General features: G+C 60.1%; 56 protein-coding genes, 1 tRNA gene and 1 pseudogene (2 of these 58 cut by a window edge). 32 read left to right on the plus strand and 26 right to left on the minus strand.

The features are described 5' to 3' along the window. Positions 1-121: the 5' portion of a phosphotransferase gene (locus tag CLV74_RS06700; protein ID WP_106263454.1), read on the minus strand. The gene continues 923 nt to the left of window position 1, outside the view; 121 of the gene's 1,044 nt are visible here — the first part of the coding sequence; its start codon is at positions 119-121; its stop codon lies beyond the left edge, outside the window. Between the two features lie 42 nt (positions 122-163). Next, positions 164-1,591, minus strand: a complete 1,428-nt coding sequence (locus CLV74_RS06705) for an aldehyde dehydrogenase family protein (RefSeq protein ID WP_106263455.1) — start codon at positions 1,589-1,591, stop codon at positions 164-166. A 132-nt stretch (positions 1,592-1,723) separates the two neighbouring features. On the opposite strand from CLV74_RS06705, the gene CLV74_RS06710 reads away from it, so the two are divergent. After that, positions 1,724-2,371 (plus strand): peroxiredoxin, encoded by a 648-nt coding sequence (locus CLV74_RS06710; protein ID WP_106263456.1) that lies wholly within the window; start codon positions 1,724-1,726, stop codon positions 2,369-2,371. Between the two features lie 138 nt (positions 2,372-2,509). Here CLV74_RS06710 and pnp read toward each other — a convergent pair whose 3' ends face one another. From pnp to CLV74_RS06740, 6 genes are all read right to left on the minus strand, one after another. Continuing rightward, entirely contained in the window at positions 2,510-4,645 is a 2,136-nt protein-coding gene (pnp, locus tag CLV74_RS06715; protein WP_106263457.1) for a polyribonucleotide nucleotidyltransferase, read from the minus strand. Positions 4,646-4,848: 203 nt separating this feature from the next. Further along, a complete protein-coding gene (locus CLV74_RS06720; protein WP_106263458.1) occupies positions 4,849-5,517 on the minus strand; it encodes a dihydrofolate reductase family protein in 669 nt (222 codons plus the stop codon). Positions 5,518-5,656: 139 nt separating this feature from the next. Next, entirely contained in the window at positions 5,657-5,926 is a 270-nt protein-coding gene (gene rpsO / locus CLV74_RS06725) for a 30S ribosomal protein S15 (protein ID WP_106263459.1), read from the minus strand. A gap of 135 nt (positions 5,927-6,061) precedes the next feature. Beyond that, the gene (locus CLV74_RS06730; RefSeq protein WP_106263460.1) at positions 6,062-7,048 is read right to left on the minus strand and encodes a calcium-binding protein; all 987 of its coding nucleotides are present in this window, start codon (positions 7,046-7,048) and stop codon (positions 6,062-6,064) included. Positions 7,049-7,135: 87 nt separating this feature from the next. Continuing rightward, complete coding sequence (locus tag CLV74_RS06735) at positions 7,136-7,438, minus strand: DUF5665 domain-containing protein (RefSeq protein ID WP_106263523.1); 303 nt, start codon at positions 7,436-7,438, stop codon at positions 7,136-7,138. After that, a complete protein-coding gene (locus CLV74_RS06740; RefSeq protein ID WP_106263461.1) occupies positions 7,435-7,947 on the minus strand; it encodes a DUF1643 domain-containing protein in 513 nt (170 codons plus the stop codon). Before CLV74_RS06740 ends, CLV74_RS06735 begins: the two co-directional genes overlap by 4 nt. A 167-nt stretch (positions 7,948-8,114) precedes the next feature. Between CLV74_RS06740 and CLV74_RS06745 the strand changes: the two genes are divergently transcribed. Next, the gene (locus tag CLV74_RS06745; RefSeq protein ID WP_146134909.1) at positions 8,115-9,578 is read left to right on the plus strand and encodes a calcium-binding protein; all 1,464 of its coding nucleotides are present in this window, start codon (positions 8,115-8,117) and stop codon (positions 9,576-9,578) included. Positions 9,579-9,643: 65 nt separating this feature from the next. Here CLV74_RS06745 and truB read toward each other — a convergent pair whose 3' ends face one another. From truB to rbfA, 3 genes are read right to left on the minus strand one after another with little or no spacing between them, the layout of a single operon-like run. Then, positions 9,644-10,552 carry a tRNA pseudouridine(55) synthase TruB gene (truB, locus tag CLV74_RS06750; protein WP_106263463.1) on the minus strand — a complete coding sequence of 303 codons (909 nt, stop codon included), beginning with the start codon at positions 10,550-10,552 and terminating at the stop codon, positions 9,644-9,646. Between the two features lie 54 nt (positions 10,553-10,606). Further along, entirely contained in the window at positions 10,607-11,344 is a 738-nt protein-coding gene (locus tag CLV74_RS06755; protein WP_106263464.1) for a phosphodiester glycosidase family protein, read from the minus strand. Further along, positions 11,344-11,760 carry a 30S ribosome-binding factor RbfA gene (rbfA, locus tag CLV74_RS06760; RefSeq protein ID WP_106263524.1) on the minus strand — a complete coding sequence of 139 codons (417 nt, stop codon included), beginning with the start codon at positions 11,758-11,760 and terminating at the stop codon, positions 11,344-11,346. The genes CLV74_RS06755 and rbfA overlap by 1 nt, the downstream gene beginning before the upstream one ends. Before the next feature lie 100 nt (positions 11,761-11,860). On the opposite strand from rbfA, the gene dapB reads away from it, so the two are divergent. Together dapB and CLV74_RS06770 are read left to right on the plus strand one after the other, a co-directional pair. Beyond that, positions 11,861-12,670, plus strand: coding sequence for a 4-hydroxy-tetrahydrodipicolinate reductase (gene dapB / locus CLV74_RS06765; protein ID WP_106263465.1), 810 nt, complete (start codon positions 11,861-11,863; stop codon positions 12,668-12,670). 96 nt (positions 12,671-12,766) lie between these two features. Beyond that, positions 12,767-13,117, plus strand: coding sequence for a dihydrodipicolinate reductase (locus CLV74_RS06770; RefSeq protein WP_106263466.1), 351 nt, complete (start codon positions 12,767-12,769; stop codon positions 13,115-13,117). Positions 13,118-13,147: 30 nt separating this feature from the next. Here the strand turns inward: CLV74_RS06770 and CLV74_RS06775 are convergent, their stop codons facing one another. Further along, positions 13,148-13,327: a DUF1674 domain-containing protein gene (locus CLV74_RS06775; protein WP_106263467.1), complete on the minus strand. Its 180-nt coding sequence runs from the start codon at positions 13,325-13,327 to the stop codon at positions 13,148-13,150. A gap of 72 nt (positions 13,328-13,399) precedes the next feature. Here CLV74_RS06775 and CLV74_RS06780 point away from each other — a divergent pair, with 72 nt between their 5' ends. From CLV74_RS06780 to CLV74_RS06825, 10 genes are all read left to right on the plus strand, one after another. After that, entirely contained in the window at positions 13,400-14,674 is a 1,275-nt protein-coding gene (locus tag CLV74_RS06780; RefSeq protein ID WP_106263468.1) for an RsmB/NOP family class I SAM-dependent RNA methyltransferase, read from the plus strand. An 80-nt stretch (positions 14,675-14,754) separates the two neighbouring features. Further along, positions 14,755-16,503, plus strand: a complete 1,749-nt coding sequence (locus CLV74_RS06785) for a heparinase II/III family protein (RefSeq protein WP_106263469.1) — start codon at positions 14,755-14,757, stop codon at positions 16,501-16,503. A 25-nt stretch (positions 16,504-16,528) separates the two neighbouring features. Next, on the plus strand, positions 16,529-18,118 hold the full coding sequence (gene purH, locus CLV74_RS06790; RefSeq protein ID WP_106263470.1) for a bifunctional phosphoribosylaminoimidazolecarboxamide formyltransferase/IMP cyclohydrolase: 1,590 nt from the start codon (positions 16,529-16,531) through the stop codon (positions 18,116-18,118). Positions 18,119-18,127: 9 nt separating this feature from the next. After that, a complete protein-coding gene (gene lspA / locus CLV74_RS06795) occupies positions 18,128-18,619 on the plus strand; it encodes a signal peptidase II (protein ID WP_106263471.1) in 492 nt (163 codons plus the stop codon). A 54-nt stretch (positions 18,620-18,673) separates the two neighbouring features. Continuing rightward, the gene (locus CLV74_RS06800; RefSeq protein WP_106263472.1) at positions 18,674-19,144 is read left to right on the plus strand and encodes a DUF3035 domain-containing protein; all 471 of its coding nucleotides are present in this window, start codon (positions 18,674-18,676) and stop codon (positions 19,142-19,144) included. A gap of 89 nt (positions 19,145-19,233) precedes the next feature. Next, positions 19,234-20,598 carry a M16 family metallopeptidase gene (locus CLV74_RS06805; protein ID WP_106263473.1) on the plus strand — a complete coding sequence of 455 codons (1,365 nt, stop codon included), beginning with the start codon at positions 19,234-19,236 and terminating at the stop codon, positions 20,596-20,598. A 5-nt stretch (positions 20,599-20,603) separates the two neighbouring features. Next, on the plus strand, positions 20,604-21,902 hold the full coding sequence (locus CLV74_RS06810) for a M16 family metallopeptidase (protein ID WP_106263474.1): 1,299 nt from the start codon (positions 20,604-20,606) through the stop codon (positions 21,900-21,902). Between the two features lie 43 nt (positions 21,903-21,945). Further along, positions 21,946-23,847 carry a DNA mismatch repair endonuclease MutL gene (gene mutL / locus CLV74_RS06815; protein ID WP_106263475.1) on the plus strand — a complete coding sequence of 634 codons (1,902 nt, stop codon included), beginning with the start codon at positions 21,946-21,948 and terminating at the stop codon, positions 23,845-23,847. After that, a complete protein-coding gene (locus CLV74_RS06820) occupies positions 23,844-25,013 on the plus strand; it encodes a DNA recombination protein RmuC (RefSeq protein ID WP_106263476.1) in 1,170 nt (389 codons plus the stop codon). Before mutL ends, CLV74_RS06820 begins: the two co-directional genes overlap by 4 nt. A gap of 133 nt (positions 25,014-25,146) precedes the next feature. Next, a complete protein-coding gene (locus CLV74_RS06825; RefSeq protein WP_106263477.1) occupies positions 25,147-25,629 on the plus strand; it encodes a lytic transglycosylase domain-containing protein in 483 nt (160 codons plus the stop codon). Between the two features lie 102 nt (positions 25,630-25,731). Here the strand turns inward: CLV74_RS06825 and CLV74_RS06830 are convergent, their stop codons facing one another. Both CLV74_RS06830 and CLV74_RS06835 read right to left on the minus strand, forming a co-directional pair. Further along, positions 25,732-26,385 (minus strand): ChrR family anti-sigma-E factor, encoded by a 654-nt coding sequence (locus CLV74_RS06830; RefSeq protein ID WP_106263478.1) that lies wholly within the window; start codon positions 26,383-26,385, stop codon positions 25,732-25,734. A gap of 5 nt (positions 26,386-26,390) precedes the next feature. Further along, complete coding sequence (locus CLV74_RS06835) at positions 26,391-26,897, minus strand: sigma-70 family RNA polymerase sigma factor (RefSeq protein ID WP_211299011.1); 507 nt, start codon at positions 26,895-26,897, stop codon at positions 26,391-26,393. Between the two features lie 259 nt (positions 26,898-27,156). Here CLV74_RS06835 and CLV74_RS06840 point away from each other — a divergent pair, with 259 nt between their 5' ends. The 6 genes from CLV74_RS06840 (at position 27,157) to CLV74_RS06865 (ending at position 32,191) form a co-directional block, all read left to right on the plus strand. Further along, entirely contained in the window at positions 27,157-28,455 is a 1,299-nt protein-coding gene (locus tag CLV74_RS06840) for an NAD(P)/FAD-dependent oxidoreductase (protein ID WP_106263479.1), read from the plus strand. Beyond that, on the plus strand, positions 28,452-29,210 hold the full coding sequence (locus tag CLV74_RS06845) for a DUF1365 domain-containing protein (RefSeq protein ID WP_106263480.1): 759 nt from the start codon (positions 28,452-28,454) through the stop codon (positions 29,208-29,210). The genes CLV74_RS06840 and CLV74_RS06845 overlap by 4 nt, the downstream gene beginning before the upstream one ends. Then, entirely contained in the window at positions 29,207-30,448 is a 1,242-nt protein-coding gene (locus tag CLV74_RS06850) for an MFS transporter (protein ID WP_425430968.1), read from the plus strand. The genes CLV74_RS06845 and CLV74_RS06850 overlap by 4 nt, the downstream gene beginning before the upstream one ends. Then, entirely contained in the window at positions 30,441-31,004 is a 564-nt protein-coding gene (locus CLV74_RS06855) for a DUF3833 family protein (protein WP_106263481.1), read from the plus strand. Before CLV74_RS06850 ends, CLV74_RS06855 begins: the two co-directional genes overlap by 8 nt. Continuing rightward, on the plus strand, positions 31,001-31,732 hold the full coding sequence (locus CLV74_RS06860) for an SDR family NAD(P)-dependent oxidoreductase (RefSeq protein WP_106263482.1): 732 nt from the start codon (positions 31,001-31,003) through the stop codon (positions 31,730-31,732). Before CLV74_RS06855 ends, CLV74_RS06860 begins: the two co-directional genes overlap by 4 nt. Before the next feature lie 84 nt (positions 31,733-31,816). Continuing rightward, positions 31,817-32,191 carry a DUF3775 domain-containing protein gene (locus CLV74_RS06865; RefSeq protein WP_170107997.1) on the plus strand — a complete coding sequence of 125 codons (375 nt, stop codon included), beginning with the start codon at positions 31,817-31,819 and terminating at the stop codon, positions 32,189-32,191. Between the two features lie 34 nt (positions 32,192-32,225). On the opposite strand, the pseudogene CLV74_RS06870 reads toward CLV74_RS06865, so the two are convergent. Next, positions 32,226-32,599 (minus strand): annotated as a pseudogene (locus tag CLV74_RS06870) (VOC family protein). A gap of 47 nt (positions 32,600-32,646) precedes the next feature. On the opposite strand from CLV74_RS06870, the gene CLV74_RS06875 reads away from it, so the two are divergent. Beyond that, positions 32,647-33,189, plus strand: a complete 543-nt coding sequence (locus tag CLV74_RS06875; RefSeq protein ID WP_106263483.1) for a winged helix-turn-helix transcriptional regulator — start codon at positions 32,647-32,649, stop codon at positions 33,187-33,189. 75 nt (positions 33,190-33,264) lie between these two features. Here CLV74_RS06875 and CLV74_RS06880 read toward each other — a convergent pair whose 3' ends face one another. The 4 genes from CLV74_RS06880 to CLV74_RS06895 form a co-directional block, all read right to left on the minus strand. Beyond that, positions 33,265-34,335: a saccharopine dehydrogenase gene (locus tag CLV74_RS06880; protein WP_106263484.1), complete on the minus strand. Its 1,071-nt coding sequence runs from the start codon at positions 34,333-34,335 to the stop codon at positions 33,265-33,267. Between the two features lie 24 nt (positions 34,336-34,359). Further along, positions 34,360-35,013 carry a histidine phosphatase family protein gene (locus tag CLV74_RS06885; RefSeq protein ID WP_106263485.1) on the minus strand — a complete coding sequence of 218 codons (654 nt, stop codon included), beginning with the start codon at positions 35,011-35,013 and terminating at the stop codon, positions 34,360-34,362. A 64-nt stretch (positions 35,014-35,077) separates the two neighbouring features. Continuing rightward, entirely contained in the window at positions 35,078-35,782 is a 705-nt protein-coding gene (locus CLV74_RS06890; protein WP_106263486.1) for a response regulator transcription factor, read from the minus strand. Then, positions 35,779-37,701 (minus strand): hybrid sensor histidine kinase/response regulator, encoded by a 1,923-nt coding sequence (locus CLV74_RS06895; RefSeq protein WP_106263487.1) that lies wholly within the window; start codon positions 37,699-37,701, stop codon positions 35,779-35,781. The genes CLV74_RS06890 and CLV74_RS06895 overlap by 4 nt, the downstream gene beginning before the upstream one ends. A gap of 193 nt (positions 37,702-37,894) precedes the next feature. On the opposite strand from CLV74_RS06895, the gene CLV74_RS06900 reads away from it, so the two are divergent. The 8 genes from CLV74_RS06900 to CLV74_RS06935 all read left to right on the plus strand — a co-directional run bounded on the left by CLV74_RS06900 (position 37,895) and on the right by CLV74_RS06935 (position 46,591). Beyond that, entirely contained in the window at positions 37,895-39,868 is a 1,974-nt protein-coding gene (locus tag CLV74_RS06900) for an AMP-binding protein (RefSeq protein ID WP_245888474.1), read from the plus strand. A 76-nt stretch (positions 39,869-39,944) separates the two neighbouring features. Further along, positions 39,945-40,757: an ABC transporter ATP-binding protein gene (locus CLV74_RS06905; RefSeq protein WP_425430969.1), complete on the plus strand. Its 813-nt coding sequence runs from the start codon at positions 39,945-39,947 to the stop codon at positions 40,755-40,757. Between the two features lie 19 nt (positions 40,758-40,776). Continuing rightward, the gene (locus tag CLV74_RS06910; RefSeq protein WP_106263528.1) at positions 40,777-41,730 is read left to right on the plus strand and encodes a branched-chain amino acid ABC transporter permease; all 954 of its coding nucleotides are present in this window, start codon (positions 40,777-40,779) and stop codon (positions 41,728-41,730) included. Between the two features lie 2 nt (positions 41,731-41,732). Next, positions 41,733-41,978, plus strand: coding sequence for a hypothetical protein (locus CLV74_RS06915; RefSeq protein ID WP_106263490.1), 246 nt, complete (start codon positions 41,733-41,735; stop codon positions 41,976-41,978). A 24-nt stretch (positions 41,979-42,002) separates the two neighbouring features. Next, positions 42,003-43,079 carry a branched-chain amino acid ABC transporter permease gene (locus tag CLV74_RS06920; RefSeq protein WP_106263491.1) on the plus strand — a complete coding sequence of 359 codons (1,077 nt, stop codon included), beginning with the start codon at positions 42,003-42,005 and terminating at the stop codon, positions 43,077-43,079. Between the two features lie 83 nt (positions 43,080-43,162). Beyond that, positions 43,163-44,458, plus strand: coding sequence for an ABC transporter substrate-binding protein (locus CLV74_RS06925; RefSeq protein ID WP_106263492.1), 1,296 nt, complete (start codon positions 43,163-43,165; stop codon positions 44,456-44,458). Between the two features lie 79 nt (positions 44,459-44,537). Further along, a complete protein-coding gene (locus tag CLV74_RS06930) occupies positions 44,538-45,362 on the plus strand; it encodes an ABC transporter ATP-binding protein (RefSeq protein ID WP_106263493.1) in 825 nt (274 codons plus the stop codon). An 11-nt stretch (positions 45,363-45,373) separates the two neighbouring features. Next, positions 45,374-46,591 carry a phenylacetate--CoA ligase family protein gene (locus CLV74_RS06935; RefSeq protein WP_106263494.1) on the plus strand — a complete coding sequence of 406 codons (1,218 nt, stop codon included), beginning with the start codon at positions 45,374-45,376 and terminating at the stop codon, positions 46,589-46,591. A 155-nt stretch (positions 46,592-46,746) separates the two neighbouring features. Here the strand turns inward: CLV74_RS06935 and ykgO are convergent, their stop codons facing one another. After that, positions 46,747-46,872, minus strand: a complete 126-nt coding sequence (gene ykgO / locus CLV74_RS06940) for a type B 50S ribosomal protein L36 (RefSeq protein WP_012177066.1) — start codon at positions 46,870-46,872, stop codon at positions 46,747-46,749. 73 nt (positions 46,873-46,945) lie between these two features. Continuing rightward, a tRNA-Val gene (locus CLV74_RS06945) sits at positions 46,946-47,020 on the minus strand. A 144-nt stretch (positions 47,021-47,164) separates the two neighbouring features. Here CLV74_RS06945 and CLV74_RS06950 point away from each other — a divergent pair. After that, positions 47,165-48,025, plus strand: a complete 861-nt coding sequence (locus tag CLV74_RS06950) for an N-formylglutamate amidohydrolase (RefSeq protein ID WP_106263495.1) — start codon at positions 47,165-47,167, stop codon at positions 48,023-48,025. On the opposite strand, the gene CLV74_RS06955 is transcribed toward CLV74_RS06950, so the two are convergent. The 3 genes from CLV74_RS06955 to pyrF form a co-directional block, all read right to left on the minus strand. Continuing rightward, positions 48,026-49,279, minus strand: coding sequence for a DNA polymerase IV (locus CLV74_RS06955; protein ID WP_106263496.1), 1,254 nt, complete (start codon positions 49,277-49,279; stop codon positions 48,026-48,028). It abuts the gene before it with no gap. A gap of 123 nt (positions 49,280-49,402) precedes the next feature. Further along, positions 49,403-50,419 (minus strand): hypothetical protein, encoded by a 1,017-nt coding sequence (locus tag CLV74_RS06960; RefSeq protein ID WP_106263497.1) that lies wholly within the window; start codon positions 50,417-50,419, stop codon positions 49,403-49,405. A 256-nt stretch (positions 50,420-50,675) separates the two neighbouring features. Then, positions 50,676-51,374, minus strand: coding sequence for an orotidine-5'-phosphate decarboxylase (pyrF, locus tag CLV74_RS06965; RefSeq protein WP_106263498.1), 699 nt, complete (start codon positions 51,372-51,374; stop codon positions 50,676-50,678). A 184-nt stretch (positions 51,375-51,558) separates the two neighbouring features. Here pyrF and clpB point away from each other — a divergent pair, with 184 nt between their 5' ends. Next, positions 51,559-54,177, plus strand: coding sequence for an ATP-dependent chaperone ClpB (gene clpB, locus CLV74_RS06970; RefSeq protein WP_106263499.1), 2,619 nt, complete (start codon positions 51,559-51,561; stop codon positions 54,175-54,177). Positions 54,178-54,225: 48 nt separating this feature from the next. On the opposite strand, the gene CLV74_RS06975 is transcribed toward clpB, so the two are convergent. Continuing rightward, a complete protein-coding gene (locus CLV74_RS06975) occupies positions 54,226-54,669 on the minus strand; it encodes a DUF302 domain-containing protein (protein WP_106263500.1) in 444 nt (147 codons plus the stop codon). A gap of 176 nt (positions 54,670-54,845) precedes the next feature. On the opposite strand from CLV74_RS06975, the gene msrP reads away from it, so the two are divergent. Continuing rightward, positions 54,846-55,742, plus strand: a complete 897-nt coding sequence (gene msrP / locus CLV74_RS06980; RefSeq protein ID WP_106263501.1) for a protein-methionine-sulfoxide reductase catalytic subunit MsrP — start codon at positions 54,846-54,848, stop codon at positions 55,740-55,742. Here the strand turns inward: msrP and CLV74_RS06985 are convergent. After that, positions 55,733-55,919, minus strand: the end of a protein-coding gene (locus CLV74_RS06985) for a DUF2306 domain-containing protein (RefSeq protein WP_106263502.1). Its footprint extends 233 nt past the window's final position; the window shows 187 of its 420 coding nt (coding positions 234-420); the start codon falls outside the window, past its right edge — the gene reads right to left on this strand; the stop codon is at positions 55,733-55,735. The genes msrP and CLV74_RS06985 overlap by 10 nt on opposite strands.

Here is a 55,919-nt window from a genome sequence, read left to right on the forward strand (position 1 = left end):
GGCGCATCACCAGCTTTTCGTCAGGCGCATGGGCGGCGTGACCCGACACGGTTTCCGAAAACGGGTCACGCTTGTGTACAGTTTCCTGCACGAATTGGGTCGAGGCGGGCAAATCAGTCATAAGCCGATGACTAGGCCCGCCGCGCGTTTCCTGCAAGCAGGCTTAGTCCGCATAGGCGGTAATTACCTTCACCTCGCAGAAGTCCTCGATCCCCAAGGCACCGCCTTCACGGCCATTGCCCGAGGCCTTCACCCCGCCAAAGGGGCTGCCTTTCGCCATACCGTTGTAGTTGGTCTGGATCATGCCTGCGTGCAGGCGGCGGGCGACGCGCATCCGCTTGGTGTCGTCTTCGGACTGCACATAGTGGGTCAAGCCGTAGGGCGAGTCATTCGCGATCGCGATCGCCTCTTCTTCGGTGTCGAAGGGGATCATCGCAAGCACGGGGCCAAAAATCTCGGTCTGGGCGATGGTCATGTCGTTGGTTACATCGGCAAAGACGGTAGGACGCACATAGTAGCCACGGTTGAAACCTTCGGGACGGCCAAGGCCACCAGCCACCAGGCGGGCACCTTCATCAATGCCTTTCTGGATCAGGTCTTGGATCTTGTTGTACTGCAACTCGCTGACCACGGGGCCGATGTGGCGGCCATGATCGTGGCCCGAGCCGACACCGCGGGTGTTCGCGGCCTCGGCGGCCTCTTCCACGGCTTGGTCATAGCGGCTGCGTTCCACCAGCATACGGGTGGGCGCGTTGCACGACTGGCCCGAATTGTTGAAACAGCCGTTCGCGCCACGTTTCACGGCCTTTTCGTTGGCGTCGGCAAAGACAATATTCGCGCCCTTGCCGCCCAGTTCCAGACTGACGCGCTTCAGGGTGTCTGCGGCGGCTTTGCTGATCGCGATGCCTGCGCGGGTGCTGCCGGTAAAGCTGATCATTGCAACATCAGGGTGGACCGACAGTTGGCTGCCCACACCGGGCCCATCGCCGTTCACAAGGTTGAAGACGCCCGCAGGCACACCAGCCTCATGCAGCATCTCTGCGAACAGCAGGGCCGACAGGGGGGCGATCTCGGACGGCTTCAGAACCATGGTGCAGCCAGCCGCCAGCGCCGGAATGACCTTGAGGCAGATCTGGTTCATCGGCCAGTTCCACGGGGTGATCAGACCCACAACGCCGATGGGGTCCAGCACATGCATTTCGGTGGCGGTGTAGCGGTGTTCGAACTCAAAAGTTTCCAGTGCTTCCAGAAAGCCTTCGGTGTGCCACGTGCCTGCGCCAACCTGTTCCGACAGCGACCAGTCCTTGGGCGCACCCATTTCGCAGGTCATGGCATCTGCCATCTCTTGCGCACGGGCTTTGTAAATTTCGAGGAATTTTTTGATCAGATTTACGCGCTCTGCCAGCGGCGTTTGCGACCAGCTGGGGAACGCGGCCTTTGCTGCGGCGACGGCTGCATCGGTATCCGCCTGATCACCCAGAGAAATAACGGCTGTTACCTCTTCGGTCGACGGGTCGATCACGTCGAGATCACAGGCCTGCGCGGGGGCGACCCATTTACCGTCAATGTAGAATTCGCGTTTTTTGATCATGTTTTTTCTCCCCTGAGATAGCGACACTCTGTCACCGCCTGCGCATCGAAGCAAGAGAGGGGGTGACGTTCCCCTCTGGAATTCATACCTATGACGCAAAGTTCGATTTCCATGACCTAAGGAGAGATCATCATGGGCCTGCGTATCAATGACACCGTTCCCAATCTGACCCTGAAAACCGATCAGGGTGAATTTGCTTTCCACGAATGGATTGGTGATTCCTGGGCGATCCTCTTCTCGCACCCCAAAGACTTTACCCCTGTCTGCACCACCGAGTTCGGCGCAGTGGCCCAACTGGCCGACGAGTGGGAAAAGCGCGGCGTGAAGGTCATCGGCCTGTCGGTGGACGGCGTCGAAGAGCACAAAGCATGGAAAGGCGACATCGAGAGCTACTCGGGCGCGAAGGCCAGCTTCCCGATCATCGCCGATGAGGATCTGGAAGTGTCGAAAGCTTTCGACATGCTGCCCGCAGACGCTTACCTGCCCGATGGCCGCACGGCGGCTGACTCGGCGTCGGTTCGTTCGGTCTTCATCATTGCACCGAACAAAAAGCTGCAACTGTCGATGACCTACCCCATGTCGGTTGGCCGTAACTTTGCCGAAGTTCTGCGCGCCGTGGACGGTCTGCAAAAGACCTACGGTGTGCCGCTGGCAACCCCTGCCAACTGGACCGAAGGTCAGGACGTGATCATCGCCCTGTCGCTGAACGACGAGCAGGCGAAAGAGAAATTCGGCGCGTTCGAGCAAAAGCTGCCCTACCTGCGCACCACCAAAGCCTGATCCGGTCCCAAGCCGTATCTCGTCGGGCGTCCCATCAGGGGCGCCCTTTTTCTTTGCTGCTGCCGATAGGTAGCAGAGGCCAAAAGAAAAAGGCCCCGTGCGCGACGGGGCCTTTCCTAATTTCGGAAGAGGGGCAGATTATTCCGCGCTTTCTTCTTCTTTCTTGGCTTCTTCGCCGGTTTCCTGATCGACAACTTTCATCGACAGGCGAACCTTGCCGCGATCGTCAAAGCCCAGAAGCTTGACCCAAACTTCCTGACCTTCCTTCAGAACATCCGAGGGGTGGTTCAGGCGGCGGTTCTCGATCTGGCTGACGTGTACCAGACCATCGCGCTTGCCAAAGAAGTTCACGAAGGCGCCGAAATCGACGATCTTCACGACCTTACCTTTATAAACAGCACCTTCTTCGGGCTCTGCCACGATCGAGTAGATCATGTCGTAAGCCTTCTTGATCGAGTCGGCGTTGGCCGATGCGATCTTGACGGTGCCGTCGTCGTTGATGTCGACCTTCGCACCCGACACTTCAACGATTTCACGGATGACCTTACCGCCTGAGCCGATCACTTCACGGATCTTGTCGGTGGGAACCTGCATGGTCTCGATGCGCGGTGCGTGGACCGAGAACTCGCTGGCCGAGGTCAGGGCTTTCGCCATCTCGCCCAGAATGTGCAGACGGCCGTCTTTCGCCTGAGCCAGAGCCTGCTTCATGATCTCGGCGGTGATGCCTGCAACCTTGATGTCCATCTGCAGCGAGGTGATGCCGTTTTCGGTACCTGCTACTTTGAAGTCCATGTCGCCAAGGTGGTCTTCGTCGCCCAGAATGTCGGTCAGAACCGCAAAGCGGCCGTCTTCTTCCAGGATCAGACCCATTGCAACGCCAGCCACGGGGGCGGTCAGCGGAACACCTGCGTCCATCATCGACAGCGAACCGCCACAGACCGACGCCATCGACGACGAGCCGTTCGATTCAGTGATCTCGGACACAACGCGGATGGTGTAGGGGAAGTCGGTTGCCGCGGGCAGAACAGCCTGCAGTGCGCGCCATGCCAGTTTGCCGTGGCCGATTTCGCGGCGACCGGGCGAACCAACGCGGCCTACTTCACCAACCGAGTAGGGAGGGAAGTTGTAGTGCAGCAGGAAGTTGCTGCGCGAGTTGCCGTGCAGGGCGTCGATGATCTGCTCGTCGTCGCCGGTGCCCAGAGTGGTCACAACCAGACCCTGAGTTTCACCACGGGTGAACAGAGCCGAACCGTGGGTACGGGGCAGGATGCCAACTTCCGAAACGATCGCGCGAACGTCGGTGTTGCTGCGGCCGTCGATACGGGCGCCACCGTTGATCACGTCACCACGCAGGATGCTGCTTTCCAGTTTCTTGAAGGCCGAACCCAGATTGCTGTCTTCCAGCTCTTCTTCGGTCAGGGCGGCTTTGATCGCGTCGCGGGCAGCGGAAACAGCGTTCACACGCTCTTGCTTGTCCTTGATTGCGAAGGCAGCGCGCATCTGCTCTTCACCAGCGGCTTTCACCTTGGCGTACAGCTCGCTGTAGTCGGGCGCGACAAAGTTGAAGGGCTCTTTCGCCGCTTCTTCTGCCAGGTCGATGATCAGGTCGATCACCGGCTTGATGGCGTCGTGGCCGAACTGGACAGCACCCAGCATTTCTTCTTCGGTCAGCTCGTAAGCTTCCGATTCCACCATCATCACGGCGTCTTTGGTGCCGGCGATGACCAGATCCAGACGCTGCTCGGGGTTGTTGCGCAGGTGATCCATGTCCTCGACGCTGGGGTTCAGCACGTATTCACCGTTGCTGAAGCCAACGCGGGCACCGGCGATCGGGCCCATGAACGGAACGCCCGAGATGGTCAGCGCAGCCGAAGCGGCGATCATAGCAACAACATCGGGGTCGTTGACCAGATCGTGGCTCAGCACGGTGCACATCACCAGAACTTCATGCTTGAAGCCCGAGACGAACAGGGGGCGGATCGGACGGTCGATCAGACGCGCGGTCAGGGTCTCTTTTTCCGAGGGACGTGCTTCGCGCTTGAAGAAGCCACCGGGGATCTTACCGGCTGCGTAGTATTTTTCCTGATAGTGGACGGTCAGGGGGAAGAAGTCCTGACCCGGCTTTGCCTCTTTGGCAAAGGTCACGTTCGCCATTACCGAGGTTTCACCCAGGGTGGCGATCACGGTACCGTCTGCCTGGCGGGCAACCTTACCGGTTTCCAGAGTGAGGGTTTCTTCGCCCCACTGCATCGATTTCTTGGTTTCGTTAAACATAGGCGTATCCTAGTTGGGAGCCCTCCCGAGCGTTCTCGGGGCTCCCGTTTGCATGGCGGCCCCATTGCCGCCGACCCCATCATCATTCTCTTTCACAGCGCGGGGGCCTGCGCGCCACGTCTCAGATGGCGCCGCCATACACGAAAAGCAGCGTTGGGGAAAGGATATTACGCAAAGGTCGCAGGGTCTGCGGTTAGGAACGGTTAGCCTTCCAGCGTCATGCGTGCGCGGCGGGCAAGTTCAGCTTTGGTTGGGGTTTCCATGGCAAAACTGCCGGTATCCACAGTGCCATCCACGTCATATGTCGCGATGATCACACCTGTCTGGCTGACCTGATGGTTTGCCAGCGTCATCTTGTGATCCCGCGTTTTGACGTCGATCATCCGCTTGCCTTGCCCCAGAATGATCGGGAAGGTCATCACGAATAGCCGGTCCAGCAGCCCTTCGGCCAGCAGTTGCGGATAAAGCGTCGTACTACCTTGGATCAGCAGGTCGGGGCCATCGGTGTCCTTCAGGGTGCGGACTGCATCCATATCCCCCAGCGCATGGCTGTTCTCCCAGCCAAGATCGGTTTTGTCGGGCTCTGCGGTCACAACGTATTTGTTGGTGGCCGTGAACATCTGGCCCATTTCGGCCTCGGGGCCTTCCACATAAGGCCAGTGGGCTGCGAAAATCTCGTAGGTTTTGCGTCCTAGTAGCAACTCAAACGGGCTGCCGAACAGACCGCCCATGGCCTGACCCATCGTCTCGTCGAAAAAGGGTGCTGCCCACCCCCCGAAGGGGAATTCCCGTGTGGGGTCTTCGTCCGGTCCGCCCGGTGCCTGCATGACACCATCAAGGCTTTGAAACACGCCACCTACAATCTTACGCATACCGGTCTCTCCTCCCCGCTATACATGTATTAGGCGCCTGATTGTTTCCGCTGTCCATAGATGAAACCGCAGGTCACAAAAGCAAAACGCCCGCGCGAAAGGCACGGGCGTTTCAGGTATTCCGAAGATCGGTCGCTGATTAGCGACGGATGCCCAGACGAGCGATCAGAGCGGTGTAACGCGCTTCTTCTTTGGCCTTCAGGTAGTCCAGCAGCTTACGGCGCTGAGCAACCATCATCAAAAGACCACGACGCGAGTGGTTGTCTTTTTTGTGGGTTTTGAAGTGCTCGGTCAGGGTGGTGATACGCGAGGTCAGGATTGCAACCTGTACTTCGGGCGAACCGGTGTCGCCTTCTTTGGTTGCGAATTCTTTCAGCAGGCGTGCTTTTTCTTCTACGGTGATCGACATCGGGGTCTCCTATCTGTCTAAGGGTTAAGGCAACAAGCCGGGATGTCGTCCAGCAGGGCCCATGGAGATATCCGCAGAGCGGATGCGTGCGCTTACGCGATTCCCGCTAAAAAGAAAAGGGTCTTGCGCGGGGCCTTAGGCAAAGGCCTGTAGCCCCATCGCCGCAGCCTCGGATGCGCTGACCAGCGTGATCATTGCGGGGTCCAGCCCGTCAACCTCATTGATCTGGGCGATCACGGTGCCATCCATCCGCAGATCCACAAGGCCGGTTTCCGGATCGGCAGGGTCCAGCGTCAGTTCGGGGGAACTGGCGTCCAAGCTGTCATCATAAAGGACATAAAGCTGGTCTTCGTCGGGCTGATAGTCCTGTAGCACCGCAGGGGTGCTGCCGCCACCGACCTCGGGCGAGATATCAAGGGCAAAGCTATCCTCGCCCGCGCCCCCGTGCAGCCAGTCGCCCGCGCCGCCAACCAGCGTGTCATTTCCCGCGCCGCCGTTCAGGAAGTCCTCGGTCAGGTCATCCGAGCCGATCACCACGTCGTCGCCGTCACCACCGAATATGGCATCCAGACCTTCGCCGCCCGTCAGAGTGTCGTTGCCAAGCCCCCCTTGCAGGGCGTCTTGGCCTTCGCCCCCTGACAGCAGGTCATCGCCCGGTCCGCCGTTCAGGCTGTCATTGCCCTGATCGCCGATCAGAACGTCGCCACCTGCCGCGCCTGACAGATCGTCCGCATCGCTGCCACCGTCCAGAACGTCCTGTCCAAAGCCACCGTTCAGGGTGTCGGCACCTGCGTCCCCCGACAGCAGATCATCCCCATCTTGCCCCAGCAGCAGATCATCATCACCGCCACCAAGCAGGGTATCCGCGCCGTCGCCGCCGACCAGTTGTTCGCTGTCCTGATCCCCGATCAGCAGATCATCCGCGTCCGATCCTTGCAGAATATCGGACGGTGCATCATCCATGTTCAGGATGTCGCCCGAGGCAGTCTCTAGCTGCGCCTCTTCGGGTGCGTCTGCATCGTCCTCTTGGGACGCATCGCTCATCTCGATTTCGGTGTCATGGGTAAACACGCTGGTGGCCCCGAGCATCAGGGCACCGAACAGGCTGGCCAACATCAGCATCACTATTCTCCTACTGGAATCATCCGGAGGATAGCAGGGAAGCCTTTGAAAATGCGTTGATATCTGAAGAAGCAGTTAACTGCGCGTTTACTGTCCGCTGGCGGGTGTTTCCGGATCGGCCTGAGGCAGTTCCTGCATGATCTCTTCGGCCAGCGCGGCGGCCCAGTCGCCGATCAGGGGAATGAACTCGATCTGCGACAGCCAGAAACCGACCAGCGAGACCACAACCGTCGCCCCCAGCACCGAGCCTAGACCGAACGAGATGCCCCGCAGCAGCTGATAGAACATCATCTTCAGGTAGCTGTCATGGATGCGGAAGTATTTGTGATCGTTCAGCTTGTGAATGGCGTTCGACAGCTGTTCGATTTCACTTTTACTCAGATCAGTCATGCGGGGCTCCATTCCAGCGGTTCCACCGCGTAGCCGATGTATAGCGGGTGCTTGGGGTGGCCGTCTTTGGTCAGTCCCAGATGATGCAAGGGGCGGCCCGTCCGACGCAAGAGCGCTTCGACAGCGGGACCGCGATCCAGATGGGCGCCGTGGGTGCCCCAAGCACAAACGATCCTGTCCGCGGCCGCAGTGCCCGCCAGAATGGCGGCGTCATTTTCTGGGCCAACGGGGTCTGTTGCCGCACGCATCGCGCGGGGGTCCGTGTCGCGCCAAGCAAAGATATTCGTGACCTCAAAGCTGCCAAAGCCAAGGGCGCGGGCGCGGCGTTCGCAGCGTTCGACGGTGGGATCGTTCTGCACTTCGGTCGCAGTCGAAGGGTTCAGCATGACGAACAGAACCCGCTTGCCCTTAGGGTCCCACGTACGCACCAGCGAATAGCGATACCGTTCGCAATCGCTGTAGGTCGCGGTCGAGGGCGCATCGTCTTTGATATGGGTTCGGGTCAGCATAAGCCCTGAAATCATAGGTCTGCGGGTGTTGGCAAGACCGCGATACACCCATTCGTTCCTCGGATATATACCACGGTGCGGAAGAAATCTTCTGTGCAATACACTAAATTGCAAAACCAATGTGACGTTAGTGAAGGTTACGCGATAGAATCGCGCGGAGATCGAATATGAGTCTTTGGATGCTCCTCAGTCTGGGGGGTGCGATATCAAGTCTTGTCCTCGGCATGGAGCGTTTCACTCTTGCCGGACTGGCTCAGAAAGCACTGAGCGGGTCACAGGGAGACTCCGATTCCTCCAGAGATCCCACTGACATCTATGATTCAGGAAGCGCACCCGAGGAAGAAGAGGTTGTCGTTGGCCAAGAGCTGACGCTTGTGTCGCTGGCCGACTTCATCGGGACCTCTGAGGCAGACACGCTGTATGTTGAACTGCCCGAAAGTGCCGATCCTGCATGGCATCTGGCAGAGCGCACAGGTCTGGAGAATTTGATCGCCGGACATGATGGCGATCTGGTTTGGTTCAACCCTGATGAGGCCCATTCAGACCCCGAAGCCGGTGTTGAAGACTCTCGGTTGACTGATGGCGTGATGTATCTGGACGCAGGCGCAGGGGATGACTTCATCTCGATCAACGGGCCGGGGGCCATTGACCTCTATACCGGCGAAGGCGCCGATACGGTCGTTGTCGGCGAAGGCACGGGCTATATCGCCCTGCACGCCAATGATGGCGATACCGTTTATCTGGCTGATGACTATGAGGGTCAGGTTTGGGTCAGTGGTGAGGCCAGCGTTCAGGGCGGTGCCGGTCGGGATATGGTTCACATTGATGATACCAGTGCGGGTGCATGGATTCACACGGGTGGCGGCGATGACTGCCTGATCACCGATGGCGGCGGCATCCTGAACGGGAATGACGGCAACGACACCATCAAAGGCTTTGGCAATGACGCGGTTCTGCGCGGTGGCCGTGGCGATGATGTTATCTTGTCTTACGGGTCAAACATGTCCGTGGGCGGCGATGGTGCCGATGAAATCTACCTTGGCGAAGGCTATATTCAGTACGAATATTTCGGTTCCGGTGAGGGGATCGGTACCTTCACGCGGCTAGACACCCATGCCTTTGCGACCAATGAGGTGGCTGATTCTGTCTTTGGCGGCGAAGGGGATGACGTCATCCATTATATCGGCGCGGGCGATTGGGTCTCGGGTGGCAGTGGCGCGGATTACTTTGACGTGATTGGCGACGGTCGCGCGGTGATCGATGATTTTGAGATTGGGCAGGACTTCCTGAAACTGTCTGCCACGGGGGGCACCTTGATCGAGCATGGAGATGCGACGATTGCCGGTGAACTGACCTCTGCTGAACTGGATACGTTGCTGCAAAATGATGCCAGCTACCAGTTGGACAACCGCGTCACGCTTGTGAAGAACACCTTCGACGAAAAGACGCTGATCGCGATCGACAACCAGATCGTGGTCGAGCTGACGGGTCTGCACAACATTACTGTCGGTTATCGCAATGGCGGCGACGATACGCTTTACGATCTGACAGGTGCCGCCATGCTAGAGGCGGACGCGGATGTGATTGTGCAGGTGTACCAGAATATTCGTACGGTCACTTTGGCGGGCTAAGACCTGTGAGTTTCCAAAAAACAGGGCGCCGGTGGGCGCCCTTTCTGTTTGCGGGGGGGCTGACGTCAGTCCAGATTGAAGACGCGCACAGGATGCAAGTTGCCTGCCTTGAAGGTGCCAACGGCCAAGGGCTTGCCATCCACAGCGACCCAGCATTCCTCGCCGTACTCGATCCCCGATGCGATCACCATGCCGGGGTTGCCGTTGCGCAGGCGCACGGTGCCTTCGGGGGTGGGCTGGACTTCGGGCAGGTCGGCCAGACCGATTTCCACGGGCAGCAGCAGATCGTCCAATTCCGGCGTGCGGGCTAGTTCGTTGATCTGGTCAAGGCTGACGCCGTTCTCGACCTCAAAGGGGCCAGACCAGATGCGGCGCAGCTCGCGCACGTGGCCGTAGCAGCCCAGTTTCTCGCCCAGATCGCGGGCAATGCTGCGCACATAGCCGCCTTTGCCGCAGGTCATTTCCAGCGTCACGTGGTCCACATCGGGGCGGTCCAGCATCAGCAGTTCTTCGACCCATAGGGGGCGGGCGGCCAGTTCTACGTCTTCACCGTCGCGGGCCAGCTTATAGGCGCGTTGGCCGTCGATCTTGACGGCGCTGAACTTGGGCGGGACCTGCATGATGTCACCGACAAAGCCGAACAGCGCCTCTTTGATCTCATCATCGCTGGGACGCGCGTCCGAGGTCTTGATGATCTCACCTTCCGCATCATCGGTGTTGGTCGCCGCACCAAGGGTCACGGTGAACTCATAGGCTTTGTTGGCGTCGGTGATGTAGGGAACGGTCTTTGTGGCCTCGCCCAAGGCGACGGCCAGAACGCCGGTGGCATCGGGGTCAAGAGTGCCTGCGTGACCGGCCTTATTGGCGTTGAACGCCCATTTGACCTTGTTCACCACAGCGGTCGAGGTGATGCCCGCGGGCTTGTCGATCACGATCCAGCCGGAGATATCCCGACCCTTGCGCTTGCGTCCCATAACGCCCCCATCTGTCTGCTGAGAGGGGCGACCTAACCCAGCTAGGAAGAGGGGTCAATTGGTCATCGGGGTAACGGTACCGACGATTGGTCCCATCGGAAAGCCGCCGTCGTGACGGTTCATGTCTGGCGCGTAAAGCCTGCTAATATTCCCGTCGAAATAGAGCGCATTCGGTGTCTTTAGGCGATCGCGGAACAGCGAGGCGAATTCGTAGAACGTGACTGTGTTGTTCGAGATCGCGAAATAGGCCGTGAGCCCGTCTTCGGACACGCCCACGCCGTTACGAATATAGCGCGAGGTCGAATCCTTCAGAAAGCGGGGGTGCAGTTTGCCGTCGATCACCAGCATCGGGCCGGACTGGCTGGCGTCGCGGCATTGGGGCTGGGCGGCGTTATAGGCCAGTGTCTCGATCACGCTTGCCGCGCCACTGTTCAGGCACAGAACGCCATTGGGCAGCATACCGAAATTGCCGGGGCCTGCGTTGGGGATCACCCGCATCAGTTCCGCACCGTTCTGGCGATAGTGGCCCACAGGGCTGCGGTCTTGGTGATACATGCCAGCGTTCATGGCAAAGCCAAGCTGCTGGCCCTGGGCCTGCAACGCCTGATCCAGCTTGCGGAACTGCCCCCAAGGGGCACCCTCACCGTCATAGAGGAACAGGCGCAGGTCTTCAGAGGTCAGGTTGACCTGACAGACCGTGTAGCTGTTTTCCTGATACTCAAGATCATAGCAGTCAGCGGCGGCCGCTGGGGCTGCCCAAAGCATCAATGCCAAGGCCGCCCACAGACGCATCAGTCGTCCTGATCCTGATCATCCGCATCCAGATCGCGGCGCACGTCGTCCTGATCGAACAGGCGGCGGGTTTCATCCAGCTGGTCGAAGGTCTCGTCCAGACGGAAGCGAAGATCCGGCGTGTATTTCAGGTTGGTGACCTTACCGATCATGCGGCGCAACTCGTTCTTGTTGCGGGCCAGCAGATCGACCGCCTGATCGCGGCCCTGACCGCCAAGCGGCATGATGTATGCCGTGGCGATTTTCAGGTCGGGCGACGTGCGGACTTCGCCCACGCTGATCGACAGGCGGTTCAGGTCGGGGTCGTGGATATCGCCCCGTTGAAGCACCTCGGACAAGGTGCGTCGGATGAGTTCGCCCACGCGCAGCTGACGCTGCGAAGGTCCAGGGCCTTCGGAGAATTTGTTCTTAGCCATAATGCGCATCTAATCCTTTGTCCGCACCGTGCCAAGCAGGCTTTGCCAATCCTGCAACAGTCGGCTACTCAGTGCCAACCATATCAGAAAGGAACAGGTCATGGGCGAGAGCATCGGGATTGTCATTACGGGCGCATCGGGCCGTATGGGCCAGATGCTGATCAAGACAGTGATCGAGCGTGAGGGCGTGACCCTTGCGGGCGCTGTCGAACGTCCGGGCCATGACTGGGTTGGCAAGGATCTGGGCGTGCTGATGGGCGGTACCGAAAGCGGTGTGATCGTCAGCGATGACCCCACAGCGGCCTTTGCGGGCGCAGGCGCCGTGATCGACTTTACCGCCCCCGCAGCCACGATTTCCTTTGCAAAAGCGGCTGCCAGCACCGGAACTGCCCATATCATCGGCACCACTGGCTTTACCGAAGAGGACCTTGCCGCCCTGAAAGAAGCAGGCGCAGGCAACGTCACCGTCCGCGCTGGCAACATGAGCCTAGGGGTCAATCTGCTGGTCCAGCTAACCAAAAAGGTCGCTGAGGCGCTGGACGAAGATTACGACATCGAAGTGATCGAGGCGCACCACCGTCGCAAGGTTGATGCCCCCTCGGGCACCGCCCTGATGCTGGGTGAGGCCGCTGCCGAAGGGCGCGGTGTGGCGCTGAAAGATGTTGAGGATCGCGCCCGTGACGGCATCACCGGTGCCCGCGAACGGGGTGCCATCGGGTTCTCGGTGATTCGCGGCGGCGATATCATTGGCGAGCATGACGTGATGTTCGCAGCCGATGGCGAGCGGATCACCTTGCGCCATGTGGCCAGCGACCGGTCGGTCTTTGCGCGGGGCGCGGTGAAGGCCGCACTGTGGGCGCAGGGGAAAGATGCGGGCGCATATGATATGATGGACGTGCTGGGGCTCTGAGTCGCCTGTCACACCTCACTGCACTGTGATCTGACGTATGTGATCTAAAGTAGGCTCCGGCGCGTTACTTCCTTGAAGTAATCCGGAGCTTGCCTGATGAGATACGCGATTTTCTTAACTGCATTACTGGCTGGAACTGCCGCCAACGCTGACGCGCTGGATGTGGTCGATAGCAAATCCAATTTCGTTCAGATCGTGAAGGGCAAAGACCTGACGCGGATGGGTATGACCCTGCAAGTTACTGAAAACGGGCAGATAACTGGACGCGCCTTTGGCAAGGATGTCTCTGGCGAGTGGCGCTGGCAGGACGGATATTTCTGCCGCAGCCTTTACTGGGGCAGCCGCGATCTGGGGGACAATTGCCAGCAGGTCGCCATTGATGATGGCGATATCCGGTTCACCTCGGATCGGGGCAAGGGGCAGCACGCGAACTTTGATCTGCGCTGATCCCCTTCGGTTTTGCGTCATGACATCGGGTCAGAAATCGACCGCGATGCCTTTCTTTTCCCAGTCGCCATAGCGCACAGGCTCGGGGCCATCACGGCCGCCAAGCTCGGTCGGCATCTGGACTTTTTCCGCGTTTTTGCGGCGCTCTTCGGCTTCGGCCAAGGCGCGCAGGGCGGCGGGGGGAAGGTCACGCTTGTCTTCTTCGCTCATGTCGGTTCCTTTCCGGCTTGCGTCTTGATATACGCGCGCTCTGCCTGCGGGCAAGATGACGGAGTGTTACACATGGATCAAAGCGGCCTCGCCCCGCGCCGTACGGCGCTGTACCTTCTGGACCAGATCACCGGTGAAGGCCGGCTTATGGCTGAGTTGATCGCCAATGGCGTGCTGGAACGTCTGGCCCCCGAGGACCGCGCCCGTGCGCAAAGTCTTGTTATGGACACCCTGCGCGGGATGGAGCGGGCCGACCGTCTGCTGCAAAAGAACCTGAACCGCCAGCCCGGTCTGACCGTGATGAACGCCCTGCGTCTTGGCGTGACCGAGATTTGCGGACGCAAAGAGGCGGCCTATGGCGTGGTGAACAGCTATGTCGAGATCATCGCCCGCAATAAGCGCGCCAGTCAGATGAAGGGTCTGGTGAACGCGGTTCTGCGCAAATACGCCGACGACGGTGCCGAGGCATGGGACAAGCTGCGCACCCCCCGCACGCCGAAATGGCTGCGCGACCCTCTGGGCGAGGCATGGGGTGCGAAGGTCATGACCGCGATGGAAGAGGCGCATTTCAAAGGCGCTCCGCTGGATTTGACTGCCAAGGGCGATGCCGCTGCGCTGGCGGAACGGCTGGGGGGCGAGTTGCTGCCCACCGGTTCCGTGCGCTTGCAGGACCCCGGTCAGGTGACCGCGCTGGATGGCTATGAGGCGGGTGACTGGTGGGTGCAGGATGCCGCCGCCGCGATTCCCGCCCGCCTGTTGAATGCCCAGAAGGGCGAGGATGTTCTGGACCTGTGTTCTGCGCCGGGGGGCAAGACGCTGCAAATGGCGGCGGCAGGGGCGAATGTCACCGCGCTTGATATCTCGGAAGAGCGTTTGAAGCGCGTCCATGAAAACCTTGAACGTTGCGGCCTGACAGCCAATGCCATGCAAGGGGACGCTTTGGAACACGAAGGCCGGTATGACGCGATTCTCTTGGACGCGCCTTGCTCGGCCACGGGCACCATCCGCCGCCACCCTGATCTGCCCTACGCCAAGGACGGCAGCGGCTTTTTCGCGCTGATGGAGCTGCAAGAGGTTATGATCGACCGCGCCCTCAGCCTGCTGAAACCGGGCGGCCGTCTGGTCTATTGCACCTGTTCGCTGCTGCCCGATGAGGGCGAGGTTCAGATCGAAGAATTGCTGGATCGTAACCCCAATGTACGAGTCGATAGCAGCATCCAGAACCTGCCTTGGGTTGATCCCGCGTGGCGCAGCCCCGAGGGCGGATTGCGCCTGCGACCCGATTTCTGGCCTGAACGGGGCGGGATGGACGGCTTTTACATGGCGGTCCTGCGTCCTACTGCGTGACTTTTCCGGAATTCCGGCGTAAAATCCCTGCCAAAGAGCAGAGCCTGCAACGACGGGCAATTGGCAGGGCAGACTAACAGATGGCAGAGATGCTTGACTGGAGCGAGCGGCGTACCCGCGCGTTCAACCGCTTTCATGCGCGGGCCGGAATTTGGGGCTCAAAGGCGACAGGCTTTACCACAACGCCTGAACCTTTAACCATTGGCACCTACGCCAAGGGGCGCCAGTTGGTGCATGGCAACTACCTATTCGCTGGCTATCTGGTCGAGGCACCGGGCGTGTCCATTTGGGACGTGACGCCCCCTGACAGCCGTTTCACTGCCGAAATTCATGGATGTGCATGGCTGGACGATCTGGCCGCCGCTGGGGACCCGCAAGCGCGGGAACTGGCGCGGACGTGGGTCTTTGACTGGATTCGCCGTTATGACAGCGGCAAGGGTTCGGGCTGGGTGCCGGAACTGACAGGTCGTCGCCTGATCCGCTGGATCAACCACGCGCTCTTTATCCTTCGCGGCGCATCGCCCGAAGAATCCGCGACGTTCTTTCGCGCAATGGCCCGCCAGCACGCCTTTTTGGTGCGACGCTGGCGTGTGGCCGTCGAGGGGATGCCCCGCTTTGAGGCTCTGACCGGTCTGATCTATGCGGGCATCGCGCTGGAGGGACTGGATGAAAGCGTGGGCGGCGCCGCTGCCGCGTTGGCCAAGGATTGCGACCGGCAGGTTGACGCTACGGGCGGCATTCCCACCCGCAATCCCGAAGAATTGCTGGATGTGTTTAACCTTTTGCTCTGGGCCCGCATGGCGCTGGAACAATCGGGCCATTCGGTCCCCGAGGCTTTGACAGGGGCGATCCAGCGGATCGTGCCTACCTTGCGTGCCCTGCGCCATTCCGACGGAGGTCTCGCGCGGTTCCACGGTGGCGGGCGCGGGCGTCCAGGCCAACTGGATCGCGCCCTAGCCGATGCGCGGGTGAAAGAGCGCCCCGGCAACGGGTTGCACATGGGCTATGCCCGTATGTCTGCAGGCCGTACCAGCATCATCATCGATGCCGCGAAACTACCAGAGGGGCGGGCCAGCGTGAACGCCAATGCCTCGACCCTTGCGTTTGAGCTGACCTCTGGGCGGCGTCCTGTGGTGGTCAACAGCGGCTCAGGTGCGCCGTTCGGGCAGAAATGGTGGCGGGCAGGGCGGGCCACGCCCTCGCAGTCCACATTGGGGCTGGACGGGATCAGCCTTGCGCAACTGGCTCCGCCGCAAAAGATCGACGGCTTGATGCGGGAATTGCTGCAAGACGGTCCAAAGGACGTGCGCGCCCACCTTAGCCAATCGCCTGAAGGCATCCGGTTTGAAGGCGGCCATGACGCCTACGTGCAGGACTTCGGCCTGACTCACGCCCGCATACTGGATCTGTCGTTCGATGGCCGCGCCTTCTCTGGCGAGGATCTTCTGGCGGTGCTGGACCGCCCTGCGCAGCGCCGTTTTGACGATGCGATTGATGAAACCGGCCTGCAAGGCATTCCCTTCAGCATCCGGTTCCACCTGCATCCTGACGTAGACGCCAGTCTGGACATGGGGGGCAGCGCGGTCTCAATCACACTTTTAAGTGGTGAGGTTTGGGTCTTCCGCCACGATAGCGTGGGCGATCTGACCATTCAGCCCAGTGCATATCTGGAAAAAGGGCGACTAAAGCCCCGATCTGCGAAACAGATCGTTTTATCCGCCCGCGCTTTGGATTATGCGACGCGCATCCGCTGGTCTTTTGCCAAAGCACAGGATAGCGAGGGCGCCATCCGCGACCTGACCCCTGTTTTGGCCGAGATCGCCGACTGATGTGAACCGCCAGGAGACCCCCTCTATGCAAGACCTCGCCCCGCTGCGCCGCGCGCTCATCTCTGTTTCCGATAAAACCGGCCTGATCGATCTGGGCAAAGCTCTTGCCGATCGCGGCGTCGAGCTGCTGTCCACCGGCGGCACCGCCAAGGCACTGCGCGAAGCAGGTCTGGCCGTGAAGGACGTTTCCGAAGTCACCAACTTCCCCGAGATGATGGACGGCCGCGTTAAGACCCTGCACCCGATGGTGCACGGCGGTCTGCTGGCTCTGCGCGACAACGGCACCCACGTTCAGGCGATGCAGGAACACGGCATCCCCGAGATCGACCTGCTGATCGTGAACCTCTATCCGTTCGAAGCGGCTCTGGCCCGCGGCGCGGAATACGATGAGATGATCGAGAACATCGACATCGGCGGCCCCGCAATGATCCGCGCGGCAGCGAAGAACCACGGGTTTGTCACCACTATCGTTGATGTCGAAGACTACGACGCACTGGTGGCTGAACTGGACGCGAACGACGGCAAGACCGGTTACAAGTTCCGCCAGAAGATGGCCCAGAACGCCTATGCCCGCACCGCTGCCTATGACGCCGCAGTGTCGAACTGGATGGCAGGCGCTGCCGAGGTTGAGACCCCCCGCCGCCGTGCCTTTGCCGGTCAGCTGAAGCAGACCCTGCGTTACGGCGAAAACCCCCACCAGTCGGCCTCGTTCTACGTGGATGGCGCGGACCGCCCCGGCGTGTCGAACTTTGTCCAGCATCAGGGCAAGGAACTGAGCTACAACAACATCAACGACACCGACGCGGCGTTCGAACTGGTGTCGGAATTCCTGCCCACCGATGGTCCCGCCTGTGCGATCATCAAGCACGCCAACCCCTGTGGTGTGGCCCGTGGCGAGACCCTGACCGAAGCTTACCAGCGCGCGTTTGACTGTGACCGTACCAGCGCGTTCGGCGGCATTATCGCGCTGAACCAGACCTTGGACGCGGCCACTGCCGAAGCGATCTGCGAAATCTTCACCGAGGTTGTCATCGCCCCCGGCGCGGATGCAGCCGCTCAGGAAATCTTTGCGAAGAAGAAAAACCTGCGTCTGCTGACCACCCCCGGCCTTGCGAACCCCGCAGCGGCCAGCGTGGCGTTCAAGCAGGTGTCGGGCGGTCTGCTGGTGCAGGACCGTGACAACGGCATGATGTCCTTTGACAAGCTGGAAGTCGTGACCAAGCGCGCGCCCACCCAGCAGGAACTGGACGATCTGCTGTTCGCATGGACCGTTGCCAAGCACGTCAAATCGAACGCCATCATCTACGCAAAGAACCGTGCCACCGTTGGTATCGGCGCTGGCCAGATGAGCCGCGTGGACAGCACCCGTATCGCCGCCCGCAAGAGCGCCGACATGGCCGAGGTTCTGGGTCTGGCAAAGCCGACCGTCGACGGCTCGGTCGTGGCGTCGGACGCGTTCTTCCCCTTCGCTGATGGTCTGCTGACCGCCGCTGAGGCAGGCGCAACCGCTGTGATCCAGCCCGGTGGCTCGATCCGTGACGAAGACGTGATCAAAGCGGCAGATGACGCCGGTCTGGCGATGGTGTTTACCCGCCAGCGTCATTTCCGTCACTAAGGAGCGCTGATGTCGCGGACGGCAGTACATATCTTCTGGCCCGCCTTCTGGGTCTTTCTGGCTGATCAGGCCAGCAAGTACGTCGTGGTCCATCTGATGGGCCTGATGACCAAACTTCAGATTGATGTACTGCCGCCGCTGCTGCAATTCCGCATGGCGTGGAACCGCGGCGTAAACTTTGGCCTGTTTCCGGCAGAGGCGGATGCAGGCCGCTGGTTTTTGATCGCCATCGCACTGGTGATCAGCCTTGGCGTGATTTTCTGGATGGTGCGCAGTCGCGCCTCCCGCATGGCCTGTATTTCGGCAGGTCTTCTGGTGGGCGGCGCGTTGGGAAATGTGGTGGATCGGGTGCTATATGGCGCGGTCGCGGATTTCCTGAACATGAGCTGTTGCGGCATCAATAACCCGTTTTCCTTCAATATTGCCGATATCGCGGTTTTTGCAGGCGCAATCGGGTTGGTTCTGTTCGATCCCAAGTCGGCCGAGAAAAAGGGTGCGTGACCTCGCCCCCAAGTTCCGGTATTCGTTGGCGAAAGTAGCGGAGGTTTTGTCGGCATGAAGCGTGTCGTGCTTATCATAGCAGCTCTGGCCCTGACGGCTTGTCAGGACGGCAACCCCGACCGGCTGTCGCAGGGGCCCGATGAATTTGCCATCGTGCCGCCCAAGGCGCTGGAGTTGCCTGAAACCAACGAACTGCCGACCCCGACCCCCGGCTCTGCCAACCGCACGGATCAAACGCCGCTGGCCGATGGTATCGCGGCCCTTGGCGGACGCGGCGCGCCTTCGGGCGCAGGTATCCCTGCCGCCGATGGCGCATTGGTCAATTACGCATCGCGTGGGGGCGTCAGCCCCGATATCCGCGCCGTTCTACAGGCCGAGGATAAAGATTTCATTAAATCCCGCCGCCGTCTGCTGGGACCGCGTCTGCCCTATAGCGAGATGCGCCTTGATCCCTACACGGTTCTGGAAAGCTATCGCGCCCGTGGTTACCGCACCCCGTCCGCGCCGGTGCTTTCGGACGAATAATCTACCCTTTCCGGTCACACTGACGTCAGCCCCCCTTGAAGCGGGCTGACGAACGCGTAGCTTCATCCCAAGCAGTGGAGGGAGACGTTATGCGCGCCAGATATTTAGCACTGGGATTGATGGCAGGGCTTGCGGCCCCTGCGCTGGCCAGCTCTGACGGTGTCACCACATTCACTTTGGACAACGGCATGGATGTCGTGGTGATCGAGGATCACCGCTCGACCGCTGTGACCCACATGGTCTGGTACAGGATCGGTGCGGCGGATGAACCCGCTGGCACCTCGGGCATCGCGCATTTCCTTGAGCATCTGATGTTCAAGGGCACCGACAAGATGGACGCGGGCGAATTTTCCGCCACGGTCTCGGCTAATGGCGGGACGGATAACGCCTTCACCAGCTACGACTATACGGCCTACTATCAACGGGTTGCGGCGGATCGTCTGGACTTGATGATGCAGATGGAGGCCGACCGGATGGTCAACCTTCAGATGACCGAACAGGATGTCGCGACAGAGCGTGACGTGATCATCGAAGAGCGCAACATGCGGGTGGAAAACAGCCCTCAGTCGATCTTCAGCGAACAGATGTCGGCGGCTCAGTACATGAACCATCCCTACGGCACGCCGGTGATCGGCTGGCAGCATGAGATGGCCGCGCTGACCCAAGACGACGCCCTGTCGTTTTACCGCGAATACTATGCCCCCAATAACGCGATTCTGGTGGTGGCAGGGGATGTGACCCCTGATCAGGTGCGCACCTTGGCGGATCAGACCTATGGCGTTTTGCCTGCCAACCCCGACCTTCCCGAACGCATCCGCCCGCAAGAGCCGCCGCAACTGTCGGCCCGCCGGATGGAATATGAGGACCCGCGCATCAGCCAGCCCTATCTGGTTCGAACCTATCTGGCGCCCGAACGTGATTCTGGCGCACAGGATGAGGCGGCGGCTCTGACCTTGCTGGCGAACCTTCTTGGCGGGGATTCGACCACTTCGCATCTGGCGGAAGAGCTGCAATTCGATAGCGACGTGGCGGTCTATACCTCGGCCAGCTACAGCGGCGTGTCGATGGATGATACGACCTTCAGTCTGGTGGTGGTGCCCAAACAGGGTGTCACGTTGGAAGAGGCCGAGGCCGCGATGGACGCCTCGATCGCGCGTTTTATGGAACAAGGCCCCGATGCAGACGAATTGGCCCGCATCAAGACCCAGTTCCGTGCCAGCGAGATCTACGCGATGGACAACACCGAAGGCCGCGCCAACAGCTATGGCCGCGCTTTGGCCGTGGGTTTGACCCTTGAGGACATCGATAACTGGCTGCCGCTGGTCGAGGCCACCACGCCCGATCAGATCATGGAGGCTGCTCGTAAAGTGTTCGATCCGCGCCGGTCGGTGACCGGATTTGTCGCGCCGCCGGCCAAAATTGAGGCCAGGTTAACCGAATCGAGCAAAGGATAAGCGGGATGAGACATCTGATTGCGATTGCCGTTTTCCTGATCTCTGCCGTTCAAGCGATGGCGGCGGTCGATATCCAGCAGGTCACCAGCCCCGGCGGGATCAAGGCCTGGCTGGTGCAAGAGCCGACGATTCCCTTCGTGGCCCTTGAGATCAACTTTGAAGGTGGTGCGGCCACGGAACCTGCGGATAAGCGCGGCGTGACCAACCTGATGGCCGGTCTTCTGGAAGAGGGGACGGGGGACATGGACGCCCGCGCCTTTGCCAAGGCCCGCGATTCGCTGGCGGCCTCGTTCCGGTTTGATGCGGGACAGGACAACGTGACGGTCTCGGCCCGTTTTCTGACCGAAACCTCGGATCAGGCGATTGATCTGCTGCGGCAGGCGATTGTAGCCCCTAACTTTGACGAAGTGGCCGTTGCGCGGGTGCGCGATCAGGTGCTGACCGGCTTGCGCAGTGATCTGACCGATCCTGACACAATCGCCAGCACCGCGCTTTCGGCAAAGATCTACGGCGATCATCCCTATGCGTCACCTTATGAAGGCTCGATCGAGAGCGTCACCGCACTGACCCGCGACGATATTATTGCTGCCCACAAAAGCACCATGACCCGTGATCGGGTCTATGTGGGCGCTGTGGGGGATATCTCGGCCGAGGAACTGGGCTTGATGCTGGACAAGCTGCTTCTGGATCTGCCTGAAACCGGTGCAGAGGTTCCTTCGGTCGCAACCATGGCCTTTGACGGCGCGCAGCAGGTGATTCCCTTTGATACGCCCCAGTCGGTGGCCCTGTTCGCGCAGCCTGCGATTAACTTCGACGATCCCGATTACTTTGCGGCCTACATCCTGAACCACATTCTGGGTGGTGCGGGGTTTGAAAGCCGCCTGATGACCGAAGTGCGGGAAAAGCGGGGTCTGACCTACGGGATCAGCAGCTTTATGATCAGCCGTGATCTGGCGGATGTCTGGATCGGTCAGGTGGCCAGCGCCAATGATCGGATGGCCGAAACCGTGCAGGTGGTGAAGGATGAATGGGCCCGCATGGCCCGCGATGGGGTCACTGCCGAGGAACTGGAGCAGGCCAAAACCTATCTGACCGGCGCCTATCCCCTGCGGTTCGACAGCAACGCGGCAATCGCCCGTATTCTGGTGGGCATGCAGTCCATCGGCCGCACCCCTGAATATATCGAGACGCGGAACGATAATATCAACGCTGTCACGCTAGAGCAGATCAATGCTTTGGCGGCCCGCCTGATGGATGTGAATAAGCTGGATTTCGTGATCGTCGGGCAGCCTGTCGGCCTTTGATCCCCGCTAGAGATTCGTAATCCTCCGTGCTAAGTCTTGGGGCATGAATGCTCTCGGCCCCAAGATATCCACAGATCGCCCTGTGATCCGCCAGTTGGACAGTGGCGCAATCAACCGCATCGCCGCTGGCGAAGTGGTCGAACGTCCTGCCTCGGCGGTTAAGGAACTGGTGGAAAACGCCATCGACGCTGGTGCCCGCCGCATTGAGGTCTGCGTGGCTGACGGCGGCAAGACTTTGATCCGCGTGACTGACGATGGCTGCGGCATGACTGCCGAAGATTTGCCGCTGGCGCTGTCCCGTCATGCGACCAGCAAGATTGACGGCTCTGACCTGTTAAACATCCACACCTTCGGCTTTCGAGGCGAGGCGCTGCCATCGCTTGGTGCGGTGGGGCGTTTGTCCATCACCTCACGCGTGGAAGGAGGCGAGGCGGTGACGATCTCGGTCGCGGGGGGCGCGATGACGCCGGTCAAGCCTGCGGCTTTGTCGGGCGGTACCGTGGTTGAACTGCGGGATCTGTTCTACGCCACCCCTGCGCGGTTGAAATTCATGCGTTCGGATCGGGCCGAGATGCAGGCGATCAGCGATGTCATCAAGCGACTGGCGATGGCCGAGCCGTCCGTTGGCTTCACCCTGCGCGATGTGACGGGCGGTGGTGCAGGACGCACTACGTTCCGCGCCGATGCGGAAACCGGCGATCTGTTCGACGCGTTGCGCAGCCGCTTGGCACAGGTTTTGGGAGCTGAGTTTACCGACAACGCGCTGGCGATTGATGCCGAACGCGAAGGCACCCGCCTGACCGGCTATGCAGCCTTGCCCACCTATTCGCGGGGCGCGGCAGTGGCGCAGTTCCTGTTCGTGAATGGCCGTCCCGTGAAGGACAAGCAGTTGATCGGTGCCTTGCGCGCCGCCTATATGGATTTTCTCAGCCGCGACCGTCATCCCGCCGCCGTGCTGTTTGTCGATTGCGAGCCCGAGCGCGTTGACGTGAACGTACACCCCGCGAAATCCGAGGTTCGCTTTCGCGATGCCGGACTGGTGCGCGGCTTGATCGTGTCCAGCTTGCGCCATGCGCTGGCGGAGGCGGGGCATCGGGCCTCGACCACCGTGGCGGGGGCGACCTTGGGCGCGATGCGGCCTGAAACCCAGACGCCCTATCGTCCCATTTACCAGATGGACCGCCCCAGCGCGGCGGCACGCTCGGCCAGTTATTTGGGCCAGTCGCCCGATTTCGTGCCCGCACCAAGCTATGGCGAGACTACGCGGCCGAAACCTGAAGGGTTCGCGGAATTCTCGGGTGCCTATAGCGGTCGGGTGGTTGAAGCGCCCGAACCGCAAGAGGCTGCGCAAACCGCGCCGCAGAACCTGCCTTTGGGGGTGGCGCGTGGGCAGGTGCATGAGAACTACATCATCGCGCAAACCGCCGATGGCATGGTGATCGTTGACCAGCACGCCGCGCACGAACGCTTGGTTTACGAAAAGCTGAAACGCCAGATGGCCGAGAATGGCGTGGCCGCGCAGGCGCTGTTGATCCCCGAAGTGGTGGATCTGTCCGATGCCGATTGCGCCCGCCTGATGGATCACGCTGATGATCTGTCCCGTATGGGGCTGACGGTTGAACCCTTTGGCAGCGGCGCGATTGCTGTGCGCGAAACGCCAGCGATCTTGGGTAATGTGGATGCCAAGGCGATGATCCGCGACATTCTGGATGAGCTGTCTGATCAAGGCGAAAGCACCACCTTGCAAGCGCGGTTAGAGGCGATCCTGTCACGGGTGGCCTGTCACGGCTCGGTCCGGTCGGGGCGGCGGATGCAAGGGGAAGAGATGAACGCTCTGCTGCGCGAGATGGAGGCAACGCCCCATTCCGGCCAATGCAACCACGGTCGCCCCACCTATGTGGAGCTGAAACTTTCCGACATCGAAAGGCTGTTCGGACGCACATGACCCAAGAGACTGCCGATCTTCTGACCCTTCAGAACCCTGTGGTTCTGGGCGCTTTGGCCTTTGCTGCATTGGTCCTTATTCTGCTGTTCTCTGCCATGCGGGCAGCGGGAAAATCCGCGCAGATGCTAGAGCCCGTGGCGCGGCAGATGTGGGCGCTGGATCAGCGGGTGCAAAGCCTATCTGACGGGCAGCAACAGTTGGCGGGCGGACTAAATCACGTGTCCGAGGCGCAAGCGGCCAGTCAGAAACACATGCTGCAACTGATGGAGCAGCGACTGGCTCATGTGACCGAGCAGATGAACCTGAACCTGCACGGCAGTGCACAGCGCACGGCGCGGTCTTTGGGTGAATTGCAGCAGCGGCTGGCGACCATCGACAAGGCACAAGAGAATATCACCAAGCTTTCCGGCGATGTTCTAAGCCTGCAAGACATCCTGTCGAATAAGCAGACCCGCGGGGCCTTTGGAGAAATCCAGCTGACCGATATCGTCACCAAGGCGCTGCCCTCGGACAGCTATACCTTGCAGGCGACGCTTTCGAACGGGCGGCGGGCGGACTGTCTGATCCACTTGCCTAATCCGCCGGGCCCGATTGTGATCGACAGCAAGTTCCCCTTGGAGGCCTATGAGGCCCTGCGCCGTGCTCAAACGCAGGCCGAATTGAATGAGGCCGCGCGGATGCTGCGCCAGTCCGTGCGCACCCACATCCGCGCGATCTCTGAAAAGTACATCCTTGAGGGCGAGACCGCTGACGGCGCGATCTTGTTCCTACCGTCCGAGGCGGTTTACGCCGAATTGCACGCCAATTTCCCTGAATTGGTGCGCGAAGGCTTTAGTGCGCGGGTCTGGATTGTTTCTCCGACGACCTGCATGGCGACGCTAAATACGATGCGTGCGATTCTGAAAGATGCCCGAATGCGGGAACAGGCGGGGGCCATCCGCAAGGAATTGGCCGCGCTATATGGGGATGTGGATCGCCTTGGCGCCCGAGTCGAGAATCTGGATCGCCATTTCAATCAGGCGGCGCGGGATATTTCGGATATCAAAATCAGCGCCGAAAAGGCCGCAAAAAGAGCAAAACGCCTCGATAACTTCGATTTTGAAGAACTTGCGCCGGAAAGCGCCGAGGCTTTAGGCGTCTCTCGGCAAGAATCCGGCAGCAGCTAGCGGACACCCGCTCACGGGTTTATTTCAGGCGTGACAGATGCCGTGAACCTGTGCTTTTTCTCTTCTTGCGGTAATGAGCCCACAAAAAACAATCAGGGCCGTGCTGCGCCGAAGGGACAGTGAAAGAGCGAAAATGATCAGAAAGACAGTCACGGCTTTGGCCGCAGGTTTGGTTTTATCATTAGCAGCGTGTGCAGATATCCCTACCGAGGTCGAAAATGGACCGGCATTTGTTGAATATGATGCACCCCTGTATCCCAATGAAACACACGAACTGCGCGAATTGATCCTGAAATACGCGCAGGAATACGAAGTCCCGCCGGAATTGATCCAGCGCGTGGTGATCCGCGAAAGCACCCACCGTCCCGGCGCCCGCAATGGCCCTTATTACGGCCTGATGCAGATCCTGCCTGCCACTGCCCGCAGCATGGGTTTTCAGGGCAAGCCCGGTGATCTGTTGGATGCGGAAACTAACTTGAAGTACGCCGTGAAATATTTGCGCGGTGCGTGGATGGTGTCTGATGGCGACGAAAGCGCTGCTGTTATGCACTATGCCCGCGGATACTATTACGAGGCCAAAAAGCGTGGCCTTCTTGATGAGACCGGCCTTCGCTGACTGATTGCCCCCCGCTCACGGAACAGCTTGGACGATTTCATATAGTAAAGCCCGGTAGTGTGGGACTACCGGGCTTTATTCATTTCACCGACCCCGAAAAGGTCAGATGCGCAGGAAACGCTGGGCCAGTCGCGGGATCAGGCTGTTGAACTTGAGTGGCGCATCGGTGGCGGCCAGACAGATACAGTCCCCCGAAATATCTGCGACAGGGGTGTGGTTCAGGTCTTCGTTCGCAACCTCAATGTCGCCAGGGCCAAAGCGGTCGGTCTCGTCGCTGAAGGCACCGCGTAGAACCAGCGTCAGTTCGGTGCCACGGTGACCGTGATCCGGGACAGAGGTGCCGGCGGGAATATACAGCAGACGCGCGGTCGCTTTTCCGTCGGTCTCCAAGATCGCCTGTTTGACCCCCATCCCGATCGACCGCCAGCGCACGTCTTTCAAGCTGCCCCCGATGTAATCAGCCAGCGGAGATGGCACATCCGAATTCAGCGGCGCGACCGGTTCTTGTGGTTCGGCCTCAATTGCTGTGATGCGGGCAAGGGTCTGTTCGAAACTCTCGTCACTTACCTTCACGGCGTCCACGTCTTCCAGTAACGCGCCGCCGACGGCGTCCATACTGCCTAGTTGGGCGCGGCATTCATCACACATGGCGATGTGGGTGGCGATCGTCAGGTTGAACGCCTCGGGCATGTTACCTGCGGAATACGCCATCATCAGGCCGTAGGGCAGATGGTGAGTGATTTTTAACTGTTTCATACCGGTCATCTCATATCGTGGCGCAAGCGTTCCAGCGCCAGTCTGATCCGCGACTTGATCGTCCCCAACGGAAGGCCGGTCGTTTCGGCGATTTCCGAATGGCTGAGATCGCCAAAGTAGGCTTTCTCGACCAAATCCCTTTGTTTGTCAGGAAGCGCCCCGAGTGCGGTCTTGAGGCGCGCATTCTCTTGTTGCATCGCCATGACGTCCTCGGCCTGCGGCTCTTGTTCTGGGCCCCAGGTCAGCTCTTCCGGTTCGGGCCGTCTTTGCCGACGGACCATGTCAATCTTGCGGTTGCGGGCGATGGTGAAGATCCATGTCGCAACACTTGCACGCGAGGGATCAAAGCTATGGGCTTTGGTCCAGACCGTCGCCAGCACCTCTTGGGTGCATTCCTCGGCCATTTGCGCCTCGGTGCCGCCTTTCATCAGAAATGCTTTCACCCGTGGGGCGAAATGCCGGAAAAGTTCGGCAAAAGCGGCTTGATCTTTGGACCCGGCGATGCGGGCCATGTGATCCACCCATAGGATGGACGGATTTGGGTCAGCGTTAGGCAAGCGGGTCTTTCCGTTTGGCGGCACGGTTTGTGCAACCAAGATATCACGGCTTTCGACCCGTGACGACGCCTCTGCGTCGAAAGTTCTACCGCTGTCTAACATCATGCAATGGATACGGGGCGATGTTGGAACCGGATCACTTTTGCCAGAGTTTTTTTCATCCGAACGGCTGCGGCCTGCGTAACCCCCTACAAAGACATACAGGAGACTGGGCATGCCCTTTGAGTTTGAAACCGGCGCACGTCGGAAAATCGCGATTATCGGCGGTGGAATCTCGGGGATGGGGGCGGCGTGGGCGCTGGCGGACAGCAATGACGTCACCCTAATTGAGGCGGAGCCACGCCTTGGCGGTCATGCCCGAACCAAGCTTGCAGGTAAGCGGGGCGATCAGCCGGTGGATACGGGCTTTATCGTCTATAACCGTGTGAACTATCCCAACCTTGTGCGCTTCTTCGAGATGCTCAAGGTGCCGGTGGTCCCAAGCGACATGAGCTTTGGTGCCTCGATCGACGGCGGGCGGCTGGAATTTAGCTTGGCCAACCTGCAGGGCATCTTCGCGCAGAAACGGAATGTGGTGAACGTCCGGTATCTGACAATGCTGCGCGATATCCTGCGGTTCAATGCAGGGGCCGAGGCCAGCGTGGCAGCCGATCCCGACCAGACCATCGGCCAGTTGATCCAGCGGATGGGCCTTAGCGACGGGTTCCGTGATTTCTATCTGGCACCTATGTCCGGCGCGATCTGGTCAACGCCTGTAGACCGCATTCTGGATTTCCCCGCGCAGGCGATGATCTCGTTCTTCAAGAACCATAATCTGTTGCAGGCCACGGGCCAGCACCAGTGGTACACGGTCGCGGGTGGCTCAGTCGAATATGTTAACCGCTTGGCCGATGATATGAAACGGCGCGGCGTGACATTGCGGCTTGGGGCCTCGGTGGCGGGCATTCGCCGCTGGGGTCTGGGGGCCGAGGTTCGCTGTGTCGGTGGTGAATGGGAGCATTTTGACGAAGTGGTTCTGGCCACCCACTCGGACGACAGTCTCAAACTGCTGTCTGATCCCCTCCCGCAAGAGCGCGAGATTCTGGGGGCTATCCGCTACCAGCCCAACACTGTGACCTTGCACGCGGACGCATCCTTAATGCCTAAGCGCCGGTCTGCGTGGGCCAGCTGGGTTTATTGTGAGGATAAGAACCCCTCTTCTGAAGGGATCGATCTGACCTACTGGATGAATAATTTGCAGCCGATCCCCCATGATGACCTGCATCTGGTGACGCTGAACACCCGTCGTCCGATCCGTGAAGAGCTGATCTACGATCAAACGGTCCTGCGCCATCCGGTCTATGACCTTGCCGCTTTGGCCGCGCAAAAGCGTCTGCCCGAGGTGAACGGTACCCGCAACACATGGTTTTGCGGCGCTTGGGCCAAGAACGGTTTTCACGAAGACGGCCTGTCCAGTGGGCTGGAAGTGGCCGCGACACTGCAAGTGCAATCGCGGGCGGTGGCGGCGGAATGAGCGATGTGATCGAACATCTGGACGCCCACACATGGCACGGGCGCAAAGGCGGGATCGAGAACGCGTTTCGCTATTCCATCGACTATGTGCTGCTAGAGCCTGAGGTCCAGCAATCTGCTCCGACCCTGTTCAGCCGCAACCGCTGGAACCTGTTTTCGGTGTCCGATCATGAACATGGGGGCGTTCCGCATCACGGCAAGGGGGCCGCTTGGGCCCGTGAGGTGCTGGCCAGTCATGATCTGCCTAGTAGTGGACGGCTGTTGCTTCTGACCCAGCCGCGGGTTCTGGGGCATGTGTTCAATCCGGTCAGCTTCTGGCTAAGCTTCGATGCCTCGGACAAGTTGCGCGTTGTGATTGCCGAGGTCACCAACACTTTCGGCCAGCGCCACAGCTATCTGTGTTACCGCTATGATCTGGAGGCGATCGGGGCCGAGGACGTTCTGACGGCGCGTAAAATCTTCCACGTCTCGCCTTTTCAGCCGATTTCTGGGGGCTATCGGTTCCGGTTTGACGTGCGAGATGAGCGGATTGGCATTTGGATTGACCTCACCCACGGCGAAGGCGGGGTAACTGCGACGCTCACGGGACGCCGAGCGCCATTGACCAACCGCACCATTCTGCGGGCTATGTGGCGGCGGCCGTTTGGGTCGCGCCGCGTGCTGACCTTGATCCACTGGCAGGCTTTGAAGTTGGCGTTTAAGCGCGCCCGCTTCCGTTCGGCCCCTGACGCCCCGCTCAAGGAGGTCAGCCGGTGATAGCCCGTCAGGTCCCATTGGGGGCCTACGCATTGTTTGCGGCACTATTGGCCTCGGCGGGTCTGCCGATCTACATGCACGCGCCCAAATTCTATGTAGACGCTTACGGCGTGGGCCTGCCCGCGCTGGGTGTGGTGCTGTTTGGTCTGCGTCTGGTGGATGTGGTGCAAGACCCGCTGCTGGGAATGCTGGCGGGGCGCTTGCGTCACAGAGGGTTTGCGGCGGCTGTGGCGGCTGCGCTGCTGGCGGCGGCGATGGTGGGGCTTTTTGCTGTGGTTCCGCCTGTCGCGCCGCTGCTCTGGTTTGCCCTGACGCTAGCGCTGCTGTTCTCGGCCTTCAGCTTTCTGACAATCCTCTTCTACGCGACCGGCGTGCAGCGGGCGAAGGATGTCCAAGGCAGCCACCTGCGGCTGGCCGCATGGCGAGAGACCGGCGGGCTGATCGGCATCTGCGTGGCAGCCGTCGCGCCGGTTGCGCTTGGGGCGTGGCTTTCCCAGCCCTTCGCGGGGTTCGCGGTGGGCTTTCTAGTGTTGGCCGCTGTGGCAACCATTGCGATGCACAGTGAATGGCAGGCTGCGGGCGCGGGGCCGGACATAGGGTTGAACGCGCTGCGCCCTGTGCTGGCGGACGGGCCTGCTCGGCGGCTTTTACTGGTGGCGCTGATGAATGCCGCGCCCGTGGCCGTTAGCTCGACCCTGTTTCTGTTCTTTGTCGATGCCCGCCTCAGCGCCGCAGGGGCCGAGGGGCCGCTACTGCTGCTATTCTTCGCCTGTGCCGCCCTTGCCGCCCCGATCTGGAGCGCTCTGGCCCGCAAGTTCGGGGCAAAGAAAATGCTGCTGACCGCGATGGGGCTGTCGATTGTGGCTTTCGCGGGCGCAGTCACGTTGCAGGCGGGCGATGTTGCCTTGTTTGCGGTGATCTGCGCGGCCTCGGGCGCGGCTGTCGGGGCGGATATGACCCTGTTGCCTGCACTATTCGCCCACCGAATGGCGCAGATCGTGCCCGAGGCCAGCATTGGGTTTGGCCTCTGGTCCTTTGTGAATAAGGCCGCTTTGGCCGTGGCGGCGATCGCACTTTTGCCGCTGCTCGGGGCTTTTGGCTTTCAGTCCGGCTCTGAAAATACCGAAAGCGCCCTGTGGGCGCTGACGGTGCTGTATGCCGCGCTACCTTGTGTGCTCAAGGCCTGTGCGGCGCTTCTGCTGCTGATGACTTCGTTAGAGGATATTCAAGATGTCTAGTGTTGTGTTCTTTTTTGCGGGTCTGCTTGTGGCCTTCGCTTTGGTGCTGCTGGCTCAGCGATTGGCCAGCTTTCGCGCCCAAACCCCCGATGATTATGCGGGCGGTGCGCAAAGTTTTGACATCCGCGCGGTGCTGAACGGCCCCATTGATTGCGAAGGGGTGATCTATGGCCCCATGGGCCGCGTGGCCTCGCGGTTTTGTGCGCAGATGAATGCGGACTGGCAGGGGAACAAGGGCCGCATGACCGAGTTCTTCACCTACGACAGTGGCACCACGCAGGACCGCGAATGGCGTTTGTCGGTGGATAATCAGGGCCGCATCACCGCCGAGGCGGAGGATCTGGTTGGTACCGGCATAGGCTGGCAAAGCGGGGATGCGGTGCAGCTGAAGTATCGCATTCGCTTGCCGCAGGAATCGGGCGGGCATGTGCTGGACGTGACGGACTGGATGTACCTTGCCCCGAACGGCGCGGTCGTGAACCGCAGCCAGTTTCGCAAGTTCGGGATCAAGGTCGCGGAACTGGTGGCCACCATGCGCCGCAAGGAGGACATGTGAACGAGTGGACGGGGAAAACCTATTGGCTGATCGGCGCAAGCGAGGGGCTGGGTCGGGCGCTGGCTCATCAGCTAAGCCGCGTGGGGTGCAAGGTTATTTTAAGCGCCCGCAGCGAGGATCGCCTGAACGAATTGGCCGATGAATTGCCCGGCGAGGCGCAGGTCGTGCCGTTGGATGTGACCGATGCGGACAGCGTTGCGCAGGCCGCGCAGGTCGTGGGCGATGTGGATGGCATGGTCTATCTGGCGGGGGTCTACTGGCCGATGGATGCCAAGCAAGTGGACGCGGAAAAGCTGGCCACGATGGGCGAGATCAACTTCATCGGTGCTTTGCGCTGTGTTGGGCAGGTGCTGCCGCGCATGATCGCGCGGGATCACGGTCATCTGGTGCTGACGGGCAGCTTGTCCGGCTTTCGCGGCTTGCCGGGTGCGGTGGGCTATGGGGCCAGCAAGGCAGGCGTGATGTCTCTGGCCGAGACCCTGCACGCCGACATCCGCCGCACCGGCGTTCGGGTGCAGCTGGTGAACCCAGGTTTCATCAAGACCCGCCTTACCGACAAGAATGATTTCAAGATGCCTTTCCTCATGACACCGGATGAGGCTGCGCGGGAAATCTTCGAACACATGAATGGGCGCAGCTTTGCGCGCAATTTTCCGACGTTGTTTTCGTGGGTGTTCCGGCTGTCTCGGTTCCTGCCGGACAGTCTTTATTACCGGATTGTCGGCTAACTGTCGTCTTGTTGTAGATCAAGGCGCGCAGGGTCGAACAGGCATCACACTGCCTGCCAGAACAGGTTTAACAAGGAACGCATCATGTTGCAGATATCCGCTTCTAAGATTGCTCACATCGTTTCTCTGGCCCATGAAATGCGCATGACCGCCGAGGAATACGAAGTGCTGACCGAGGATCTGTCCGAGGACGAACAGGGTCAGCCGACCTCGATGGATGGCTCGGAACTGGCCGAGTTTATCGATGACCTGAATGAGGACGAGCAGATCGATCTGGTCTGCGTCGCTTGGATCGGCCGCGAGAGCTTTACCGCAGACGAGTTGGAAGAGGCCCGCGAGACTGCGCGGAACGAGGCGACCACCGCCACCAGCAGCTATTTGATGGGGATGCCCCATCTGGCGGACCATCTGGAAAACGGTCTGGACGCCTTGGGTCTTGAGGATGACGACGACGAATAAGCAAAGGCGCCCAAGATAGGGCGCCTTTCGACATTTATGCGCCGGTTAGATCTTCGGCCAGCATCAGGGCGTTGCCGTCGGGGTCGTAGAACGTGGCGGTCTTGACCATCCCTTCGACAACGTCCGTTTCCCCGTCAAATTTGACGCTGGCCTGCTTAGTTTCTGGCGGGCGGTGTCCAGATCGGTCAGGCCGAATACCGGCACACAGTTGCCGGGGGCGGGCTTGGTGTGCTCGCCCAATCCAAGGGTGACGCCGGGTGTGTTGGTCTGAAGCTCGGACCAGCCAGCCTCATCCGCATGATAAAGCACCTCAAATCCCAGCATGGTCTTGTACCAATCGGCGCTGGCGTGCCGGTCTTTGACAGAAAGTGCGATGGTGATGTTCTGGTTCAGTGAAACAAGGCTCATGGGCTTTCCGGCTTTCCAAATGCACAAGAATATACTAACTATACTTTATGGACATAAGAAAACTTGTCAACATTTCCTCTAGGGCGTGGGCCGTGCCCATATTGTCCAGCCTGCATTCCGGCATCGCCGGACGGCAAGCCCCGCTGTTGGTCGCAACAGGGGCCAGCAGAACGGCCTTTGCCCAAAGCGTGGAGCATCTGATCAAGATCGGCTTGCTTGAACGAAACCCCGGCTACGGCCACCCCCTGCGCCCCGAGTTTCGCCTGACACAAGCGGGGATAGCGGCGGCGGCGATGGCCCATAAGGTTTATCAAAGTGCCAAGGACGAAGACCGGCTTTTGCTGCGCCGGTCGTGGACCTTGCCGGTGCTTAGTACCCTGCGTGTCCCAAGCCAGTTCAATGAGATCAAGCGGACCCTGCCAACGATCACGGATCGGGCATTGTCGCAGTCTCTGAAAACTATGGAAGAAAAGAACTGGGTTGAGCGCCGTGTTGACGGGGCATCGCGCCCGCCCCGTTCAATCTATCATGCAGTGAACGCGGGCGGTTTGATCAGTCAGATCACGGCACCGGACATTCGCCTAGACTAGCGCACCGGTTGGTTTCCGCAGACAGCGTTCGGTTTTATTCGACAGCTGTCTGCGGTTTTTCGTTCAGGGCAGCGATTACCCGTTCAGCTCTGCCATGTGCTGCGCAAAGGTCGCGCGGGCGCGGGACCAGACGCCGCCTTCATCACCCGACAACTGGCGCAGCCATGGCAGCAACTGCTCGGCATAGTCATCGGCGGACTCCAGCGGCAGCAAGGACGGCAGGTTGTCGATGGCCACGACATCCAGCGGCGGCGTGTCGGTCACGCGCAGGGCAGGCTCGGCCCAAGTGGTGGCGCGGTGATAGATCGGCACGGGGTTGTAATCGCTGTCCGGATCGCAGGCTACGTCCCCGATCACCGACAAGCTGCGCGGCAGATCAAGTGCGCTGCGGGGCACGAAGACCGGTGTGCCGGGGCGGGCGAGGATGCAGTTCAGGAACAGATCATGTTCCATGATCGCGGGGAACGGGCCGCCGTGCTGGGTTTCTTCGATGTCCCAGCGGGTGGTTTCTACTCCTAGACGTTCGCACAGATCGGCGGCACCGGTGCCCACGCGGCCCAAAGCGCCGATGACGATGGCGCGGGGTTTGCCCTCGCTGGCGGCGGTCATGGCGCTGCGGATCTGGGTGATAAAGCTGTCCACGCTGGGATGCGCCTGAATGGCGGGACAGACCGCGCCCTGCTGTTGCGCGGCCCACGCCAGCAGCGACACGCCCGCGCCTGCAAAACCGGCCCAATAGCCAAAGGCGGCCACGCGGCGACCGTCGGCATTCACAAGATATTCCAGATCCAGCAGGGTGCCGCCGCCTTGGGCAAAGCGTTTCAGCAGGCGCTGACCGGCGAACTGCCCTTTAAAGGCGTGGCCGAACATGATGTGCGTGTGGATCAGGGGCGAGTCATCGTCAGGCAGCTCTTTGAGGCCAAAGATGATCGCGTCCTTGGGGGCCGCGGGCCAGCTGCCTTCGGGTGCGATCTCAGCGCCGGTGGCTTGGTAGTCGCTGATCGGGATGATGCGCTGGTGGCTGTCTTCGACCGTCACGCGATAGCCCGTGTCGATCATAGCGGCAACGCCTGCGGGGGTGATGCCAACGCGCTGTTCATCGGGACGGCTTTCGGCGCGGACCCAAAGGTGAAGGGGCTGAGACATAGCTGGGGACTTTCTTAAACAGGCTTAAACGTGGGTACGGGCGTGCAAACGGTCGGGGTGATCCAGATGAGGCGTGGCGCCGAACTGGGTCAGGTGCAACTCATCGCCATGAATCGAGAATTTGTGAATCGAGGTATGGGCCACCGCAAGGAACATCTTAACACGTGCGGCGTCCTCAAGCCCCAGCGCAATCGCCGTCAGGGTCGAGATCACGCCGGTCGAGGTCACCAGCAAACAGCGCTGCCCGCTGCTGGCTGCGTCATGCAGGGCGCTGAAAATGCGGTCATGGAAGTGGTCGTAGGTTTCGGACAGGCCCTCAAGGGCGTTGTTGCGCCATGCGTCCAGCACTTGGGGGACGTGGGCGGCAAATTCCGCGGCATTGGTTGGAATCGGAACGCCTGAATGCAGACGCAGGGCGTCGGCCAGACCGAAGTAGTCCAACTCGTTCAGGCGGGGATCGGTGTTGTGGGGCAGGGCGCGGGTGTTCAGCCCTTTGGCGGTGTCGATCTGGCGCTGCATCGCGCCGCTGATCACGCGGTCATAGGCAGTCAGCCCGTGCAGATAGTCCCCCAGCCAGCGCGCCTGCTGGTGGCCCAGATCGGACAGGCGGTCATAGCTGGCCTCATCCTGTGCGCCGCTGTTGGCCTGTCCGTGGCGGACCAGAGTGATCTCGGTCATGGGAGCTCCTTTGATCTTTCGGTCAAAGGACTACGCGCCGATAGGCGTGAGGGCAAGCTGCGGTTTACCGCCAGACCACATCGCCTAGAAAGATGTAGCCCGCCCCGTAGATCGTCTTGATGAGACGCGGGTTCTTGGGGTCTTCCTGCAGCTTGGTCCTGAGGCGCGAGATGCGTACATCCATCGCGCGGTCAAAGCTTTCGCCCGCCGCACCGCCCAATGTTTCCTGCATATAGGCGCGGGTGATCAGGCGTTTCGGGCTTTCCAGAAACAGGCGCAGAACGGCCCCTTCGGCATGGCTGAAGGGGGTCTCGGCACCGCTCTGGTCCACAAGGGTGAATTGGTCAAAATGTGCGGTCCAGCCTTCAAACTGGGCGGTATCGCCCGCAGATGCGGCGGCCGTTTTGCCTTTGCGCAGGCGGGCGCGGATGCGGGCCACGACCTCGGACGGGTCAAAGGGTTTGATGATGTAGTCATCGGCCCCCAGTTCCAGCCCCGTGATGCGGTCTTGCACCTGCGCACGGCCCGAGATGATGATGACTGTCGCCCCCTGTTCCAGCGCCAGTCGATGGACCAATGTCAGACCGTCCTTGTCGGGCAGGGACAGATCAACAAGGCACAGATCGGGGGTGGTGGTTTTCAGAGCGGCCTCGAATTCTGTGGCGCGGCCAAAGGACAGAGTGCGAAAGCCCGCCTCTTCCAACGTGTCGGCCAGCAGGCGGCGGATATCGGGTTCATCGTCTAGGATTGTGACCAGCGGCGCAGTCATCGTGTCATCTCCTGTGCCATGGCGGCGGTCAGCATGCGCTGGTCAAAGGGCTTTTTCAGTACCGTGCCGCCATCGCGGGCGGCAGCGTGCAAAGGGTGGGTTTCCGGAAGCGAAGTCATCAGCGTCACTGGCGTCGGGGTGTCCAAGTGCATCAGCGCTGCCCGCAGGTCCACCCCTGTCATGGTCCCCGCAAGCGAGATATCGGACAGCACAAAGTCGATCTCGGACAGTTGGGCGGCCAAGGCCAGCGCCTCTTCGGCCGAGGTGGCCTCGATCACCGGAATGCCCTCGCTGGTCAGCATGTCGCGCACGACGGCGCGAATGTCTGGGCTGTCTTCGGCCAGCAGAACCATGCGCGGCGCCTTTGCAACAGGGGCTGCGCGGTAGGGCAGGCGGATGGTGACGCGGCCCCCTTGGGAAGTGTTGCCAAGGGTCACCGTGCCGCCTGCGGTTTTGGTCATGTCATAGACCATCGACAGGCCAAGGCCCGACCCTTCGCCGCCCTTGGTGGTGTAGAAGGGGTCCAGTGCGTGGGTCAGGGCGGCCTCAGAGAAACCGGGACCGGTGTCGCTAACCGAAAGCTCGACCCAAGTGTCCGCGATGGCCCGCAGGCGCAGAGTGATCCGGCCGTGGGGGGCGCTGGCATCGCGGGCGTTCAGCACAAGGTTCAGGGCCGCGTCCTGCAAGAGGCCCGCATCCAGCAGCAGGGTGCAATCTTCCAGATCATCCTGAACGGTCAGGTCCATCCCCTCGGGCAGCGCGGATCGTGCCAGTGTGCCCAGATCACGCAGGAAATCCTGCATTTTCACGGGCAGCAGGTGCACCTCGCGGCCCGCGGTGATGCCTGCGATCTTGTCCAGCAGCACACCGCCCCGTTTGGCGGCGTTGATGGTGGCGTTGATCAGGTCTTCGGCCTCGGGGGGCAGGGGCATACGGGCCAGCTTGAACTGCATCCCCAGAATGATCGTCAGAAGGTTCGAGAAATCATGGGCCAGACCACTGGTCAACTGAGCGGCCATCTCGCGCTTTTTGGACTGTTGCAGGGCGACGCGGGCTTGGGTTTCCTCGGTCACGTCCATCGACAGGATGTTGACGCCGGAAATCTGGCCGGTGCTGAGATCGGGCGTGAAGGCCACGCGCAGGCGGCGAGAACTGGCGTCGTGAGTGATCTCGAACGCACTGGCCTTGCCTTGCAGGGCCTCGTCCAGATAGGGGCGGACCTTTGCGTAGGTGCTGGTGCCCAAGGCCTCGCGCATGTGCAGGCCAAGGATTTCCTTGGGGCGGCCCGGCATGACCCACGAAAGTTGCCGGTTCGAATAGGTATAACGCTGGTCCAGCCCCACATGAGCGATGTGGGCAGGCATCATTTCGGTGGTCAGGCGGATGCGGGCCTCGGCGGCGGTGACGCGGGCGGTCGCCTCTTCCAATGCGGCGTTGGTGGCGGCCAGTTCGCGGTTCGCGGCTGACAGATCTTCGGCGTATGACAGAACCTGATCGTGCAACTCTTCGGACCGCGCGCGCAGCAGCGCCTCTTGCCGTTTGGTCTGGGTGATGTCCGTGTAAACGGTGATCCAACCACCGCCGGGTAGAGGGTTGCCTTCGACCGCAATGATACGGCCGTTGGCGCGGGTGCGCTCCATATAATGGGGGGCGAATGTGCGGGCTTGCTCGACGCGGGTGGCGACGAATCCTTCCAGATCGTCCAGCGGCCCGTATTCGCCGCGGGTTGCCAGATAGCGGATCACCTCTTCAAAGGCGACGCCGGGGGTCACCAGTTCATCGGGCAGATCGAACAGTTCCTGCATGCGCCGGTTTGAGACCGCCAGTCGCAGGTCGGAATCAAAAATCGACAGCGCCTGCTGGATCAGGTTGAGCCCCGAAACCGTCATGGCATGTATAGCGTATGTTGCGTCTGACATGGCTCCTCCGGCCATCATTTGGCGGCAACCAAAAGGCGGGCGCAAGCGCCGTTTTTGCGCTGTTACAATTCGTTAGATTTCGGAAATCTTCAGGAAAAAGTTGACCACCAACCTCTACCCGTGACCCAATGGGTCTATGAATCGCGCAAGCGATTTGTCCGGAGGGGAGACCGGACATAGGGAGGAGATTAACGTGGTAAACACGCAGGCGTCAGCCGGCGCGCTGGAAAGCTTTCCAGCGCTGCTGGCACGGAATGCACAGCTGTATTCCGGCAAACCCGCGAATCGCGAAAAGGAATTCGGCATCTGGCAAACTTGGAGCTGGGCCGAAGCCGCTGTTGAAATTGAAAAGCTGGCCCTTGGCCTGATCAATCTGGGCATTCAGCCCGGTGACCACATCGCCATTATCGGCCGCAACCGTCCGTATCTGTACTGGTCGATGGTGGCCGCGCAGGCGGCGGGTGCCGTGCCGGTGCCGCTGTATCAGGACGCGAACGCCGAAGAGATGGCCTATGTGCTGGATCACTGCGGCGCGCGCTTCGTCATCGCGGGCGATCAGGAGCAAGTGGACAAGGTGATCGAGGTGCAGGAAACCCTGCATCAGTTCGAACACATGATCTATCTGGATCCTCGCGGGATGCGGAAATATGATCACACCCGTCTGCATGAATATAGCCACGTGCAAGAGCAGGGCTATGCGGCGCGGGACGAGCTGACACCGGAACTGAACCGCCGCCGTGATGCGCTGAACTACGACAGCACCTGCGTGATGCTGTACACTTCGGGCACCACCGGCAAGCCCAAGGGCGTGGTTCTGTCCAACCGCAATATGATTGAAACGGCCAAGAATAGCTCGGAATTCGATCATCTGCGTGCAGGTGATGAGGTTCTGGCCTATCTGCCGATGGCGTGGGTCGGGGACTTTATCTTCTCGATCGGGCAGGCGTACTGGACGGGGTTCTGTGTGAACTGTCCCGAAAGCCCCGAGACGATGATGGCCGATCTGCGGGAAATCGGGCCGAGCTATTACTTTGCGCCTCCGCGGATTTTTGAAACCCAGCTGACCCAGACCATGATCCGCATGGAAGACGCTGGCAAAACCAAGAAGTGGCTGTTCGATCACTTTATGGCCCATGCCCGCAAAGTGGGTCCGGCCATTCTGGATGGCAAATCCGTCGGGATGATGGACCGTCTGAAATACGCCATGGGCGAGTTTCTGGTCTATGGTCCGCTGAAGAACATGCTTGGCTTTGGTCAGGTGCGTGTTGGCTATACCGCAGGCGAGGCGATCGGGCCGGAAATCTTTGATTTCTATCGGGCTTTGGGCATCAACCTTAAGCAGCTTTACGGTCAGACCGAAGCCAGCGTGTTCATCACGCAGCAGCCCGACGGCGAAGTGCGCAGCGACACGGTGGGCGTACCTTCGCCCGGCGTAGAGGTGCGGATTGCCGATAGCGGCGAGGTCTTCTACCGCAGCCCCGGTACCTTTGTTGAGTACTACAAGAACCCCGAAAGCACCCGCGACACCAAGGATGCCGAAGGGTGGGTGGCCACTGGCGACGCGGGCTTCTTTGAACCCTCGACCGGGCATCTGCGGATCATTGACCGAGCCAAGGACGTGGGCCAGATGGCCGATGGCAGCCTGTTTGCGCCCAAGTACGTGGAAAACAAGCTGAAGTTCTTCCCGAATATTCTGGAAGCTGTGGTGTTCGGGGCAGGCAAAGATCGTTGCACGGCCTTCATCAACATCGACCTGACGGCGGTGGGCAACTGGGCCGAGCGCAACAACATCGCCTATGCATCGTATCAGGAACTGGCCGGTCATCCGCAGGTTCTGGAGACCATCCAGAAGCATGTGGAAGAGGTGAACCGCAGCGTCGCGCAGGACGAGATGCTGTCGGGCTGCCAGATCCACCGCTTCCTTGTGCTGCACAAGGAACTGGATGCGGACGATGGTGAATTAACCCGTACCCGCAAGGTGCGTCGCAAGATCATCGCCGAGAAATTCGACGATCTGGTGGGGGCGCTCTATGACGGCTCGCCTACGATCTACACCGAAACCGAAGTGACCTACGAGGATGGCCGTAAAGGCAAAATCCGCGCGACGTTGGAGCTTCGCGATGCGGCCGTGGCGCCGGTCGCCCATCAGAGGGTGGCAGCAGAATGAGCATCTTGGACCGTCGGCATGAGTATTTGGACGATAAAGAAGGAATGGGCCTGTGTTTGAAGGAGCGGACTCAGTGATGGACGCAGACGCAGGATACGTGACCGAGGACGGTCGCCAGATCGGCGGCGTCCTGATGGAGATGAAGAACATCACCCTGCGCTTTGGCGGTGTGGTGGCGATCAAGGACATCAGCTTTGACATCCGTGAGGGCGAGATCCGCGCGATCATCGGGCCGAACGGGGCGGGGAAGTCCTCGATGTTGAACATCATCTCGGGGTTCTACACCCCGAGTGAAGGGGCGGTTTGGTACAAAGGCGCGCCGCGTCCGGCCATGAGGCCCTATGAGGTGGCCCGTATGGGTGTGGCGCGGACGTTCCAGAACATTGCTTTGTTCGAAGGGATGACCGTGTTGGACAACGTGATGACCGGCCGTCTGACCCATATGAATGCAGGGATTGCCAGTCAGGCCCTGTGGTGGGGCAAGGCGCGCGACGAAGAGGTCGCGAACCGTGAGAAGGTTGAGGAAATCATCGACTTTCTTGAAATTCAGGCAATCCGCAAAACGCCCGTGGGGCGTCTGCCTTATGGCCTGAAAAAGCGGGTCGAACTGGCGCGGGCGCTGGCGGCAGAGCCGTCGATCCTGCTGCTGGACGAGCCGATGGCGGGCATGAACGTCGAGGAAAAAGAGGACATGAGCCGCTTTATTCTGGATGTGAACGACGAATTCGGCACCACCATCGCTCTGATTGAACACGATATGGGCGTGGTGATGGACCTGAGCGATCGGGTCGTCGTGATGGATTACGGCAAGAAGATCGGTGACGGCACGCCTGATGAGGTGCGCAACAATCAGGATGTGATCGACGCCTATCTTGGCGTGCAGCACTAAAGGGATGACGTAAATGGAATTGCTGAACAATATTTTGGTCAAACCCTTCGTCGATATGGTCGAGGCACCGGACTTTCTGATGCAGGTGCTGTGGGAAGGTCTGGTCTCGGGCATCCTTTATGCGCTGATTGCGCTGGGGTTTGTTCTGATCTTCCGCTCGAGCCGGATTTTCAACTTTGCGCAGGGGATCATGGTGGTGTTTGCCGCGCTCGCGCTGGTGGGGTTCCACCAGTTGGGCGTGCCGGCATGGATCTCTGTTATCTTGTCCCTTGGGGTGATGTTCGTGCTGGCTGTCAGCATTGAACGGGTTGTCCTCCGCCCGCTGGTGGGCCAGCCGGACATCATCCTGTTTATGGCAACCATCGGGATCACGCTGTTCCTGATCGGCTTTGGCGAGCTGATTTTCGGCGGCGAAAACAAGGTGATGATCACCGAAGAACTGGGTATTCCCACGGGTGAGTTCATCTTTGAACCCTTTGGCGGGTTCCTGCTGCTGGAGCAGAAGGATGTGACGGCGGTTGTCGTGGCGGCGGTTCTGGTGGTGGCGTTGCTGTTGTTCCTGAACAAGACCCGTATGGGCCGCGCGATTCGCGCTTTGGGTGACGATCACCAGGCCGCGCTGTCGGTCGGGATCAGCCTGCAGACCATCTGGGTTCTGGTGTGGTTCATCGCTGGTATCATCGCGCTGGTGACCGGTATCGCATGGGGTGCCCGTGCAGGGGTCAGCTTTGCCCTTGAGGTGATTGCCTATAAGGCGCTGCCGGTTCTGATGCTGGGGGGGCTTGAGTCCATCACCGGTGCCATCATCGGCGGTCTGATGATCGGCCTGCTGGAAAAGCTGTTCGAGATCTACTGGGGTCAGCCCTTGTTGGGCGGCAATACCGAGACCTGGTTTGCCTTTGTTCTGGCCCTCTTTGTCCTTCTGTTCCGTCCCCAAGGTCTCTTTGGCGAGCGGATCATCGAAAGGGTCTAGATATGGCAAAGCTGATTGCACTGATGAATGTGATTGCTTGGGGTGGGTTCTGGACCTTCGGATATCTGGCCTTAGCGGGGAACTCGACGAATGGTCCGCAAATGGTTGTTGCCATCCTGCTGGCCGCAGCGGGAGGCGCGGCGGGGATGCTCTGCCACCTCTGGCTGGTGCGCCATTCAGAACGCACTGGACTGGCGCGGCCGCCGAAATGGGCGGTCAAGGAAGACGACGCGCACACCGTGCACTGATCCAACGCTAAACGGGAAAAGAGAATGCTTTATCGTACTTCGGGTCAGTTCAAGACCAGCTACACGGCGGATATGGCCCTGTTTCCGGTCCGTCAGGATGCCATCCTGCTGGCCATCATTCTGGCCTTCGCTTGGGTAATCCTGCCCCTGACGGCCAGCGAATTTGCCTTTCAAACCTTGCTGATCCCCATCCTGATCTATTCGCTGACCGCGATGGGTCTGAACATCCTGACCGGTTACGCAGGGCAGCTTAGCCTTGGGACGGCAGCGTTCATGGGCGTCGGAGCCTATGCCTGCTACAAGCTGGTAACTATTATGCCCTGGATGAATCCGGTGGTTGCGATCCTGATGTCGGGGTTCTTCTCGGCAGGTGTGGGCGTGATGTTCGGCATCCCCAGCCTGCGGATCAAAGGGTTCTATCTGGCGATTGCCACCCTTGCGGCGCAGTTCTTTCTGGTCTGGCTGTTTGAAAAGTGGGCGTGGCTCTACAACTACAACGCCTCGGGCGCAATTCAGGTGCCGAACCTTGATATGTTCGGTGTGACTGTTGCCGGTCCGACTGCGGACAGCATGACCCAGTACTATGTGGTTCTGGCGATCGTCAGCCTGATGACCATGCTGTGCATCAACCTGACACGGGGCACTCTGGGCCGGACGTGGAAGGCGACGCGCGACATGGATATCGCTGCCGAACTGATCGGCATCAACCTGATGAAGTCCAAACTGACTGCCTTTGCGATCAGCAGCTATATCATCGGCGTCTCGGGGGCACTGTTCGTGTTCATGTGGCGCGGTGCGGCCGAGCCGAACCTCTTCGATATTCCGCTGTCGTTCCGCATCCTGTTCATCGCCATCATCGGTGGTCTGGGTTCGATCCTTGGCAACTATCTGGGCGCGATCCTGATCGTCGGTCTGCCGGTGATCCTGAACACGCTGCCTCAGACATTCGGACTGCCGATCAGCTCGGCCACGGTTGAGCATCTGAACATCATGATCGTCGGCAGCCTGATCATATTCTTTCTGATTATCGAGCCCCACGGGCTGGCGCGTCTATGGGCGTTGATCCGTGAAAAGCTCATGATTTGGCCGTTCCCGCACTAACGCGGGGCAGCCCAACCTTTGGTGCGCTCTTTGAGGAGAGGGGGCACCGAAATCCATCCACGTGATCCAAGGGAGGAGTCCGGATGAAATTGTGGAAGAAACTGGCAGCAGCCACTGCCCTGACCGTTGTCGGCACAGGTGCCATGGCGGCAGAGCTTTACACCCCCAACCTGGCGTATCGCACAGGCCCGTTCGCAGCACTGGGTATCCCGCTGATGAACGGTCAGGCAGACTACATGACCCTGCTGAACGAGCGTGACGGCGGTATCGGTGGCCTCCCCGTGAACTTCGAGGAGTGCGAGACCGGCTATTCGACCGAAAAAGGCGTCGAGTGCTACGAGAAGACCAAAGGCGGCGCTCTAGTGACCCAGCCGTGGTCGACCGGCATCACCCTGCAGGTTCTGCCCAAGACCAACGTGGACCAGATTCCGATTCTGGCACCCGGTTACGGCTTTAGCCCCATGTCCGAAGGCGGCACTTTCCAGTGGGCCTATAACCCGCCCGCATCGTACTGGGACGGCGCCTACATGATCCTGTCGGACATCGCCGGCGGTGACATGGCCAACCTGAAAGGCAAGAAGATCGCCTTCCTGCATCTGGACCACCCCTTCGGCAAAGAGCCTCTGCCCCTCTTGGAGCAAATGGCAGCCGAGCATGGCTTTGAGCTGGTCCCGATCCCCGTCGGTTTGAAGGAAATGCAGAACCAGTCGGCCCAGTGGCTGCAGGTTCGCCGCGAGCGTCCGGACAATGTGATCATGTGGGGCTGGGGCGCGATGAACAGCGCAGCCATCGCCGAAGCTGTGAAAACCAAGTACCCCATGGACCAGTTCTATGGCGTGTGGTGGGCAGGTCATGATCCCGATCTGGCAGCCGTTGGCGCAGAAGGTAAAGGCTACAAGTCGATCAGCTGGTCGATGCCGCAGCCCGACAGCGCTCTGATGGCGGAAATCAAGGAAAAGGTCATCGCCAGCGGCAAGACCCAGACCACCGAGGACCAGCTGAACAGCGTCTTCTACCAGCGCGGTCTGGTCATGTCGATGATCCTGGCCGAAGGCATAAAGGCAGCGCAGGCGCACACCGGCAATGCGGAAATCACGCCCGCCGATCTGCGTTGGGGTCTGGAGAATCTGGACATCACCGAAGAGAAGCTGGCCGAACTGGGCATGGCTGGCATGGTACCGCCCTTCGCGACCTCGTGTGACAACCACACCGGTCACTCGGGTGGCTGGATCCTGGAATGGGACGGCGAAAAGTTCGTTCAGGCCAGCGATCTGCTGCAGGCTGACCAGTCGGTGATCGAAGCTCTGGCGGAAGCCAAAGCTGCCGAATACGCCGAGGCCAACGCGCCCTGGCCGGTCAATGACAGCTGCGGCGGCTAATCGCATCCGCTGAAACGGCTCCGGCGGCGCAGGTCACTGCCGGAGTTTCCATTGAGTATTTATATCAAGAAGAAGAGCCATGCTGGACGCAGGACGGACCGGAGAGACTCTGCTCGAGGTCAACAATATCGAGGTGATCTACAACCACGTGATCCTTGTACTGAAAGGCGTCAGCCTGTCGGTGCCCAAGGGCGGGATTACGGCGCTGCTCGGCGGCAATGGTGCGGGCAAGACCACCACTTTGAAAGCGATCTCGAACCTGCTGCATTCCGAGCGGGGCGAGGTGACCAAAGGGTCAGTGATGTACAAAGGCGAGCGGGTGCAGGATCTGGACCCCGCGGCGCTGGTGAAAAAGGGTGTGATTCAGGTGATGGAAGGCCGTCACTGTTTCGAGCACCTGACCGTGGAAGAGAACCTGATGACCGGTGCCTATACGCGGCACGACGGGCGCGGGGCGATCGATGCGGATTTGCAGATGGTTTACGACTATTTCCCGCGCTTGAAAGAGCGGCGGAAGTCGCAGGCCGGTTATACCTCGGGCGGCGAGCAGCAGATGGTGGCCATTGGCCGTGCGCTGATGTCCCGTCCTGAATGCGTGCTGCTGGATGAACCCAGCATGGGTCTGGCGCCCCAGTTGGTGGAGCAGATCTTCGAGATCGTGAAATCGGTGAACGAGAATGAGGGCGTGACCTTCCTTCTGGCCGAGCAGAACACCAACGTCGCCCTGCGCTATGCCCACCACGGCTACATTCTGGAATCGGGCCGTGTGGTGATGGATGGCTCTGCCGCTGACCTGCGCGAGAACCCTGATGTGAAAGAGTTCTATCTGGGGATGTCCGATGAAGGACGGAAGAGCTTCCGCGATGTGCGTAGTTATCGCCGCCGCAAGCGTTGGCTGAGCTGAGGGGGAGTGGCATGAGCACTTATTTCGACGGACTTGAGACTCGCAGCGCCGACGAACGGATGGCCGCGCAGATGGATGCTTTGCGGGCGCAGTTGCGCGCCGCCAAAGAGCTGCGGGGCTATCGTGATACGTTGGCCTTCATCGATGCCTCGGAAGTGGATGGGATGGATGCCTTGTCGCACTTGCCGGTGTTGCGTAAGTCCGAGATCGGGCAGGCGCAAAAGTCTCTGTCTCCCTTGGGCGGGTTCACTGCCAAGCCAGCCAGCGGCTTTGCCCATATCTTCCAGTCGCCGGGCCCGATCTATGAGCCGGGCGGGACGGACCATGACTGGTGGCGTATCGGGCGGTTCCTGCATGCGGCAGGCATCGGGCGCGGCGATATCGTGCAGAACTGCTTTGCCTATCACCTGACCCCTGCGGGCATGATTTTTGAGAATGGCGCGCGGGCTGTGGGGGCGGCTGTGCTGCCTGCGGGCGTGGGCCAGACCGAATTGCAGGTGCGGGCAGCGGCTGATGTGGGCACGACCGCCTATGCAGGCACGCCGGATTACCTGAAGGTGATTCTGGATAAAGCCGACGAGATGGGCGAACGCCTGAAGATCACCAAGGCCGCTGTGGGCGGGGGCGCGTTGTTCCCCAGTCTGCGCAAGGAATACGCGGATCGCGGGATTTCCTGTCTGCAGTGCTATGCCACCGCAGATCTTGGCAACATCGCCTATGAAAGCCCCGCGATGGAGGGGATGATCGTGGACGAGGGCGTGATCGTTGAAATCGTGCGCCCCGGCACTGGCACGCCTGTCCCAGAGGGTGAAGTCGGCGAGGTTGTGGTAACGACCCTGAACCCCGATTACCCGCTGATCCGCTTTGCCACTGGCGATCTGAGCGCTGTGATGTCCGGCACCAGCCCTTGTGGCCGCACCAACCTGCGGATCAAGGGATGGATGGGCCGTGCGGACCAGACCACCAAGATCAAAGGCATGTTCGTGCGCCCTGAACAGGTGGCGCAACTGGTAGCCAAGCACCCCGAGGTGACTCGTGCCCGTGTCATTGCCCTGCGTGAGGGCGAGATGGACGTAATGCGTGTGCAGATCGAAGGGGGCTCGGACGCGTCGGCTTATGAAAAGTCGGTGACCGAGGTGCTGAAGATGAAAGGGGCGATCGAATGCGTCCCCGTGGGTAGCCTGCCCAATGATGGCAAGGTCATCGACGACCAGCGCGACTACAACTGAACCTTCCGGTTACAGATGATTCTCGAACGCCTCCGCCTTTGCGGGGGCGTTTTCTTTTGGCCGTTGCTTAAGGATTAGGCAAAAGTTCTGGGCTGTAGAAAAAGAAAAGGCCGCCTAAAAAGGCGGCCTTTCCAAATCTGCTGCTCAGGATGCGCTTAGCCCTGACGGGCTTTAAAGCGGCGCTGCGTCTTGTTGATGACGTAGACGCGGCCCTTACGGCGCACGACACGGCAATCGCGGTGACGCTGCTTGAGCGAGCGGAGCGAGTTCTTGACTTTCATCGTGATCTCTCCCATTTCGCGGCGCGCGTGCGCCTAGTTAGCAGTTGCCCCAAGATTGAGGCGGTGAATTCGATGGTGCGAACGACTGGGATCGAACCAGTGACCCCTACGATGTCAACGTAGTGCTCTACCGCTGAGCTACGCTCGCACATCCGAAACAAAAATCCGCGTCCTAGCGATGTAGGCCGCGGAGCTCCGCGTCGGTTGCAGTCCTATAAAAGGAGTCGCAGAGGGGTTCAAGGCCTTTTGACACTGTTTCTTTTCAGATTAGATTTTTCCTGAAGGAGACAGAATGAATCACTCGGTCTATGAGCTACGGCTGCCCCGCCAGCAAACCACCCCTGTGGTCTTTGCGTCCCCGCATAGCGGTCGCGAATACCCTGTCGCATTCCTTTCCAAGACGATTCTGGACAATCACACGGTGCGATCGTCCGAAGACGCCTTTGTGGACCAGCTCTTCGCAGGTGTGGTCGATCACGGCGCCTGTTTGCTCAGTGCGCGATTCCCTAGGGCCTATCTGGATCTGAACCGCTCGTCCGATGAGTTGGACCCTGCATTGATCGAAGGTCTGCGCCGCCGCATCCATTCCCCTCGAATCGCGTCGGGGCTTGGCGTGGTGCCCCGCGTGGTGGCGGGCGGGCGCCAGATTTACCACGGTAAAATCTCTATGTCCGAGGTCCAGCGCCGAATCGACGATTGCTGGGTGCCCTATCACAGCCAGCTGCAGCGGCTTTTGGATAACACCCGCGCCCAACTGGGCAGTGTCGCCCTGATTGATTGCCATTCCATGCCTCATGAGGCGGTCGAGACCCTGACCCGCGACGGCAACCGTCGCCCCGAAGTGGTGATCGGTGACAGATTCGGCGCATCTGCTTCTTCTGCGCTGGTAGACGGGATCGAAGCCGCCTTCCGGCGCGAAGGCCTCTATGTAACCCGCAACAGCCCCTTTGCGGGCGCCTACACCGTGCAGCACTACGGACGTCCGGGCCGGAACCAGCACGCCATCCAGATTGAGATCGACCGTTCCCTTTACATGGATGAAAGCACTATCCGCCCCCGCGCCGATTTCGCTGACTTCCAAGCTATGATCACCCGCATTACCGCCGAGATATGCGAGATCATGCGTCCCTCGATGCCGCTGGCTGCGGAATAATCAGCGCAAAGCACGCCCTTTCAGAATCGCATCGGCCCCGAAGCGCTTGCGAATCTCGTCTGTGGCACGCTCGGCCTTGGCGCGGGTGCCCGCCTGCGGGTCCAGCAGATCGCCGGACCGGTCCGCATCGGCGCTGGAGACCAGATCGCTGACCCCGACCCCCAACAGGCGGAAAGGGCCATCCCCTTGCACCTGATCCAGCAGTCCCCGCGCGGTGCGATAAATCCGGTCCGCCATCTGGGTGGCATCGCCAAGGGCTGCCTGCCGACTGATCGACCGGAAATCGGATCGCTTCATCTTCAAACCGACAGTGCGTCCGGCGATATCCTTGGCCTTCAGGCGATCCGCCACTTTCTCGGACATCCGCCACAGATACCCGTCCAGTAAATCGGCATCAGAAATATCTTCGTCAAAGGTCGTCTCGTTGCTAACGGATTTCACGCCCCGATCAGCCGAGACCTTCCGCCGGTCCTCGCCCCGCGCCAGATGATACAGGCGCTCGCCCATACTGCCGAAACGGGCGATCAGGTCTTCGCGTTCCCACCGCAGCAGGTCCGAGATATCCCGTATCCCCGCCCGCTCCAGCGCCGCCTGCGTGGCGGTGCCAACACCCCAGATGATCCCGACTTTCTGACGGGCCAGAAACGCCTGCGTCTCTGCCTTCCCGATGACCGAGAACCCGTGCGGCTTGTTCAGATCAGAGGCGATCTTGGCCAAAAACTTGTTATGGGACAGACCCACCGATCCGGTGATGCCCAAATCCCGCTTCATATCCCGCACCAAGCGCGCCATCAGCACCGCTGGCGGCGCCCCGTGCAGCCGCGCTGTGCCTGTCAGGTCCACAAATGCCTCGTCCAGCGACAAAGGCTCCACAGCAGGCGTCAGCGCCTCCATGCGCAGACGGATTTCCTTCGAGACCGCCGCATAGACATCCATCCGCGGCTTGATCACCACCGCATCGGGACAAAGCTCCAACGCCTTGAACATCGGCATAGCCGAGCGCACCCCGCGAATCCGCGCCACATAGCAGGCCGTGGAAACCACACCTCGCCGCCCGCCACCGATCACCACCGGCTTGGCAGCCAACTCGGGCCGGTCGCGCTTTTCCACGCTGGCGTAAAAAGCGTCGCAGTCCATATGGGCGATGGACAAGTCCCACAGTTCCTCATGGGCAACCACACGGGGCGATCCGCACGCGCCGCAGCGCGGCCCGTGTTCCAACTCACTCAAGCAATCCCGGCACAGTGCAGGCATGTGGCACCTCCACCCTTTAATATAGAAAGGCAGATGCATCCCTGCACCTGCCTCTTTCATCTTGGCAAAAATACCTCCGCCGGAGGCAACGGCGCGGCAGCGCCGTCTTCTTTGCGCCAGCACTCAGATGTCTTCAACCAAAACCGCCACAATCCGCGATTCCCGCTTGGCCAGAATCTCGTCGCTTGGCGAGTCGGTGAACTTGCGATTGGCCAATGCGCCCTCTGCGGTTTCGGCCCATTCCAAACGCAAGCGCTCGCCAGCTTCATAGGTCAGGGGGGCGCCCATCAAGGTCGGAACCGAGATGTATTTGACCATCGGCTTGCTGATGAAATCTTCCGAGAATGTGACCGAGAATTTCTGCGTTGTTGTTCCGGTCGACAAGGTCATCATGCCGCCCTCCGGCGTGCAAAGAGCCACAAAACCGATCACTTTGCCCGCTTGGGCGGGGATAAAGCTGATTCCATCTTCGCCAGGGTCCCACGTGGTCACGGATATCGCCCTGTTGTCGAAGGTGCTGACGGTGCCGCCATCGAAATGCTCGATCGCGCGGAGGGGGACAACGGCATTGGGGCCCGCCTCAGGGGCGCGAGCTTCTTGGCAAATCTCTACACCCCCATCGGCGATAAAATTGATAATGCTGGACTCAGGGTCGTAGTGGGCGAAATTCGAATAGTGGCTGTTTTTCACCCCACCATGATAAGGGCGTCTTCGCGCGAATTCTTCGTTCACATCGAAATAGGGAACGTTGTAGCGCTCAAATAGCCCCTTCAGATCGGCATTGTATATGCAGTCCACCGGCGACAGATGCCGTCTGCGTGTCCGCATGATCAAAGCGCCGAACCTAACCTGCGCATGGGCGCATCCGATCAGAAGGTATTCGATGCCCCGCAAAAGTTCGGATGCGTCGTAGTTCTGGAAATCTATGTGGTTTTCGTCATTCAGGGCGTATTCCCAAATCAGGGTATCGCCGGGCTCCAAGTCGCTGTTGAACAGGGATTGGTAGAAGCCCACATACGATGGCACGTCGCCGATCGAGATATTGCGAACCGTTTCCCGTTCACGCATTTGCTGGGAAAATTTCGGGGCCCATCCTTTTTTCATGCGCGAATTCGAGCCACCCGTAATGTAAATCGTCATATCGCAACCTTTCACACGTTGTGTCTCGAAAGATTGGCAGGCGGTGCATGACCCGACCTGCGCTATTTGTTCTACTCCTTTTGCATTGCCGCAATTCGGCGGCTTAAAATGCATTAAATACCTGATTGATATAAGTATTTTTCCTGATTCCGAGACTGATTGAGGTATATCGGAATTGGGTTGTGTGGCAAATAATAAATACACGCATAAAGGGAATTACGCCTTTATGCGTGTACTTCCGTTGCAAATGTTTTGATCAGAGGGCTGACAGTTCCGCCTGAACCGCCTGCGCCGCTGCGCGGGGATCGGGCGCGCGCCAGATCGGGCGGCCGACGACGATATGGTTGGCCCCTGCGGAAATCGCGCTGGCGGGGGTGGCGATACGCTTTTGATCATCGGTGGCGCTGCCGGTGGGGCGCACGCCGGGGGTGACGATCAGGCGGCCTGCGGATTCGGGCAGGGCACGGATGCGGGCCGCCTCTTGAGGCGAGCAGATGATGCCGTCCGCACCGGCATCAAAGGCACGGCCTGCGCGCTCGACCACCAGATCATCGACGGCACCGTCTTTGATCAGGGCGCCATCCAGATCGCCACGATCCAGAGAGGTCAGGATCGTCACGCCCAAAATCTTCATGTTGCTACCCGAGGCGCCCTCTTTCGCGGCCTTCACTACATAGGGGTCGCCATGGACGGTCAGGAAATCCAGATCGAACTGGGCCAGACCACGCACCGCGTTCTCGACCGTCTGGCCGATGTCGAACAGCTTCATATCCAGGAAGATCTTTTTGTTGTGATCGTCCTTCAACTCCATCGCCAAGGCCAGACCGCCACCGGTCAGCATGCCAAGGCCGATCTTGTAAAAGCTGACGGCGTCCCCGATCTGTTCGACGACTTTCAGTCCTTCGATGGCGTTGGGCACGTCTAGGGCTACGATCAGACGGTCATCTGCGGTCATGGGGCTTCTCCTATGGGAATGGATCTGCCCTCTGATACGCCGCGCTTTTTCGCGGGTCCAGAGGGGTAGGCCCCTTGAAACCGCTGGTTGCGGGGGCCACCTTGTAGAGGGAAGGCCCAACACCAGCCGCGTGCCGCAAAGCGGGCGCATTACCGGATGGGCGCTTATAATGAGGAGAACGGCCATGAACCTTGAAAAGTTCACGGAGCGGTCGCGTGGTTTCCTTCAGGCCGCGCAGACAATCGCTATGCGCGAGGGGCATCAGCAACTGAGCCCCGAACATCTGCTGAAGGCTCTTATGGATGATGACCAAGGGCTTGCCGCCAACCTGATCAACCGTTCGGGCGGGCAGGCGAATGCTGTGCGTCAGGCCATTGATCTGGCAGTGGACAAACTGCCGAAGGTCAGCGGTGACGCGGGTCAGGTCTATATGTCCCAACAACTGGGCAAGGTTCTGGCCGAGGCCGAAGCCATCGCTAAAAAGGCTGGTGACAGCTTTGTCCCTGTGGAACGTCTGCTGATGGCGTTGGCGCTGGTGAAGACCAAAGCCAAGGATGCGCTGGATGCGGGTGCTGTGACGCCGCAGGGGCTGAACTCGGCCATCAACGATATTCGTAAAGGACGCACTGCGGATTCGGCATCGGCGGAAGAGGGGTATGATGCCCTCAAGAAATACGCCACCGATCTGACCGACCGTGCGGCACAGGGCAAGATTGACCCGATCATTGGGCGCGACGAAGAAATTCGCCGCTCGATGCAGGTTCTGTCGCGCCGGACCAAGAACAACCCGGTCCTCATCGGTGAACCCGGTGTGGGTAAGACCGCGATCGCCGAAGGTCTGGCTCTGCGGATTGTGAACGGGGACGTGCCCGAATCCCTGCGCAACAAGAAATTGTTGGCACTGGATATGGGTGCGCTGATCGCCGGTGCGAAATACCGCGGTGAATTCGAAGAGCGTCTGAAAGCCGTTCTGAATGAGGTCACCGAGGCCGCGGGCGAGATCATCCTGTTCATCGACGAGATGCATGTTCTGGTCGGTGCCGGTAAAACCGATGGCGCGATGGATGCGGCCAACCTGATCAAGCCTGCGCTTGCACGGGGTGAATTGCACTGCGTCGGTGCCACCACGCTGGACGAATACCGCAAGTACATCGAAAAAGATGCCGCTCTGGCGCGCCGGTTCCAGCCCTTGGTGGTGGAAGAGCCGACCGTTGAGGACACCATCAGTATCCTGCGCGGTATTAAGGAAAAGTACGAACTGCACCACGGCGTGCGGATCAGCGACTCGGCCCTTGTGGCGGCGGCGACTCTGTCGCACCGCTATATTACGGACCGGTTCCTGCCCGATAAGGCCATCGACCTGATGGACGAAGCCGCCAGCCGTCTGCGGATGGCAGTGGACAGCAAGCCCGAAGAACTGGACGCCATTGATCGCGAGATCCTGCAAAAGCAGATCGAAGCCGAGGCCCTCAAGAAAGAGGATGACGCCGCATCGAAGGACCGACTTGAAAAGCTTGAGGTCGAACTGGCCGATCTGCAGGATCGCAGTGCCGAACTGACCGCCCGTTGGCAGGCCGAGCGTGACAAGTTGGCCGGTGCCCGCGACCTGAAAGAACAGCTGGACCGCGCCCGCGCCGAACTGGAGCAGGCCAAGCGGGAAGGCAATCTGGCCCGCGCAGGCGAGCTGTCCTACGGCATCATCCCGCAGCTTGAAAAGCAGTTGGGTCAAGCCGAAGAGGCAGAGGCCGATGGCGTCATGGTCGAAGAGGCCGTGCGCCCCGAGCAGATCGCTCAGGTCGTCGAACGTTGGACCGGTATCCCGACCACCAAAATGCTGGAAGGGGAACGGGACAAGCTGCTGAAGATGGAGGACGAGATCGGTCGTCGCGTCATCGGTCAGCGTCAGGCGGTCCGTGCTGTGTCGAACGCGGTGCGCCGTGCCCGTGCGGGTCTGAACGATGAGAACCGGCCGCTTGGCAGCTTCCTCTTCCTCGGGCCGACCGGCGTGGGTAAGACCGAATTGACCAAGGCTCTGGCCGAGTACCTCTTTGACGACGACAGCGCGATGGTCCGCATCGACATGTCCGAGTTCATGGAGAAGCACGCGGTCAGCCGTCTGATCGGTGCCCCTCCGGGCTATGTGGGTTATGACGAAGGCGGTGTCCTGACCGAGGCCGTCCGTCGCCGCCCCTATCAGGTGGTTCTGTTTGATGAGGTCGAAAAGGCGCATCCGGATGTGTTCAACGTCCTGCTGCAAGTTCTGGACGATGGTTTGCTGACCGATGGTCAGGGCCGGACCGTGGACTTTAAGCAGACGCTGATCATTCTGACGTCGAACCTTGGGGCGCAGGCGCTGAGCCAGCTTCCCGACGGGGCTGACGCGGCGGATGCCAAGCGTGATGTGATGGATGCCGTGCGGGCGCACTTCCGCCCCGAATTCCTGAACCGTCTGGACGAGACGATCATCTTTGACCGTCTGGGCCGGAAGGACATGGATGGCATCGTGGATATCCAGCTGCGCCGCCTTGAAAAGCGTCTGGCCTCACGGAAGATCGCGCTGCAACTGGACGACAGTGCCAAGACATGGCTGGCTGACGAAGGCTACGATCCGGTCTTTGGTGCCCGCCCGTTGAAGCGCGTGATCCAGAACGCGCTGCAAAACACTTTGGCCGAGATGATCCTCTCGGGTGAGGTGATGGATGGCAGCACTGTGCCGATCTCGGCCGGTGCGGATGGTCTGATCATTGGCGAGAAGATCGGCGCCAGCAATCGGCCAAAGCCTGACGACGCAGTTGTTCACTAATAGATAAAGAAAGCCCCGGCGGATCACTCTGCCGGGGCTTTTTCGTTCTTACTCGATCCCGATGGCGTTTCGGACGATGCCATCCAGCATCTGCTGAACCTCTTGCATCGGGCCTTCTGGGAAGGGGCGATAGCCAATGACCGTGGTGTCGGGTTTGTCTGCCGCGACCATGACGAAGATGTCGTAGGGGCAGTACATGACGTTCTTCAAATCCGCCTCCATCACGCTGCGCGACACACTGGCCGAACAAAAGCTGTAAACGTCTGCGGCCTGAAACAGTACCTTGTCCGAGCCTATGTCGGCGCGGGTGCGTTCCAGCATCTCGCCGGTGTGGCTGATGTGGTCGATCACCAGCCCCGCATCGATGATCGCGCTCTCAAGGCCAAATGTGACATCGTCAAAGCTCTGGTCGGTTTCATAAATCACGGGTTCTTCGGCAAAGGTCGCGCTGGCGCTTAGGCACAGGGCGGCGATGATGGGCAAATGTCTCATGGGTCCTCCAGCGATAAACGCATTCCCTTTTATGAATGCATCATGCCTTGCCGCGGCGCGTCGCGCAATTGGGTGTGGCGAAAGGTTACAATCGGCTTACGTCACTGTGAAAATCTGTTTGTCGCCGGAATAGGGGGCGAATGCTACGTTTTCTGCAACACTGGAAGGAGACCCCCATGGCCCACCGTTGGCAGAATACCCTGACCCAAGACGATGTGACCCCCGAAGCGATGTTTCTGAACCGTCGTCAAATGATGGCTGGCGCGGCTGCACTGGGGCTGGGACTGACGGCGCAGCCTTTGCTGGCTGCCTCGCTAGAGCCGAACAGCTATGAGGACATCACCAGCTATAACAACTTTTACGAATTCGGCACCGGCAAGGATGACCCGGCCCGTTATGCGGGATCGCTGAAAACCTCGCCTTGGACGGTGAAGATCGACGGGATGGTGGATCGCCCCGGCGATTATAGCTTTGACCAGATCATGTCCAAGATGACCGTGGAAGAGCGCATCTATCGTTTCCGCTGTGTTGAGGCATGGTCGATGGTGGTGCCGTGGAACGGGTTTGAACTGGCCGATCTGCTGGATATGGCGGGTGTTCAGTCGGGCGCGAAATATGTGGGCTTTGAAACTGCCGTGCGTCCCGATGAGATGCCGGGCGTGCGTGCCCGCGTTCTGGACTGGCCTTACCGTGAAGGTCTGCGTCTGGATGAGGCCCGCCATCCGCTGACGATCATGGCCACGGGCATTTACGGCAAGCCGATCCCGAACCAGAATGGCGCACCTTTGCGTCTGGTGGTGCCGTGGAAATATGGCTTCAAATCGATCAAGTCGATTGTCCGCATCACCCTGACCGACAAAGAACCCAAGACCAGCTGGAACATGGCCAACGCGCGCGAGTATGGCTTTTATAGTAATGTGAACCCAGAGGTCAGCCACCCGCGTTGGTCTCAGGCGACCGAGCGGCGCATCGGCGGGGGGCTTTTTGCCAAACGTCAGGATACCCTGATGTTCAACGGGTACGATGAGGTCGCGCCGCTCTATAAGGGTATGGACCTGAAGACCTACTTCTGATGCAGGGCAGGGGGCGTGCCGAAAACCACTTCATGCATGATGCGGTTCGGAAGTAAGGTAAATGCCCCCGCCACAATCAGCGCGCCAAAGAAGGTGTAGGTCATGGATTTCCGGTGCCCTGCGATGTTGCCGGTGCGGGCGCGGTATATGCCGTAGGGAATAACCAGCAGCACAAAC

Origin of the sequence: Donghicola tyrosinivorans (assembly GCF_003003355.1) — a bacterium.
GTDB classification, from domain to species: Bacteria; Pseudomonadota; Alphaproteobacteria; order Rhodobacterales; family Rhodobacteraceae; genus Donghicola; species Donghicola tyrosinivorans.

Coding starts and splice junctions, on each gene's coding strand:
- CLV74_RS06890 (WP_106263486.1), bottom strand. CDS start 35,782: ATGACTGCGCCGCTGGTCACAATCCTAGACGATGAACCCGATATCCGC.
- CLV74_RS06845 (WP_106263480.1), top strand. CDS start 28,452: ATGAGCGATGTGATCGAACATCTGGACGCCCACACATGGCACGGGCGC.
- purH (WP_106263470.1), top strand. CDS start 16,529: ATGCAAGACCTCGCCCCGCTGCGCCGCGCGCTCATCTCTGTTTCCGAT.
- CLV74_RS06730 (WP_106263460.1), bottom strand. CDS start 7,048: ATGCTGATGTTGGCCAGCCTGTTCGGTGCCCTGATGCTCGGGGCCACC.
- CLV74_RS06755 (WP_106263464.1), bottom strand. CDS start 11,344: ATGCGTCTGTGGGCGGCCTTGGCATTGATGCTTTGGGCAGCCCCAGCG.
- CLV74_RS06705 (WP_106263455.1), bottom strand. CDS start 1,591: ATGATCAAAAAACGCGAATTCTACATTGACGGTAAATGGGTCGCCCCC.
- CLV74_RS06785 (WP_106263469.1), top strand. CDS start 14,755: ATGGCAGAGATGCTTGACTGGAGCGAGCGGCGTACCCGCGCGTTCAAC.
- clpB (WP_106263499.1), top strand. CDS start 51,559: ATGAACCTTGAAAAGTTCACGGAGCGGTCGCGTGGTTTCCTTCAGGCC.
- CLV74_RS06955 (WP_106263496.1), bottom strand. CDS start 49,279: ATGCCTGCACTGTGCCGGGATTGCTTGAGTGAGTTGGAACACGGGCCG.
- pnp (WP_106263457.1), bottom strand. CDS start 4,645: ATGTTTAACGAAACCAAGAAATCGATGCAGTGGGGCGAAGAAACCCTC.
- CLV74_RS06745 (WP_146134909.1), top strand. CDS start 8,115: ATGAGTCTTTGGATGCTCCTCAGTCTGGGGGGTGCGATATCAAGTCTT.
- ykgO (WP_012177066.1), bottom strand. CDS start 46,872: ATGAAAGTCAAGAACTCGCTCCGCTCGCTCAAGCAGCGTCACCGCGAT.
- rpsO (WP_106263459.1), bottom strand. CDS start 5,926: ATGTCGATCACCGTAGAAGAAAAAGCACGCCTGCTGAAAGAATTCGCA.
- CLV74_RS06840 (WP_106263479.1), top strand. CDS start 27,157: ATGCCCTTTGAGTTTGAAACCGGCGCACGTCGGAAAATCGCGATTATC.
- msrP (WP_106263501.1), top strand. CDS start 54,846: ATGGCCCACCGTTGGCAGAATACCCTGACCCAAGACGATGTGACCCCC.
- CLV74_RS06880 (WP_106263484.1), bottom strand. CDS start 34,335: ATGTCTCAGCCCCTTCACCTTTGGGTCCGCGCCGAAAGCCGTCCCGAT.
- CLV74_RS06930 (WP_106263493.1), top strand. CDS start 44,538: ATGCTGGACGCAGGACGGACCGGAGAGACTCTGCTCGAGGTCAACAAT.
- CLV74_RS06710 (WP_106263456.1), top strand. CDS start 1,724: ATGGGCCTGCGTATCAATGACACCGTTCCCAATCTGACCCTGAAAACC.
- CLV74_RS06960 (WP_106263497.1), bottom strand. CDS start 50,419: ATGACGATTTACATTACGGGTGGCTCGAATTCGCGCATGAAAAAAGGA.
- CLV74_RS06855 (WP_106263481.1), top strand. CDS start 30,441: ATGTCTAGTGTTGTGTTCTTTTTTGCGGGTCTGCTTGTGGCCTTCGCT.
- CLV74_RS06905 (WP_425430969.1), top strand. CDS start 39,945: ATGGACGCAGACGCAGGATACGTGACCGAGGACGGTCGCCAGATCGGC.
- CLV74_RS06770 (WP_106263466.1), top strand. CDS start 12,767: ATGAGATACGCGATTTTCTTAACTGCATTACTGGCTGGAACTGCCGCC.
- lspA (WP_106263471.1), top strand. CDS start 18,128: ATGTCGCGGACGGCAGTACATATCTTCTGGCCCGCCTTCTGGGTCTTT.
- CLV74_RS06825 (WP_106263477.1), top strand. CDS start 25,147: ATGATCAGAAAGACAGTCACGGCTTTGGCCGCAGGTTTGGTTTTATCA.
- CLV74_RS06735 (WP_106263523.1), bottom strand. CDS start 7,438: ATGACTGATCTGAGTAAAAGTGAAATCGAACAGCTGTCGAACGCCATT.
- CLV74_RS06875 (WP_106263483.1), top strand. CDS start 32,647: ATGGACATAAGAAAACTTGTCAACATTTCCTCTAGGGCGTGGGCCGTG.
- CLV74_RS06810 (WP_106263474.1), top strand. CDS start 20,604: ATGAGACATCTGATTGCGATTGCCGTTTTCCTGATCTCTGCCGTTCAA.
- CLV74_RS06805 (WP_106263473.1), top strand. CDS start 19,234: ATGCGCGCCAGATATTTAGCACTGGGATTGATGGCAGGGCTTGCGGCC.
- CLV74_RS06865 (WP_170107997.1), top strand. CDS start 31,817: ATGTTGCAGATATCCGCTTCTAAGATTGCTCACATCGTTTCTCTGGCC.
- CLV74_RS06720 (WP_106263458.1), bottom strand. CDS start 5,517: ATGCGTAAGATTGTAGGTGGCGTGTTTCAAAGCCTTGATGGTGTCATG.
- rbfA (WP_106263524.1), bottom strand. CDS start 11,760: ATGGCTAAGAACAAATTCTCCGAAGGCCCTGGACCTTCGCAGCGTCAG.
- CLV74_RS06920 (WP_106263491.1), top strand. CDS start 42,003: ATGCTTTATCGTACTTCGGGTCAGTTCAAGACCAGCTACACGGCGGAT.
- CLV74_RS06950 (WP_106263495.1), top strand. CDS start 47,165: ATGAATCACTCGGTCTATGAGCTACGGCTGCCCCGCCAGCAAACCACC.
- CLV74_RS06935 (WP_106263494.1), top strand. CDS start 45,374: ATGAGCACTTATTTCGACGGACTTGAGACTCGCAGCGCCGACGAACGG.
- CLV74_RS06775 (WP_106263467.1), bottom strand. CDS start 13,327: ATGAGCGAAGAAGACAAGCGTGACCTTCCCCCCGCCGCCCTGCGCGCC.
- CLV74_RS06925 (WP_106263492.1), top strand. CDS start 43,163: ATGAAATTGTGGAAGAAACTGGCAGCAGCCACTGCCCTGACCGTTGTC.
- CLV74_RS06895 (WP_106263487.1), bottom strand. CDS start 37,701: ATGTCAGACGCAACATACGCTATACATGCCATGACGGTTTCGGGGCTC.
- CLV74_RS06915 (WP_106263490.1), top strand. CDS start 41,733: ATGGCAAAGCTGATTGCACTGATGAATGTGATTGCTTGGGGTGGGTTC.
- mutL (WP_106263475.1), top strand. CDS start 21,946: ATGAATGCTCTCGGCCCCAAGATATCCACAGATCGCCCTGTGATCCGC.
- pyrF (WP_106263498.1), bottom strand. CDS start 51,374: ATGACCGCAGATGACCGTCTGATCGTAGCCCTAGACGTGCCCAACGCC.
- CLV74_RS06830 (WP_106263478.1), bottom strand. CDS start 26,385: ATGAAACAGTTAAAAATCACTCACCATCTGCCCTACGGCCTGATGATG.
- CLV74_RS06800 (WP_106263472.1), top strand. CDS start 18,674: ATGAAGCGTGTCGTGCTTATCATAGCAGCTCTGGCCCTGACGGCTTGT.
- CLV74_RS06975 (WP_106263500.1), bottom strand. CDS start 54,669: ATGAGACATTTGCCCATCATCGCCGCCCTGTGCCTAAGCGCCAGCGCG.
- CLV74_RS06885 (WP_106263485.1), bottom strand. CDS start 35,013: ATGACCGAGATCACTCTGGTCCGCCACGGACAGGCCAACAGCGGCGCA.
- CLV74_RS06780 (WP_106263468.1), top strand. CDS start 13,400: ATGGATCAAAGCGGCCTCGCCCCGCGCCGTACGGCGCTGTACCTTCTG.
- CLV74_RS06835 (WP_211299011.1), bottom strand. CDS start 26,897: ATGGCCCGCATCGCCGGGTCCAAAGATCAAGCCGCTTTTGCCGAACTT.
- CLV74_RS06740 (WP_106263461.1), bottom strand. CDS start 7,947: ATGCTGACCCGAACCCATATCAAAGACGATGCGCCCTCGACCGCGACC.
- truB (WP_106263463.1), bottom strand. CDS start 10,552: ATGGGACGCAAGCGCAAGGGTCGGGATATCTCCGGCTGGATCGTGATC.
- CLV74_RS06820 (WP_106263476.1), top strand. CDS start 23,844: ATGACCCAAGAGACTGCCGATCTTCTGACCCTTCAGAACCCTGTGGTT.
- dapB (WP_106263465.1), top strand. CDS start 11,861: ATGGGCGAGAGCATCGGGATTGTCATTACGGGCGCATCGGGCCGTATG.